The sequence below is a fragment of the Rhodococcoides kyotonense genome (assembly GCF_900188125.1).
Lineage (GTDB): Bacteria > Actinomycetota > Actinomycetes > Mycobacteriales > Mycobacteriaceae > Rhodococcoides > Rhodococcoides kyotonense.
On the sequence record NZ_FZOW01000007.1, the window covers coordinates 1 to 57,671 of the forward strand.

46 protein-coding genes and 1 pseudogene (1 of these 47 running past the window's edge) are annotated in these 57,671 nt (G+C 64.9%); 29 read left to right on the forward strand and 18 right to left on the reverse strand.

What is annotated here, in order from left to right; all coding sequences use genetic code 11:
- The first annotated feature begins 364 nt into the window (after positions 1-364).
- Both CHB96_RS12960 and CHB96_RS12965 read left to right on the forward strand, forming a co-directional pair.
- Positions 365-1,516 carry an alkaline phosphatase family protein gene (locus tag CHB96_RS12960; protein WP_089246803.1) on the forward strand — a complete coding sequence of 384 codons (1,152 nt, stop codon included), beginning with the start codon at positions 365-367 and terminating at the stop codon, positions 1,514-1,516.
- 80 nt (positions 1,517-1,596) lie between these two features.
- A complete protein-coding gene (locus tag CHB96_RS12965; protein ID WP_089246805.1) occupies positions 1,597-2,727 on the forward strand; it encodes a T3SS (YopN, CesT) and YbjN peptide-binding chaperone 1 in 1,131 nt (376 codons plus the stop codon).
- Between the two features lie 4 nt (positions 2,728-2,731).
- On the opposite strand, the gene CHB96_RS12970 is transcribed toward CHB96_RS12965, so the two are convergent.
- Genes CHB96_RS12970 through CHB96_RS12980 form a run of 3 tightly spaced genes read right to left on the reverse strand, consistent with a single transcriptional unit; the run spans position 2,732 to position 4,928 of the window.
- Positions 2,732-3,133 (reverse strand): RidA family protein, encoded by a 402-nt coding sequence (locus CHB96_RS12970; protein WP_089246807.1) that lies wholly within the window; start codon positions 3,131-3,133, stop codon positions 2,732-2,734.
- The gene (locus CHB96_RS12975; protein ID WP_089246808.1) at positions 3,130-3,924 is read right to left on the reverse strand and encodes an IclR family transcriptional regulator; all 795 of its coding nucleotides are present in this window, start codon (positions 3,922-3,924) and stop codon (positions 3,130-3,132) included. The genes CHB96_RS12970 and CHB96_RS12975 overlap by 4 nt, the downstream gene beginning before the upstream one ends.
- A complete protein-coding gene (locus tag CHB96_RS12980) occupies positions 3,921-4,928 on the reverse strand; it encodes a sugar kinase (RefSeq protein ID WP_245865602.1) in 1,008 nt (335 codons plus the stop codon). The genes CHB96_RS12975 and CHB96_RS12980 overlap by 4 nt, the downstream gene beginning before the upstream one ends.
- A 126-nt stretch (positions 4,929-5,054) precedes the next feature.
- On the opposite strand from CHB96_RS12980, the gene CHB96_RS12985 reads away from it, so the two are divergent.
- From CHB96_RS12985 to CHB96_RS13000, 4 genes are read left to right on the forward strand one after another with little or no spacing between them, the layout of a single operon-like run.
- Positions 5,055-6,326 carry an alanine racemase gene (locus CHB96_RS12985; protein WP_245865605.1) on the forward strand — a complete coding sequence of 424 codons (1,272 nt, stop codon included), beginning with the start codon at positions 5,055-5,057 and terminating at the stop codon, positions 6,324-6,326.
- Positions 6,327-6,334: 8 nt separating this feature from the next.
- Complete coding sequence (locus CHB96_RS12990; protein ID WP_089247282.1) at positions 6,335-7,930, forward strand: N-acyl-D-amino-acid deacylase family protein; 1,596 nt, start codon at positions 6,335-6,337, stop codon at positions 7,928-7,930.
- On the forward strand, positions 7,927-8,550 hold the full coding sequence (locus CHB96_RS12995; protein ID WP_089246813.1) for a bifunctional 4-hydroxy-2-oxoglutarate aldolase/2-dehydro-3-deoxy-phosphogluconate aldolase: 624 nt from the start codon (positions 7,927-7,929) through the stop codon (positions 8,548-8,550). Before CHB96_RS12990 ends, CHB96_RS12995 begins: the two co-directional genes overlap by 4 nt.
- A 49-nt stretch (positions 8,551-8,599) precedes the next feature.
- Positions 8,600-10,039, forward strand: coding sequence for a GntP family permease (locus CHB96_RS13000; RefSeq protein WP_089246815.1), 1,440 nt, complete (start codon positions 8,600-8,602; stop codon positions 10,037-10,039).
- 43 nt (positions 10,040-10,082) lie between these two features.
- Here the strand turns inward: CHB96_RS13000 and CHB96_RS13005 are convergent, their stop codons facing one another.
- From CHB96_RS13005 to CHB96_RS13040, 8 genes are all read right to left on the reverse strand, one after another.
- Positions 10,083-11,177: a hypothetical protein gene (locus CHB96_RS13005; RefSeq protein ID WP_089246817.1), complete on the reverse strand. Its 1,095-nt coding sequence runs from the start codon at positions 11,175-11,177 to the stop codon at positions 10,083-10,085.
- 68 nt (positions 11,178-11,245) lie between these two features.
- Positions 11,246-12,412, reverse strand: coding sequence for an NAD(P)/FAD-dependent oxidoreductase (locus CHB96_RS13010; protein WP_089246819.1), 1,167 nt, complete (start codon positions 12,410-12,412; stop codon positions 11,246-11,248).
- 49 nt (positions 12,413-12,461) lie between these two features.
- Entirely contained in the window at positions 12,462-13,223 is a 762-nt protein-coding gene (locus CHB96_RS13015; protein WP_089246821.1) for a DeoR/GlpR family DNA-binding transcription regulator, read from the reverse strand.
- A 12-nt stretch (positions 13,224-13,235) separates the two neighbouring features.
- Entirely contained in the window at positions 13,236-14,249 is a 1,014-nt protein-coding gene (pdxA, locus tag CHB96_RS30120; RefSeq protein ID WP_089246823.1) for a 4-hydroxythreonine-4-phosphate dehydrogenase PdxA, read from the reverse strand.
- Positions 14,246-15,424, reverse strand: a complete 1,179-nt coding sequence (locus CHB96_RS30125) for a four-carbon acid sugar kinase family protein (protein WP_089246825.1) — start codon at positions 15,422-15,424, stop codon at positions 14,246-14,248. The genes pdxA and CHB96_RS30125 overlap by 4 nt, the downstream gene beginning before the upstream one ends.
- A gap of 76 nt (positions 15,425-15,500) precedes the next feature.
- Positions 15,501-16,181: an SDR family NAD(P)-dependent oxidoreductase gene (locus CHB96_RS13030; protein WP_089246827.1), complete on the reverse strand. Its 681-nt coding sequence runs from the start codon at positions 16,179-16,181 to the stop codon at positions 15,501-15,503.
- A complete protein-coding gene (locus CHB96_RS13035; protein ID WP_089246829.1) occupies positions 16,178-17,404 on the reverse strand; it encodes a sialidase family protein in 1,227 nt (408 codons plus the stop codon). Before CHB96_RS13035 ends, CHB96_RS13030 begins: the two co-directional genes overlap by 4 nt.
- Before the next feature lie 20 nt (positions 17,405-17,424).
- Entirely contained in the window at positions 17,425-19,002 is a 1,578-nt protein-coding gene (locus tag CHB96_RS13040) for an ABC transporter substrate-binding protein (protein ID WP_089246831.1), read from the reverse strand.
- A 282-nt stretch (positions 19,003-19,284) separates the two neighbouring features.
- Here CHB96_RS13040 and CHB96_RS13045 point away from each other — a divergent pair, with 282 nt between their 5' ends.
- From CHB96_RS13045 to CHB96_RS13075, 7 genes are all read left to right on the forward strand, one after another.
- A complete protein-coding gene (locus CHB96_RS13045) occupies positions 19,285-20,304 on the forward strand; it encodes an ABC transporter permease (protein ID WP_245865607.1) in 1,020 nt (339 codons plus the stop codon).
- A complete protein-coding gene (locus tag CHB96_RS13050; RefSeq protein ID WP_245865609.1) occupies positions 20,304-21,230 on the forward strand; it encodes an ABC transporter permease in 927 nt (308 codons plus the stop codon). The genes CHB96_RS13045 and CHB96_RS13050 overlap by 1 nt, the downstream gene beginning before the upstream one ends.
- Before the next feature lies 1 nt (position 21,231).
- Positions 21,232-22,065 (forward strand): ABC transporter ATP-binding protein, encoded by an 834-nt coding sequence (locus CHB96_RS13055; RefSeq protein WP_089246833.1) that lies wholly within the window; start codon positions 21,232-21,234, stop codon positions 22,063-22,065.
- Positions 22,062-22,901 carry an ATP-binding cassette domain-containing protein gene (locus CHB96_RS13060; protein ID WP_089246835.1) on the forward strand — a complete coding sequence of 280 codons (840 nt, stop codon included), beginning with the start codon at positions 22,062-22,064 and terminating at the stop codon, positions 22,899-22,901. Before CHB96_RS13055 ends, CHB96_RS13060 begins: the two co-directional genes overlap by 4 nt.
- Positions 22,898-23,869 (forward strand): aldo/keto reductase, encoded by a 972-nt coding sequence (locus CHB96_RS13065; RefSeq protein WP_089246837.1) that lies wholly within the window; start codon positions 22,898-22,900, stop codon positions 23,867-23,869. The genes CHB96_RS13060 and CHB96_RS13065 overlap by 4 nt, the downstream gene beginning before the upstream one ends.
- Before the next feature lie 13 nt (positions 23,870-23,882).
- A complete protein-coding gene (locus tag CHB96_RS13070) occupies positions 23,883-24,647 on the forward strand; it encodes an HpcH/HpaI aldolase family protein (RefSeq protein ID WP_089246839.1) in 765 nt (254 codons plus the stop codon).
- A gap of 338 nt (positions 24,648-24,985) precedes the next feature.
- Positions 24,986-25,252 carry a hypothetical protein gene (locus CHB96_RS13075; RefSeq protein WP_089246841.1) on the forward strand — a complete coding sequence of 89 codons (267 nt, stop codon included), beginning with the start codon at positions 24,986-24,988 and terminating at the stop codon, positions 25,250-25,252.
- A 104-nt stretch (positions 25,253-25,356) separates the two neighbouring features.
- Here CHB96_RS13075 and CHB96_RS13080 read toward each other — a convergent pair whose 3' ends face one another.
- The gene (locus tag CHB96_RS13080; RefSeq protein WP_089246843.1) at positions 25,357-26,094 is read right to left on the reverse strand and encodes an SDR family oxidoreductase; all 738 of its coding nucleotides are present in this window, start codon (positions 26,092-26,094) and stop codon (positions 25,357-25,359) included.
- Positions 26,095-26,298: 204 nt separating this feature from the next.
- Between CHB96_RS13080 and CHB96_RS13085 the strand changes: the two are divergent.
- A pseudogene (locus CHB96_RS13085) lies at positions 26,299-26,707 on the forward strand (VOC family protein).
- A 37-nt stretch (positions 26,708-26,744) separates the two neighbouring features.
- Here the strand turns inward: CHB96_RS13085 and CHB96_RS13090 are convergent.
- Positions 26,745-27,719: a sigma-70 family RNA polymerase sigma factor gene (locus CHB96_RS13090; RefSeq protein ID WP_089247288.1), complete on the reverse strand. Its 975-nt coding sequence runs from the start codon at positions 27,717-27,719 to the stop codon at positions 26,745-26,747.
- 102 nt (positions 27,720-27,821) lie between these two features.
- On the opposite strand from CHB96_RS13090, the gene CHB96_RS13095 reads away from it, so the two are divergent.
- Positions 27,822-28,823, forward strand: coding sequence for a GTP pyrophosphokinase (locus CHB96_RS13095; RefSeq protein ID WP_089246845.1), 1,002 nt, complete (start codon positions 27,822-27,824; stop codon positions 28,821-28,823).
- A 23-nt stretch (positions 28,824-28,846) separates the two neighbouring features.
- On the opposite strand, the gene CHB96_RS13100 is transcribed toward CHB96_RS13095, so the two are convergent.
- Positions 28,847-29,074, reverse strand: coding sequence for a DUF2510 domain-containing protein (locus CHB96_RS13100; RefSeq protein ID WP_176444281.1), 228 nt, complete (start codon positions 29,072-29,074; stop codon positions 28,847-28,849).
- A gap of 190 nt (positions 29,075-29,264) precedes the next feature.
- Here CHB96_RS13100 and CHB96_RS13105 point away from each other — a divergent pair, with 190 nt between their 5' ends.
- From CHB96_RS13105 to CHB96_RS13125, 5 genes are all read left to right on the forward strand, one after another.
- Positions 29,265-30,740, forward strand: coding sequence for a DUF2079 domain-containing protein (locus CHB96_RS13105; RefSeq protein ID WP_089246849.1), 1,476 nt, complete (start codon positions 29,265-29,267; stop codon positions 30,738-30,740).
- 148 nt (positions 30,741-30,888) lie between these two features.
- Positions 30,889-36,063, forward strand: a complete 5,175-nt coding sequence (locus tag CHB96_RS13110) for a glutamate synthase-related protein (protein WP_089246851.1) — start codon at positions 30,889-30,891, stop codon at positions 36,061-36,063.
- 20 nt (positions 36,064-36,083) lie between these two features.
- Positions 36,084-37,865, forward strand: a complete 1,782-nt coding sequence (locus CHB96_RS13115) for a sulfite reductase subunit alpha (RefSeq protein ID WP_089246853.1) — start codon at positions 36,084-36,086, stop codon at positions 37,863-37,865.
- A 19-nt stretch (positions 37,866-37,884) separates the two neighbouring features.
- A complete protein-coding gene (locus CHB96_RS13120) occupies positions 37,885-38,928 on the forward strand; it encodes a ChuX/HutX family heme-like substrate-binding protein (RefSeq protein ID WP_089246855.1) in 1,044 nt (347 codons plus the stop codon).
- A gap of 73 nt (positions 38,929-39,001) precedes the next feature.
- Positions 39,002-39,910: a TY-Chap domain-containing protein gene (locus CHB96_RS13125; RefSeq protein WP_141136477.1), complete on the forward strand. Its 909-nt coding sequence runs from the start codon at positions 39,002-39,004 to the stop codon at positions 39,908-39,910.
- Here CHB96_RS13125 and recD read toward each other — a convergent pair.
- The 3 genes from recD to recC are packed head-to-tail and all read right to left on the reverse strand — an operon-like array spanning position 39,872 to position 48,272.
- Positions 39,872-41,737 (reverse strand): exodeoxyribonuclease V subunit alpha, encoded by a 1,866-nt coding sequence (recD, locus tag CHB96_RS13130; protein WP_089246859.1) that lies wholly within the window; start codon positions 41,735-41,737, stop codon positions 39,872-39,874. The two genes, CHB96_RS13125 and recD, sit on opposite strands and share 39 nt — an antisense overlap.
- Positions 41,734-45,045 carry a UvrD-helicase domain-containing protein gene (locus CHB96_RS13135; RefSeq protein ID WP_371829011.1) on the reverse strand — a complete coding sequence of 1,104 codons (3,312 nt, stop codon included), beginning with the start codon at positions 45,043-45,045 and terminating at the stop codon, positions 41,734-41,736. The genes recD and CHB96_RS13135 overlap by 4 nt, the downstream gene beginning before the upstream one ends.
- Entirely contained in the window at positions 45,003-48,272 is a 3,270-nt protein-coding gene (recC, locus tag CHB96_RS13140; protein WP_089246863.1) for an exodeoxyribonuclease V subunit gamma, read from the reverse strand. Before recC ends, CHB96_RS13135 begins: the two co-directional genes overlap by 43 nt.
- Before the next feature lie 127 nt (positions 48,273-48,399).
- Here recC and CHB96_RS13145 point away from each other — a divergent pair, with 127 nt between their 5' ends.
- From CHB96_RS13145 to fahA, 5 genes are all read left to right on the forward strand, one after another.
- On the forward strand, positions 48,400-48,813 hold the full coding sequence (locus CHB96_RS13145; protein WP_089246865.1) for a nuclear transport factor 2 family protein: 414 nt from the start codon (positions 48,400-48,402) through the stop codon (positions 48,811-48,813).
- 42 nt (positions 48,814-48,855) lie between these two features.
- Complete coding sequence (locus tag CHB96_RS13150) at positions 48,856-49,383, forward strand: MarR family winged helix-turn-helix transcriptional regulator (RefSeq protein WP_089246867.1); 528 nt, start codon at positions 48,856-48,858, stop codon at positions 49,381-49,383.
- A gap of 77 nt (positions 49,384-49,460) precedes the next feature.
- Positions 49,461-50,654, forward strand: a complete 1,194-nt coding sequence (locus tag CHB96_RS13155; RefSeq protein WP_089246869.1) for a homogentisate 1,2-dioxygenase — start codon at positions 49,461-49,463, stop codon at positions 50,652-50,654.
- On the forward strand, positions 50,651-51,457 hold the full coding sequence (locus CHB96_RS13160; RefSeq protein ID WP_089247290.1) for a hypothetical protein: 807 nt from the start codon (positions 50,651-50,653) through the stop codon (positions 51,455-51,457). Before CHB96_RS13155 ends, CHB96_RS13160 begins: the two co-directional genes overlap by 4 nt.
- Positions 51,458-51,499: 42 nt before the next feature.
- Complete coding sequence (gene fahA, locus CHB96_RS13165) at positions 51,500-52,657, forward strand: fumarylacetoacetase (protein WP_089247292.1); 1,158 nt, start codon at positions 51,500-51,502, stop codon at positions 52,655-52,657.
- Here fahA and CHB96_RS13170 read toward each other — a convergent pair.
- Positions 52,654-53,316 (reverse strand): IclR family transcriptional regulator, encoded by a 663-nt coding sequence (locus tag CHB96_RS13170; protein WP_371829012.1) that lies wholly within the window; start codon positions 53,314-53,316, stop codon positions 52,654-52,656. The genes fahA and CHB96_RS13170 overlap by 4 nt on opposite strands.
- Positions 53,317-53,498: 182 nt before the next feature.
- Between CHB96_RS13170 and CHB96_RS13175 the strand changes: the two genes are divergently transcribed.
- The 4 genes in view from CHB96_RS13175 to CHB96_RS13190 are tightly spaced (at most 8 nt apart) and all read left to right on the forward strand, a layout consistent with a single transcriptional unit that may run on beyond the window.
- Complete coding sequence (locus CHB96_RS13175; RefSeq protein ID WP_089246873.1) at positions 53,499-54,323, forward strand: SDR family NAD(P)-dependent oxidoreductase; 825 nt, start codon at positions 53,499-53,501, stop codon at positions 54,321-54,323.
- The gene (locus CHB96_RS13180; RefSeq protein ID WP_089247294.1) at positions 54,316-55,764 is read left to right on the forward strand and encodes an FAD-dependent oxidoreductase; all 1,449 of its coding nucleotides are present in this window, start codon (positions 54,316-54,318) and stop codon (positions 55,762-55,764) included. Before CHB96_RS13175 ends, CHB96_RS13180 begins: the two co-directional genes overlap by 8 nt.
- 8 nt (positions 55,765-55,772) lie before the next feature.
- On the forward strand, positions 55,773-57,107 hold the full coding sequence (locus CHB96_RS13185) for an MFS transporter (protein ID WP_176444282.1): 1,335 nt from the start codon (positions 55,773-55,775) through the stop codon (positions 57,105-57,107).
- A 4-nt stretch (positions 57,108-57,111) separates the two neighbouring features.
- On the forward strand, positions 57,112-57,671 hold the 5' portion of the coding sequence (locus CHB96_RS13190; RefSeq protein WP_089246875.1) for an SDR family NAD(P)-dependent oxidoreductase. Its footprint extends 211 nt past the window's final position; only the first 560 of its 771 coding nucleotides appear in the window; its start codon is at positions 57,112-57,114; its stop codon lies beyond the right edge, outside the window.

The window sequence follows — 57,671 nt, forward strand, 5'->3', positions numbered from 1 at the left end:
CAGAAGATGTCACACCCACACCCCAAAAGGCATGAGCACCAAAAACATTCGGCACTGACATTCATCGACACACTGTTGAGTTCTCAAAGAACACGTGCACACCGTCGCTCCCGCTTGCGCAGTTACTCAGGGGCTTACACGTTCGTATCCCAGACGCGGCGGCTTTCTCACCTTATCCGGGGGCGTCAGTGCTAACCTCGTACAACCTCGTGTCCCGCGCCTCTCGGCTCGGGTTGGTGTCCGTGTCGCTCTGACTCGACAAAAGTTACGCCAACGAGAACACTTCTGCAAATCGCCTGGTCAGCGAGTTGAAACTGTTAACAACAGTCTGCGGATCGTCACTCTTCGGCCTTACGGTGGTCCCATGCTTCTCCAACCGCAGTACGGATCGGCTTCTCTGGCCGACGTCGTCCCGTCGTTGCTGGCTCATCTCGGTGTTCCGGACTCGCACGACACCATCGGTTTCGATCTCGACGGTGTACGCCGCGTCTGCCTGCTGGTTGTCGACGGCCTCGGGGCCGATCAGCTCGACGCTCATGCTTCGGATGCCCCATTCCTGTCCTCGCGCACGTCTCGAACCATCACTGCCGGCTTCCCCAGTACGACAGCGACGAGTCTGAGTTCGTTGGGTACCGGCCTACCGCCGGGGCAACACGGGATAGTCGGTTATCTGGTCTCGCCACCCGGCCACAAAGGGCTGATGAACTCCCTCAAGTGGAAGATGCAGGGCGCGTCGTCGTCCGACGAGCTCCCGCCGGATCTCGTCCCCGAGACATTCCAACCGAACGCGACGTCGTTCGAACACGCACGAGACACCGGCGTCTCGATGTTTCACATCGGACCGGCGCTGCAGAACGGGTCGGGACTCACACGCGCCTCCTTACGAGGTGCGTCGTTCCGAACATCGATCACCGCAGGCGACGTCGTCGGCAATGTCGCCGACGCATTCGCGGAGCCTGGCCCCACCCTTGCCTACGCCTACTACGGCGATCTCGATCTCGTCGGGCATGTCCGCGGCCCCGCTTCACCAGCCTGGCGCGCCGAACTGCGCCAAGTGGATCGTCTTGCACAATCGTTGGCCGATAAGCTTCCCCCGGATGGCGCGCTTGTCGTCGTTTCCGACCACGGCATGGTCGAGGTCGGGGATCGCGTCGACTACGACTCCTCACCCACGCTCCGCGCTGGAGTTCGGCAGCTCGGCGGCGAGGCACGGATGAGATACGTCTACACCCGCCGTGGCGCGACGACCGATGTCAGCGACGCGTGGCGCGGGGCTCTCGGCGCGAGTTTCACCGTCGTCACGAGAGACGAGGCGTTAGACAGCGGGTGGTTCGGACCCTCCGTGTCCGATGTGGCGTATGCCCGCATCGGTGACCTGCTGGCACTCGCCAACGATCGTTCGGCCGTCGTGCGCGCCGACGCCGAGTCCATCGCCGCAGTTCTTCACGGCCATCACGGCTCGCTGACATCGGCGGAGCTGCTCGTTCCCGCCCTGGTCGTGCGACCGCTTCGCTGACAGTCGGAAAACCTGTCGGTACCCCCGGCTACCTTCCCACCCGTTCGGAAAGTCCTTTCGCGGCGAGAAACGGGGAGAAGATGTCGACGTTCGAGGCAGAGGAACTGGACCGCTCGACCGATGACGACTGGCGGACCTTCTCCAGTCGGCTGGCAGACCATTTGATCGACGACAGCGACGACGTGGTGCTGGATCCCGCGTTTTCTCCTTCCGGAACTCCGCCGCGTGAAATACGGTTCCGCCGCACGTCGGCGGACACGATCGAGTGCACGATCACGACAGCGTCGGACACGCGCACCATCGAGAAGTCGACCGCACGGGTCGACCACCTGGTGGCACTGGCCGTCGCCGAGCTGCGCGGCACTTGGAACGTGGTTCACCCCGCCTTCCTGGCCGGCCTCGACCGAGCCCCCGAGATGCGCCTGGGCGACGCCGACGATTACGACGCCACATCCTGCGTCACCGCCGCCCACGAATCCGACCTCGAACGCATCGTGCGTCAGTGCTTGCGCGCAGTCACGGGGAGCGACATCGAGGTGTCGCCGGATGGCAACTTCGCTATCTCGCTCGGAACGATCACGGCCTACGTGTATGTCGCCGATCGCACGGAAGTGCGTGTGCACGCTCCGATCGTCGAGCGAATTTCAGGACGCACGCGTGCCGCAGAATTGGTGTCCGACCTCAATCGTCGACACCCTCGTCTGAAGTTCCTTCTCGTCGACGACCGAGTGCACGTCACGGTCAGTATCGATGCGAGCCCCTTCGTCCCCCAGCATCTGGACGACGCGCTGCACAGAGTGGCCGAGTTCGTCGGGCGCGTCGACGAACAGTTCGCCGACCACATGGGAGGGGCAATCGCATGCGGTGCGGTCGCAGCACCAGCGGCGGGCTCCGTCACCTACGCGGGCGACAACAACGACGACGTACCGCCCCAACTCATGACGCTGTTGGAACTCGACTCCGTGGCGGATGGAGCTGTCGACGTCGAAGTCGTCGTCTCGGTGTGTGGACCGGATCGAGAGAAGATCGCCTCATACGAGTCGTTCTGTTCCGAACAGGCGAGGACCTGGCGTGAGTGCGCCCGCGATGCCGAAGAGCGCGGCGATGTCGACACGATGTCCGAATGCGAAGCCGAGGCGGTTCCATGGGACCGAATAGTGTCCATACTGCGCCTCGTGCTTCGAACCGTCGCGTTCTTCGACAACGCGTGAAGGGTCAGACGATGGCCACCGCGTCGATCTCCACCAGCATTTCTTCACGAGGAAGTCCGGTGAACACAGTGGTACGGCTGGGCAGAACGTCACCCTTCGTGTACTTCTGCACGAACTCGCCGTACGCGTCGTTCATGATCGAGAAGTCCTCGCGCTTGGTCAGGTAGACGCGCAGCATGACGACGTCGTCGAACGTCGCTCCGCTGGCCTCGACGATGGCACGCACGTTCTCGAGCGTCCGTGTCGTCTGCGCTGCGACGTCACCTGGGTACAGATACTCGCTGGTCTTCGGGTCCACAGGTCCCTGGCCGGACACCTGTACGAAGGGGCCCTTGCGAACGCCCTGAGAGAAGGTATGCGCCGGCGCGGGGGCTCCATCGGTACGAACTGCGATCTTCTCGCTCATCGGTTTCCTTTCACGATCGTCTTGTCTTCGGGAGTCGAAGTTTCTGGTGCAGGACCCCAGCCGAGGTCCGCTGAGATAGCCGCGGCGGTGGCAAGAACGTCCGGCAACGTCGCCAAGACCTGGGCGTGGTCGAGCAGCATGTCAGGGACGGACATCGATACTGCTGCCACGGTGTCGCCTGCGCCGTTCCGGACGGGAACTCCGACACAGTTCACGAAGGACTCGTGTTCTTCGTGGTCTTCCGCATAACCCTGCTGTGCAACGAGCTCGAGTTCGGCCAGGTAGCGGTCGGCCGTATCGATGGTGTTGTCGGTGAACGGGGTGTAGGTGAGGCCCTCGGCGATCTCTATCTGCTCCGCGCGGGGTCTGGCGGACACCAATACCTTGCCGACTGCCGTGCAGTGCAAAGCAGCGGGCCTACCGACGCGCGAGTACATCCGCACGCTCTGTTTCGCATCGAACTTGTCGATGTAGACCGCCTCGCCGCCTTCGAAGGTCGCGAGGTGAATCGTCTGACCCGTCGATGCATTGAGCGCCGCAAGATGTGGCCGGGCGACGGTCCGCACGTCGCGCTGCTCGAGAGCATGGTTGGCCAGCTCGAAGAAGCGCGATCCCAGCATGTATCGGTGATCCGAATCATGTCGCACGAATCTGTCCGCTTCCATCGTCCGCAGCAGACGCAGCACCGTGGTCTTGTGCACACCGAGTTCGGTGGCGAGCTGATCGAGCGAACGCCCTTCAGCGCCGAGCAACCCGAGAATCGTCAGTGCACGGGACAGACTTTGGCTCATGAACCCACCAACTCCCCGTAGTCGACACTGCGCCAGTCGTTGTCCGAAAGACGCACGGCCGAAAGAAGACTCGACGAGTCGAGAATCGACGCCACGTCCCCGTGCGCCGTCAACGCTCCCGCCGCGCACAGATGACCCAGGCGGACTCGCTCGACCGGCGACGCCCCGTTCAACAAGCCTCCGAGGAAGCCACCGGCAAACGCATCGCCTGCACCGATTCGTTCGAGAACGGCGAGCCTGAGCGCTGGCACGTCGACACGCACGTCGCCGTCGAACGCCGTCACGACATGCGCATCGTTCTTGACGACGAGGTGCCGCGGCTCGGGAAATTTCGCCCTGAGCTCGGCTGGGTCGTCGATTCCGAATACGACGCGCGCCTCGTCCGCGCCCATCAGCACGACGTCGCTCCCCCGCACATGGTCGGCGAGCACACGAGGCGCATCCTCGATCCTGTTCGCCCACAACGCAGGTCGATAGTTGAGGTCGAAGCTCACGGTGGTGCCGCAAGCGAGAAGAGAACGTGTCATCTGCTCCGCCGATTCCGACAGTGCGACAGTGATTCCCGAGAAGTGCACGACCTCCGCGGACCGAATCAGGTCGCGTGCGGCACCCTCGTCGACATCGTCGGGCGACAAAGCGCTTGCGGCGGAACCGGTTCGGAAGTACGTCATTCGGCTGTCGCCGTCGGGCAGGTCCCAGTCCGCGCCTGTCCCCCCGCCGCGTTGTTTGACATACATCCCGGTGGGTCGAGTGTCGTCGAGAACCACCGCCGACACATCGACGCCCGCTCGGTCGAGCTGAGTCAGGAGGTAGCGCCCGAACCCGTCGTTGCCCACCCTGGAAATCCACGACGACGACACACCCAACTGGGCGAGCACCCGCGCGACATTGGCCTCCGCACCACCGGCTGACCTGGTGAAACTGTCGGAATTTTCGAGTGGGCCCGGTTCTGCTACGAGAACTGCCAACCCCTCACCGACGCAGATCGCTCGCGGCGACGTCACATCGATCTCCTTCGAATGCTTGCGACTTTCCCCCTGTTGGATGCACACTACTAACCACAAACATTTTGCGCAACATGCGTTGCAAAATACGCAACGCATGCGAAGCAAGACCTGGAGGTCTTCGCCTTGATCGACAAGAACGCCGTCGACGCCCTCGGCACACGAGTGCTCGGGCCCGAACACAAGTCGGTTCCACCTTCGGCCTGGGGCAAGGAAATACACGAATTCCTGGCACAACATCCGCGGCTCAGCCAGTTCCAGACACCACTACTCACGGTGGACGACGGCCGGATGCGACACAACGTCGACGTCATGGCGGCGTGGGCCGACAAATCCGGCGTCAAGCTCGCACCGCATGGCAAGACGACGATGGCACCCGTGCTGTGGCGGCGGCAGCTCGAAGCCGGTGCCTGGGCGATCACCTTGGCGACCGTCTGGCAGGCGCAGATTGCCCGCAGTTTCGGCGTCGAACGCATCATGCTGGCCAACGCTCTCGTCGATCCCGTAGGACTCACGTGGTTGGCGCGTGAACTCGACGAGCACTCGGAGTTCGAATTCACGTGCTGGGCAGACGGTATCGACACCGTTCGCGCGATGACGGCCATCCTCGACAAGGCCGGAGCGACCAGGCCCGTCGACATCGTCGTCGAGCTCGGTGGTGAACACGGACGCACCGGGGCGCGCTCGAAAGACGAGGCACGGGCCGTTGCGGAGGCCGTCGCGCAATCACCTCGGTTGAACCTGGTCGGCGTCGGCGGCTACGAAGGTGCCCTCAGCCACGACCGCTCCGAGAAGGGACTGGCAGCGGTACGCAACTATCTCGATGCCGTCGGGCAGCTGCATCGGGACCTCGAATCGGCAGGCCTCTACTCCGGGGCGGCGATCATCACCGCAGGTGGCAGCGCCTATCAGGATCTCGTCGTCGAGCGATTGGCGTCGTTCGCCGACGAGCAGGGCGACCGCGGCGTCCCCACGTCGGTGGTACTGCGATCCGGCGCGTACATCATCCACGACGACGGTTTTTACTCGCAGATTTCGCCGATGATCCCGAGCCGGTCCGAAGATCCGTTGACGTCGGCGATGCACGGATGGGCGCGCGTGGTGTCACGGCCCGAATCGGGACTTGCCCTACTCGACGCGGGCAAACGCGACCTGCCGTTCGACGAAGGTCTGCCGACGCCACAGTCGATCGACGACGCCGAGATCACGGCACTGAACGATCAGCACGCCTTCCTCCGCTTCCCCGACGACGACGCCACGGCGCCGGTGGGAACCGTCGTACGGCTCGGTCTGTCTCATCCGTGTACGGCGTTCGACAAGTGGCGCCTGATACCCGTGATCGACGACGCCGATGCCGACGATCCCCGCGTCGTCGACCTCGTCCACACCTTCTTCTAGGAATGACGATGACCGACTTGTTGATTCGTGGCGCCGACGTCGTCGATGGAACCGGCTCCCCACGTGTACGACGCGATGTGCTCGTGAAGAACGGGCGAATCGAATCTGTCTCCGCGCCAGGAGTTCTCGGTGATGCAGACCGCATCGTCGACGCGCACCCAGGGCATGTGTTGTCGCCCGGCTTCATCGACATGCATGCGCATTCCGACCTGCGACTGCTGACCGACCCCGGCCATTTCCCCAAGATCAGCCAAGGTGTGACGACCGAGGTGATCGGTCAGGACGGCATCGCCTACGCACCGATCGACGACGCCACCCTCGACATCGTGCGTCGCCAGATCGCGGGGTGGAACGGGAACCCGTCGGACCTGGACTTCTCGTGGCGTTCCGTCGCAGAGTATCTGGCGCGCCTCGACCAGGGGATCACTCCGAACGCTGCATATCTCGTGCCTCAGGGCACGCTCCGCTACCTCGCGGTCGGCGGAGACCAGAGGCCGGCGACGGCACGCGAAATCGCCCACATGCGTGAGCTTCTCGCGCAGGGGTTGAGCGAGGGCGCCGTCGGGATGTCGAGCGGGTTGACCTACACCCCCGGCATGTACGCGGATACGAGCGAACTTCGGGCACTGTGCGAGGTGGTCGCGACGTTCGGCGGTTTCTATGCACCGCACACGCGGTCCTACGGGGCAGGTGCTCTCGAGGCCTACAAGGAGATGCTCGATCTTGCCCGTGACACCGGGTGCGCACTGCACCTGACCCACGCGACCATGAATTTCGGTGTGAATCGAGGCCGCGCAGGCGAATTCCTCGACATGGTCGACGCGGCCATCGCCGATGGATGCGACGTCACCCTGGACACTTATCCCTATCTCCCCGGCGCGACGACACTGTCGGCACTGCTGCCGAGTTGGGCTATGTCGGGTGGGCCGGACCAGGCGCTGGCCCGTATGGCGGATCCCGACATGCGCGCGCGGATCACCGAGGACGTCGATGTCAACGGCTCGGACGGCTGCCACGGCGTCACCGTCGAATGGGACACCATTCAGCTCAGTGGTGTCGCGAACTCGGAACTGGACGAGTACGTCGGGCGCACGATGGTCGACATCGCCGCCGACCGAGGCGAGGCGCCGGTGGACGTGTTCTTCGACATCCTGCAGCGCGACCAACTCGCGACGACCATTTTGCAGCACGTCGGGCACGAGGAGAACGTGCGCGCGATCATGGCCCATCCGCACCACATGGGCGGCAGCGATGCGATTCTCGTCGGCGAGCGACCGCATCCGCGCGCCTGGGGAACGTTCCCGCGGTATCTCGGCCACTACGTACGCGACGAGAAGCTCCTCGGCCTGGAGGACTGCATCAATCACCTCACCGGCAGACCCGCGGCGCGCCTGGGCTTGACCGATCGTGGAACCATCGCCGAGGGCAACGCCGCAGACCTCGTCCTCTTCGATCCCGAGACCGTGAGAGACACAGCCACTTTCGAGAAACCGAAGCAGCAAGCCGCCGGAATCTCGCATGTCGTCGTCAACGGCTCGCTGGCGATCGACGACGGCAAACCCACCGGCAACCTCGCCGGACACTCTCTGAAACGAGCACCATGAACGCACTGCAGACCATTCTCGACGACCGGGCGCTCGCTGTCGTACGAGCCCCGTCCATCTCCGACCCCACGGCCCTCGCCGACGCGTTGGCCCGCGGCGGGATTCGTGCCGTCGAGCTGACGTTCACCACACCCGGTGTGCTGGAGCTGCTTCGGACCGCCGCCGAGTCGGGAGCCGTCATCGGCGCAGGAACGGTTCTGACCGACGAGCAGGCTCGGTCCGCGATCGACGCGGGCGCACAGTTCCTCGTCACTCCTGGTCTTCGCCCGAAAGTCGCCGAAGTCGCTGCAGCACACAGCATCCCCGTCATGATGGGAGCGCTGACACCCACCGAGGTCATGGATGCGATCGATCTCGGCGCCGCCGCAGTGAAGATCTTCCCCGCCCGCGCGCTCGGGCCTGCCCACTTCAAGGACCTACTGGGTCCACTTCCGGACGCGCGACTCGTGCCGTCGGGAGGCGTCAACGCGTCGAACGCTGCCGAGTTCCTGAACAGCGGTGCCGTCGCCGTCACCGCGGGCACCGACGTCGTACCTCCCGGCAGCGTGGCAGCGAGCGATTGGGACGACATCGCGTCGCGTGCACAACGTTTCGTCGAATCACTCGGCCCGAAGCAGTGAGCTCCTCCCCTCAGGGCCTGACCTACAGGCCTCTATCGAAAGGCAACCCATGAGTAGCGTCGTCGATTGGCTCAGGACGTCGACCCCTGGCCTTCTCGTACTGTGTGGCCTCGCCATCGCAGTACTTCTCGTCGTGATCATCAAGGTCAAGTTGGAACCGTTCGTCGCGCTGCTGATCGTCGGGCTCGGCCTGGCTCTCGCAGCCGGCCTACCGGTGTCGGAGATCGTCGGTACGGCGATCAAGAGCAACGAGTCGCTCCTCGAGACCGGATTCGGCGGCATCCTCGGGCACATCGCCGTCATCATCGGCCTCGGAACCGTGCTCGGCGCCATTCTCGAAAGATCGGGCGGCGCACAGGCATTGACGTCGAAGCTGCTCGGTGTCTTCGGCGAACGCGGCGCCCCGATCGCCATGGGCCTGCTCGGACTGATCTTCGGTATCCCGGTGTTCTTCGACATCGGCATCTTCGTCCTCGCACCGTTGGTCTACGTTGCCGCACGTCAAGGCGGAAAGTCGTTGGTGCTGTACGCACTTCCGATGCTCGCGGGCCTGTCGATGACGCACGCGTTCCTGCCGCCGCACCCGGGGCCCGTCGCGCTCGGTGGTCTGTTGGAAGTCAATCTCGGCTGGCTCATTCTCATGGGATTCGTCTGTGGCATCCCCGGTTTCATTGCAGCAGGCCTGGTCTGGGGCAATTGGATCGGTAAGCGCGTCATCGTCGACGTGCCCGAGGACTTCATCAACGACAAAGACGAGAACGGCGACGGCGCGGGCGGCGGAACATCTGTCGCAACGAAACGCCCCGTCGTGACCACTCCCCCGTCCGTGGGAGTCATCGGGGCCATCATCGCTGTCCCACTGGTGCTCATTCTCGGTGCGACGTTCGGCAGCATCCTGCTCGATCCGGGCAACCTGCTCGAGGTTCTGACCTTCCTCGGCACTCCTGCCGTCGCATTGCTGATCGCCGTCCTCATCGCGTTCTACGTGCTCGGCATCCGCCGCGGGTCGACGGTGCAGGAACTGAGCACACTGACGGGCGAATCACTACGACCCGTCGGCATGCTGCTTCTCGTCGTCGGCGCGGGCGCATTCTTCGGCAAGGTCATCTCGGCGACGGGAATCGGCACCGCGCTTGCCGACGCGATGGCCGCTGCCGGCCTGCCGATCATCGTGCTCGCGTACGTCATCAGTTGTGCGCTGCGCATCGCGCAGGGTTCCGCGACGGTGGCCATTGTGACGACGGGCGGCATCGTCGGCCCGCTCGTCGCGGCGCAGGACTATTCGCCGATGGCGACCGCGCTGGTGGCGATGGCCATCGCCGCAGGGTCGATCATTCTGAGCCACGTCAACGACGGCGGCTTCTGGATTATCGCCAAGTTCTTCAACATGACCGTCAAGCAGACGCTGCAGACGTGGACCGTGCTCGAGACGATCCTGTCGGTGGTCAGTTTCGCGGTGGCGGCGGTGTTGTTCGCGATCGTCGCCTGACCCCGTCGTGAGTGAAAATGTATAGCCCTCTATACATTTTCACTCACGACAGTTGGTCTCCCACGAAATGCGTATTGTCTGCCGACAATTCACGGTTCCCGGCCCGCGCCACGAGGCCGTCGATTCGATCGTCGAGGCTGTGCGCCTTCTGCACCACGTCCATCGTGCGTAACTCCCCCTCGGCCCGGGTCACCAGATCGGCGACGCGCACCAACGCCGCAACTCGGTCGATCAACTGCGCCCATACCGCGTCGAGAGCTCGCCGTCGGGTTGCGACCTGATCGCGGGTGGCGTCGTCGAACATCATGGCGGCGATGCCGTCGAGTTCGTCGTTGATCTCGTGCAGCGAGTGGGCGTCCACGGCCACCTGCGTCAACTCGTCGGCGAGATCGAGCTGAGTCCGCTGCACCATGAAGTGCTCGGACCGCCACGCGGGTGAGGCCTGCACGCGGTCGTACGACGCGCCGGCAAGGAACAGCAGGGCCTCGTATCTGTCGGCGAAGACGTCGTCGCGTCGATCGGCGAACTGCGCGATGAGACTGGACGCGCGATCGCCCAATTCTCGGAATCGAGTGTTCTTCGACGCGTCGGCCACCCGATCGGCGGCCGAGTCGAGGACCGACAATCCCGTTCGTTCGACGACGGTTCCTGCTTCTGCTTTTGGAACGGGAGTGTGGCGCAGAGCGTCGAACAGGGCGTCTCGTTGGTCCAGGTCGAGATGTAGGCCGTCGCGTCGTTCGCGTCGGACGGCCCTGACGCCGTTGGCGTAATGCTTGTTCGACATGACGACCGTGGTGCGTAGGTGATCCAGACGCTTGGCCAGCTCGGCAGCCCGCATACGGTAGACGACTGCCGATCCGGGCTTGTTCCGTGTGTCTTTCGCCAGCCACCGCTCCCGCTCGTCGGCGAGTATTCGTATGGCCGCGAATCCGCCGATCGACGGGAACGTCTTTCCTGCGCGGCGTCGTGCAGCCAGGATCACACGGGTCGACTCGTCCAGCCTGCCTGCGGCGAGGGCAACGGCCGCACCGTCGGACAACGGTGGCCGACGCCCGTCGAGGCGGCCGGCATCGCACCACTGTCGTACCTTCTCTTCGACGCGTTCGCGGTCACTTCCGAGTGCGGGATGTTCGGTCATCTTCGGCTCCTGGGTCTTCGACCTCATCCACTGTCCCAGATTTGCGAGCCGCGTGCCGCGAACGCCGTCTACTCCCCCGTTGGGGGCTTCGCGCCGTCGGCGATCAGCTGCTTCGCCTCGTCGAGCCCCTCCCAGACGTTCCACATCAGGACACCGTTCACCGCACCGGCGTCGTTCACGTAGTAGACGACGCCTTCCTTGGGCTTGGTCTTCCAGTCCTCCACCGTCTTCAGCGACGTGCTGACGGTCCCGACGGCCTGGTACCCGTCGTCGTAGACGTCGGAGTAGAAGTACGGGGTGTAGGTGTAGGGATCGGTGCCTCCAGCCATGATCCGTCCGACGGCCTTACCCATCTCGTTGGCGTTGTCGACGTGTTCGATTCGACGACGCCCGAGGATCGCGTCCGGGTAGTTCGCGACGTCGCCCGCTGCGTAGACGTGGGGATCCTCGGTGCGCAGGAATTCGTCGACGACGACGCCGTTGTCGACCTTCAGTCCTGCAGCCTCGGCCAATTCGACGTTCGGACGCACTCCGAGACCGAAGACGACGCCGTCGGCCTCGACGGAAGTTCCGTCGTCGAGTTGCAGTTGCACGCGCGCCGACGCCTCGGCCCCGGAGGACACTTTCACACCGCGCCGGACCGTGACGCCGTGTTCGGTGAAGCCCTGGTCGAATGCTGCGGCGAGGACCTCGGGGAACATGTGACTTCCGAGCACGTCGTCGGACGTGACGAGCGTGACCTTCACCCCGTTCAACGACAGCGCCGACGCGATTTCGGTCCCGATGTATCCGCCGCCGACGACGGCGATGTGCGAGGCGGTCTTCGACAGATCGCGCAGCGCGCGGTAGTCGGCGAAAGTACGGAAGTAGATGACGCGCGGACTGGGCGCGACGTCGAGTTGCACGGGCGCGCCACCGGTCGCGAGCAGAAGTTCACCATACTCGTAGGATTCGCCGGATTCTGTTGTCACGGTGCGCTTTTCGCGGTCGATCGAGCTGACCCGCGTCGAATTGTGTATCTCCGCTCCAGTGTCGGCCACCGTGTTCAGCGGAACCTGATCGCGCCCGAAATCCTTGTCCGTCCACAGCTTCTTCGACAAGGCCGGCCGTGTGTACGGCTCGTCCGTGTCGGCGCTCAGAATTCCGATGGTCCCCGAAGTATCCTTCTCACGGATACCGCGTGCTGCGTTGTCGGCGACCATACCGCCCCCGACGATGAGGTAGTCATAACGCATCGTGCACTCCTTGCAGTAGACAACTGGTGCTGCCTACCCCGGATGCGCGTCAGACAATCACGACGTCGATCGATGCCTTCTCGAACGGTTCGATCTGCTCGCGCGACGCTCCCGCGTCGGTGACGAGCGTCGTACCCGGTGGAATCGGTGCCCACGCGTGAAAAGGCTTCTGGCCCAACTTGGTCGAATGCGCCAGCACGTAGACCTTGCCTGCTCGCTCCATCATCAGCTCTTTCAGCCGAGTCTGGTCGTATCCCGCCTCGCAGATTCCGAATTCGGCGGTGACTGCGTCGGCGCCGAGGAAAGCGCGATCGAACGACACCCGCTGCAGCGACGCCTCGGCCAGAGGCCCGACGAACCCCTGGCTCAGATGCCGCAGTGTGCCGCCGATGCATTCGACGTGCACCGAGTCGGCGTCGGCGAGCGCCTCGAGCGCGGTCAAGCCCGCGGCGATGACCGTCAGGTCCGACGCGCCTCGCAGAAATTCGCCCATCGCACCGACGGTGGTGCCTGCATCGAGAAGCACCGTCTCCCCCGGTTGCACCTGCGCGGCTGCCCACTCCGCGATCACCCGCTTGGAGTCGTATCCCTCGAGTGACCGCTGCTTGATCGACGCCTCGTGATGCCCGTCGAGGGCGATGGCGCCGCCGTAGGTTCGAGCGAGCAGACCGCGCTCGGTCAGGTGGTTGAGGTCGCGCCGAATGGTCGACGCCGTGACCTCGAACAACGAGGACAGCTCGTCGACGCTCGTCAGTCCCCCCGACTTGGCCAGCCGAACGATCTCAGTGCGCCTGATCTCCGATTCCCTCAACGCCTACCCCCATCAGCTCAGTAGCGCTGGGCTGGTTGCCAATTCGGCAGCCTGCCGCAATGCCTCGACCATGCTACCGGCCTCGGCTATTCCTTTACCTGCAATGTCGAAAGCTGTTCCGTGATCGACGGACGTGCGAATCACGGGAAGCCCGACGGTGATGTTGACGCCCGCCTCGATGCCGAGCACCTTCACCGGTCCGTGCCCCTGGTCGTGGTACATCGCGACGATCAGGTCGTAGTCACCGCGGCCGGCGAGGAAGAACGCGGTGTCGGCGGGCAGCGGGCCGACGGCGTCGATGCCTTCGGACTTCAGCTTCTCGACGGCCGGAACGATCTTCAGATCCTCTTCGCCGTAGCCGAACAGGCCGTTCTCACCGGCGTGCGGGTTGATGCCGCAGACACCGATCTTCGGGTTCGCGACACCGGATCGCACGAGTGCTTCGTGTCCACGCTTGATGGTGCGCTCGACCAGGCCCGGCTCGATCTTCGCGACCGCGTCGAGCAGTCCGATGTGCGTCGTGACGTGAATGACCTTGAGCTTCGGCGTCGACAGCATCATCGACACCTCCTCCGTGCCGGTCAGGTGCGCGAGCAGTTCGGTGTGTCCCGGGAAGATGTGACCCGCCGCGTGGAGTGCTTCCTTGTTCAGGGGCGCCGTGCAGATGGACTGGACCTCGCCGCGGACCGCGAGCTCACTGGCCACCCGAATGTACTGGTACGCAGCATCTCCCGCGACTGCCGAGAGCTCGCCCCAGGCAAGATCGTCGGGCAGCAGATCGAGGTCGATGACATTGATGCGCGACGGCGTGAATTCGGCGTCGGCCACCGCGTCGACGACCGCGATGTCGACGTCGATACCGAGCACCTCGGCAGCGAGGCGCAGGCGCTTCGCGTCCCCTATGACGACCGGACGGCACCGCTCCAGCGTCGCCGGATCGATCATGGCGGGCACGATCACCTCGGGGCCGATTCCGGCGCCGTCGCCCATGGTCACCGCGATGTAGGGCGGGAGTGCTGTAGTCATGCCAATGCCTCACTGTGAGAGAGAAGAAACGAGTTGTCGATGCCACGCAGGTAATTGCTCATCGAGATCAAGCTGTCGTGATCGCCGAAGCTCCCGGGCCTCGTGGCGATCAGGGAACCGTCGGGAGTCCGGGACACCACGGCCCCGTGATGGACCTCGGCGATCGGTTCCATCGTGCTGACGCCGAGGGCGTCGATGACGCGTCGGGCGGTCTCGCCTCCGGTAAGGACGAGACCGACCGAGCGTCCGCGCACCACCGCTGCGACGAGGTCGCCGAGGGCTGCGGCCACCGAGCTTGCCCTGCTCGGATCCACGGGACCCGACACCGTCAGAACGGCGACGCCGTCGGCGAGTGCCGAACGGACGGTGTCGGGATTGGTACGCGCATTCACCAGGTCGTCGATGTCGACCTGGACGTGACAGGCGCCGGCACGTTCGAGGCGTCGAACCTGTTCGACGGCAACAGCTTCCGCAGTTCCGACCACGACGAGCGCGGGAGCGGGTTCGCGGTTCGAGGTATCCGTGGACGCCTCGGGGAACGTTCGAGCAACAGCTGCGGCCAGTGCCGACGTGCCCACGAGTCGCACACCGGGCACGGCCGAGGCCGCGGCGACGACTGCATCGAGGTCGGCGTCGGTCGACGCGTCGCACACAGCGATGGCACCGGATGCGAGCGCGGCTCGCAGTTCCGACTCACCGACACCAGCAGCGAGCGTCACCGTCGCTGCGCCGGTGAACATGTCGCCGACGGACTTCGGCGGCGTCGCGAGTTCCATTCCCCACCGGCCACTCAGATGCAGGGGAACGTCGTCGATATGCAGCACGCCGTCCACGACGACCCTGTTCAGGACCGGAAGAGCAGCCGCTACGACGACGGGACCAGTTGCGGCGAGCGCCTCGACCTCGGGTCCGATGTTGCCGCGCAGCATCGAGTCGATCTTCTTGAGCACCGATACGCGTGCAGGCAGACCGTCGAGGGTCGCGGCGAGGCGAGCGGACGCGTCGGCGCCGGACATGATCCTCGTGCCCAGATCGACGACACGAACGTCGGCTTCGGATTGCAGAGTGTCGATGTCGATCGCAAGGTCGACCTCTCGACGCAGGAAGACCGCTGCACATTCCGCGGCCCCGGACAGGTCGTCGGCAAGGATCAGGAGGTCGGGACGTGCGTTCATCGGAACCTCCCCTCCAATTCTGCGCTTTTCGCGCACCTAAAGGTAACACTTTTGCGTGTTTCGCGCAGCATGTTCGTCACAACGACGTTCCCGCACATTGCACGATGGTCTGACCCGTGATGCTGCGTCCGTGCGGAGACAGCAGAAAGTGGACCAATTCGGCGATCTCGTCGGGATCGATGAAGTGCCCGAGCGGTGGCGTCACCGGCGGGGTGCTCTTGCGCCCGGGATCGTTCAGCATCGGCGTGTCCGTCGGGCCGGGAGCGACGACGTTCACCGTGATCCCCCTACCGACCAGCTCCATCGCCCACGATCGAGCCATGCCCACCAGCGCCGACTTGGTGGCGACGTACTGGCTCTTTCCCGCCACACCCGTCATGGTCCGGCTCCCGATCAGCACGACGCGACCGCCGTCGGCGATCCTGTCCGCCAATCCGTTCACGAGCACCTCGGCCGCAGCGACGTGGACGCGCCACATCTGCTCACTGTGCGCAGGATCGAGCGCACCGAGCCTGCCTGAGCGCTGAACACCGGCCGCATGAATCACGGCCGTCGGGTCGTCCAGTGCCTGGGCCACTTCGGAGACGGCGGCCGTGTCGGACAGATCGATGCCCACCCAGTCGCCGTCGAATCCGTCGGGAGGAGCAGTCCTGCTCAGTCCGGTCACACGCCACCCTCGGGTGAGCAGTGTCCGCGCGATGGACGCACCGATTCCGCTGCTGACTCCGGTGACGATGGCGTGCGGCGTCGCGCTCATTGCTCGCCGGCCCACGCTCGATCGAGCTGCACGTACTTGATGGCCTGCCGAAAGTACGTGTACGCGATATGAATTCGCCCGTCCGGCCCCTCGGTGATCGACGGGTACGAGAACTCACGATTCGAGCCGTCACGTGAATTGTTGGTCAGGCAGTAGCCGTCGCCCTCGTCGAGGTTGCGTCGAATCGGCCAGGTGGCACCGTCGTCGGCCGAGATCGCAAGCGTCATCGGAGCGCGCGGTGCGCCCCAGAATGCTGCGCGCGCATCGCCGTCGTCGAGAGGCGCCTCGACGGCAGCGGTGCCGTCGGCCGAACCCCCTTCGGCAAGACCGTCGTCGTCGATCTCGTCGTACAGCGACGTCCGGCGGGACGTCGCATCCAGCGCCGAGGAGTGGTTGTAGACCAGTGCGAGTCGGCCGTCCGTCAACGCCACCGCCTGCACCGACGAGTTGTTGTTCGGCAGTTCGGTGGGCGCGGGCGCACTCCAGGTGTCGCCGTCGTCGGTCGAGACACTGCGGTAGACGAAATCGGCCCAGCGGCTTCGGTACAACGCGACGAGCGAACCGTCCGACGCCACCACGATGTTCATGTGCACGCAGCCGAGACTCTCGGGCACGACGACCTCACGCCAGGTCTCGCCGTCGTCATCGGAGATCATGACGCCGCTGTAGTCGCGGTCGCCGACCCACTTGCGACCCTCGATCTTGACGCAATGAAAGACCGGCAGCAGCAGTCGCCCGGACGGCAACGCGATGACAGGCTGCCGAACGAACACCCCGCCCGCATCCGTTTCGGGAATCAGTACGTGCGGCTCACCCCAGCTGACACCTCCGTCGGTCGAGATGCGGCGCAGAACCCGCGCGGTGTCCTGGTTGCCCGCGTGCTGCGACGTCCACAACAGCCACACGACCGAAGAATCACGCACGAAGAGAACGGGATTCTGCTCGGAGCGCTTCGGGTCGTCGGACAGCTGAACCGGAATACTCCATTCCGTCGCGCCCGACGCGAGCCGTGAGAACCACACACCGATGTCGGGCACGCCTTCCTGAGTACCTGCGAACCACACACAGGCCAGCGAACCATCCGGCAGGACAGCCAGATTCGCGGCGTGGTTCTGCACCTGAGGGGCAGGCAGAAACGCGTCGGAACGCCCGTCGGTGTCGGTACTGCGGAGTTTTCCGTCGGCGAGGAGGTCGCCGGGTGTGAGGAAGCTCGTGTCGCTCATGTTCTTCTTTCTCTTCCGGGTCAGGATCGGAGGGTGACGGCAGCCATGTCGTAGGAGTTGGTCGGCCTCAGACCGATTCCGTCGATGCGGTTGCGGCGAGCGATGACGGTCTTGGGAACGAACGACCACAGACATGGCCACGTCTCCCAGATCTGCCGCTGAGCCTGAGCGAGTGTGTCGTTGCGCGTCGCCTCGTTCGGATCCTCGGACGCCTTGGCGATGAGCGCAGCGATCTCGGGAAAGATGTACCCGTGGTAGGTGTCTCGGGTTTCTTCCTTGGCTGCCGTGCCTGCGTACATGCCCTGCATGATCGTGACGGCCAGTCCCGTCGGGCTGGGGTAGCCGTTACCGAGGATGTCCCAGTCCCCCGCCTTGCCCTGACGCCACGTCGAGATGTCACCACCGGGTTCGAACTGCTGCAGAGTCGCGCGCACACCGACCGCAGACAGCATCTGCAGCACCGATTCCATGATGTCGGTGTCGGCTGCGAATTCGCCCGTCTCCCAGATGATCTTGACTTCGAGATCCTTGACGCCGAGCGCGTCGAGCTCGGCCCGGGCGCGCTGCGGGTCGTAGGTGTACTCACCGGTCTCGATCGCCCCGGTCAGGATCCCCGGTACCACTCCGCGCGACGGCGTCGCAGCACCCTGCATCACCTGATCGATCAGCGCGTTGCCGTTGATGGCGTAGCTCAACGCTTTTCGGACGCGCGGGTCGGCGAGCGGATGGCCCGCCGGCTTCCGGAAGTTGTAGAACAGCTGGTTCAGACGGACACCGTCGACGCGTTCGACCGTCACACCTGCGAGCCCGGCGAGCTGGTCGGCCGCATCGGGCGTGATCGCGTCGATGACGTCGACCTCGCCGCTGCGCAACGACACGACGCGGTTCGACTCGTCCGGAACGAACCGGACACTGACCGATTCGACCGACGGCGCCGCGCCCCAGTAGTTCGCATTCCGGGCGAGCGAGTAATTGCCGGTGCCGCGATCGGCCGAGGTCACGACGTACGGCCCCGTGCCGACACCGTCCTGCAGATCCTCCGGCACGTTCTGCGCTGCGGGCGTGATCAAGATGTTCGACATCAGGTAGTCGAGGACCGGAACGGGGCGTTCGGTGTCGAGCGTGAACGTCGACTCGTCGATCTTGCCGACGGTGGGCCACTCGGGGAAGAATCCGCCGACGAACGAACCGCTCACCTGGCTGTACATACGCAGCGCTGTGTCGACGTCCTCGACCCGAACAGGGCTGCCGTCCGAATAAGTGACACCGGGGCGCAGGTGCACGAGCCACTGCGTCGGGGCGACGAGCTCGAAGCTGTCGGCGAGAACCAACTGCACCTTCAGCGAGGTGTCGATGGTCGTCAATGCCTCCCGCACGGCCCTCTGGACCGTCAGGGCCGCGTCGAACTGCAGGAGTTTGTTGTCCAGACTGACCATCGATCGGTTCATCGCCAGACTGACGGTGTCGGGTCCGGGCTTGCCGGTGGGTGTTGCGCACGCGGTCAGACCGCCGCCCAAGGACAGCCCCGCTCCCAGTATCAATCCACTCCGGAACAGGTTCCGTCGCGAAAACGGCTGGCTGACAAAGCTTTCGGTCATCGTTGACCCCTCGTGACTGTCACATCGAGATGTGGGTGCCGAATCGATGCCACAGGGGCAGACTCGACAGAAGTGATCGTGGACACAACAGAACTGTACTACGAATTGCTCGAAATACGCAGAAAAAGATTCGGACTTGCACAAAACGCGCAGCAGTGACATTGTGAGCTGAGTTACAAACGATCGGACCCGGCGCACGCGCCACTCGATCGCATTCGAACGCAGAAGAGTTATCGAAAGGTCGACGATGACCCAGGCAATTCGAGGAACGAAGGTGTGGAGATGACGCAGCTCACGGCCACCCCGCCGAGCGTTCCTGCGGCCAAGTCCCGCAAGGACTCCGCGCTTCCGGCGTTTCTCACCGCGCCGACACTCCGGTACGTGGTTCGCCGGCTCGGACAGAGCCTCCTGACCATCTTCTTGACCCTCACCACCGTCTTCGTACTGATCCGCATGGCGCCGGGCGATCCCGCCTACTCCATGGCCGGTCCGTTGGCGAGTAGCGAGGACCTCGCCCAGATTCGCGTGAACCTGGGACTCGACCAATCGGTCTTCACCCAGTACCTGCTGTACCTGAAGGGTCTGTTCACCCTCGACCTCGGCACGTCCTACTCCTTCCAGGCACCCGCACTCGAGGTCGTCCTGCAGCGCATTCCCTACACCGTCACGCTCGCGCTCGCCGCGATCCTGCTGACGACCGTCGTGTCGATTCCGCTCGGAATCTGGATGGCACGCCGCGCCGACACCCGTCGCGAACTGGGCGCCAACGTCATCACCATCGCAGGTCAGTCGATGCCGGACTTCTGGACCGGACTGATGCTGCTCACGTTCTTCGCGGTACTGGTTCCAGTGCTTCCGGCCGCAGGCTTCACGACGTGGTCGAGCTTGCTGTTGCCCGCACTGACCGTCGCCGTCCTACAGATCGCGCTGATCTCCCGCATGGTTCGACGCGAGATGGTGAACGCGTACAGCTCGCCGTACGTCACCGTCGCTCGTTCGCGCGGCGTCTCCGAACGTGAGATCACCTGGCGTTACGCATTGCGCAACTCGTCGATCCCCGTCGTCACCGCCCTCGGTACCCGATTCGCGTCGATGCTCAACGGCGTCGTCGTCGTCGAGGTCGTGTTCGCGTGGCCCGGTGTCGGATCACTCGTCGTGCGTGCACTGGAAACCCGCGACTACCCGCTGATCCAGGCGACCGTGTTGGTCACCGCAGTGCTCGCGGTTCTCGTGCAGTTGGTCGTCGACCTCTGCTACCCACTCCTCGACCCCCGCGTCCGACTCGGGAAGGCAGCCAACTGATGACCGTCGTCGACACCCCGAAGGCACGCCCCAGCGCCGTCACCGCGAAGGATTTCGCGTCGGCAGGCGCCACCCGCCGAAGCCGCGACAGCCGCGTCAAGATCTGGATCGGCACGGTGTGCGCTCTCGCCGTGATTCTGCCCGTCGCGCTGGCGCGGTTGCTTCCCCTCGATTCACCCGACGCGACCGACCTCGCGAAGCGCCGGCTTCCACCGCTGACCGACGGTCACCTGTTCGGCACCGACCAACTCGGACGCGATCTGCTCTCACGTGTTCTGTACGGCGGCCAGGTGTCGCTGACCGTCGGCATCCTGGCGGTCGTCGTGTCCGGCCTGATCGGCCTCGTGCTCGGCTCTCTCGCAGGCTTCCTCGGCGGCTGGGTCGACACCGTCGTCTCCCGCTTGCTCGAAGCGCAGCTGTCGTTGCCACTGCTGATGATGCTGCTTCTCGTGGTCGCGTTGTTCGGACCGTCCATCCCGGTCATCACGTTCGTCATCGCGATCGCCCAGTGGCCCGAGATCGCCCGTCTGACACGATCTTTGGTGCTCGTCGAACGGGAGAAACCGTACGTCGCCGCCGCGCGAGTACTCGGACTCGGCCGCATCGCTATCCTGCTGCGCCACGTCGTCCCGAACATCTTCAAGCAGGCATCACTCGTCGTACTGCTTCTGCTCGCCCAGGCGGTTCTTCTCGAAAGCGCACTGAGCTACCTCGGCGCGGGCCCGCAACGCCCGTTCGCGACGTGGGGCCGCATCATCTCCGACGGCCAGGACTACATCACGACGTCGTGGTGGCTCGTCACACTTCCCGGCCTCGTCATCGTGTTGCTCGTCGTCGGTGTGAACCTGCTCGGCGACGGTCTGCGCGACCGCCCCGCCGGCCTCGGCCGATTCGGCATCTTTCCCCGCTTCAAGAAAGGCGCATGACATGGGCAATCTGTTGAAGGTCGACGAGCTGCAGATCGAACTCGTCACCGACAAGGGTGTCGTCCGGGCAGTCGACGGCGTCTCCTTCTGCATCGACGCAGGCGAGACCGTCACGATCATCGGCGAATCGGGATCGGGCAAGTCGACGACGGCCATGGGCCTGCTGGGACTGCTGCCGCCGGACCTCGCGGTTCTGTCCGGATCCGTCACGTTCAAGGACGCCGAGATCCTCGGTAAGACCAAGCAGCTCTGCAAGATTCGCGGCAAGCACATCGCCCTCATTCCGCAGGATCCGATGACGGCCCTGTCTCCGGTACACACCATCGGAAGTCAGCTCGCCGAGGCCGTCCGCCACAGCGGTGTGTCCGGCAAGGCAAAGCAGACGGCGCGCTGCGTCGAACTGCTCGAACAGGTTCGAATCCCCGATCCGACAACGCAGTTGAAGAAGTACCCGCACCAGATGTCCGGTGGAATGCTTCAGCGTGTCCTCATCGCGAGCGCACTCGCGTCCGGCCCCGAACTCATCGTCGCCGACGAGCCCACCAGCGCGTTGGACGTGACCGTGCAGGCCAGCATCCTCGACCTGCTGCTGGAACTGCAGGAACGCACCGGCATCGGCATGCTCGTCATCACGCACGATCTCGGCGTGGCACGACTCGTGTCCGACAGGATCTACGTCATGAAGAGCGGCGTGTTCGTCGAGGACGGTGGCGCCGAGGAGCTCGTCAGCGCGCCGAAGAACCCGTATACCAAGAAGCTCCTCGACGCCATCCCCCACCTCGGGTCGTGGGACGCATCCCCTGTCCGCGCCGCACCTAGAGAGGTAGCAGTATGACCGAACCACTGCTGTCCGTCGAGAATCTCGTCGTCGAATACCCGGTCGGCGACGGCGTTTTCCGCGCCGTCGACTCCGTCAGCTTCTCCGTGGACAAGGGCAAGACGCTCGCCGTCGTCGGAGAATCGGGGTGCGGCAAGTCGACGATCGCGAAGTCGATAGTCCGCCTGTTGACACCGACGTCGGGCAAGATCGTCGTCGACGGTACCGATATCGCACAGCTGTCCGAGAAGTCGTTGCGCCCGTTCCGATCTCGCGTGCAGATGGTGTTCCAGGATCCGTACGGCTCGCTCGACCCGCACCTGACTGCCGTCGACATCGTCGGTGAACCGTTGCGCCTGAAGGGCATTCGCAGCAAGTCCGAGCGAGCGAAGAAGGCCGCGAAACTGATCGATCGGGTCGGACTGCCCAACACCGCGCTGAACCGTCGACCGGTGGAGTTCTCCGGTGGGCAGCGTCAGCGCATCGGCATCGCGCGTGCGCTCGCCGCCGGTCCCGAGATCCTGGTGTGCGACGAGGCCACGAGTGCACTCGACGTGTCGGTCCAGGCTCAGGTGCTCGACCTGCTGCGCGAGATCCAGCAGGACACAGGCCTGACGTACGTGTTCATCTCGCACAACCTCGGTGTCGTGCGCGAGATCAGCGAAACCGTCGTCGTCATGTCGAAGGGGCGCATCGTCGAAGCAGGCGAGACCGACGAGGTGCTCGCACGTCCGAAAGAGCCGTACACTCGCGCACTGCGGGCCGCAGCACTCGATCCCGCCGAGATGCGCGGAATCAAACCGCGCCACATCGTTTCACGCCTCGCCCAGACCCCCGTAGGAGCTCCCTCATGACCTCGCTCGACCTGTTCTCGTCAGGCACGGTGCCTCTCGTCCTGGGCACGATGACGTTCGGCGACACCGTCGACGCGGCAGGTGCCGCGGCGATGGTCGATGCCGCACTCGACGCAGGCATCACTCATATCGACACAGCGAACGGCTACGCCGGGGGCGAAGCCGAGAAGATCCTCGCCGACCTGTTGGCGACGCGACGCGACAAGGTCACCGTCGCAACCAAAGCCGGAATGCCCAATCCCGACGCGGGCGACAACAGCCCACTGTCCCCCGCGGGACTGCGACTGAGCGTCGAAGCCAGCCTGAAGCGACTGAACACCGACTACGTCGACCTGTTCTATCTGCACCAGCCGGACCGCGCTACTCCCATCGCGGACACGCTCGGCACCGTCGCGGACCTGGTCGAGGAAGGCAAGATTCGCGCGCTGGGCGTCTCGAACTTCGCGGCCTGGCAGATCAGCGAGGTCAACCACGTGGCCGACGAGGTCGGTGCCCCGCGGCCGGTCGTCGCGCAGCAGCTGTACAACCTCCTCGCACGACGCATCGAAGAGGAGTATGCAGAGTTCGCCGATGTCACCGGGCTGATCACGATGGTCTACAACCCGCTCGGCGGTGGATTGCTCACCGGCAAGCACTCTTTCGAGGCAGAGCCGACGGACGGCCGCTTCGGTGATTCGCGGCTCGCGGCGATGTACCGCGAACGGTACTGGAACACAGCAATTTTCGACGCGATCGCGCAGCTGACGAAGATCGCCGAGGATGCGGGAGTGCCGATGACCGAACTCGCGATGCGCTGGCTCGTCTCCAAGCCCGCCACCGGTCCGATCCTCCTCGGTGGCTCGAAGGTCGACCATCTCGTCGCCAACATCGCCGCCATCGGCAGGGGTCCACTCGACGCCGACGTCGTCGCCGCATGTGACGAGGTCGGTTCCGCGCTGCGCGGTCCGATGCCGAACTACAACCGCTGAAAGGCTCACATTCATGACCGCACAGGAATTCGCCGCCCGCGTCCGTAACCGGGAACGCATTCTCGGTTACTGGTCCGTCATCGACAGCCCGGTCTCGACAGAGTGGCTCGCGCACGTCGGGTGGGACTACATCGCGCTCGACTTGCAGCACGGTCTCATCGGATACTCCGGAATGCTCGCGGGCCTGACCGCGATCGACGCGGCGAACGGACCCGCAGGACTCGTACGCGTCGAATCGAACAACGCGACCCCGATCGGCCGAGCACTCGACGCCGGCGCTGCGGGCGTCATCGTTCCCCTCGTCGACACCGCCGAGGACGCAGCGGCAGCCGTGGCCGCCGCGACGTATCCGCCCGCGGGCATTCGGTCGTACGGACCCATGCGTTCGCAGCTGCGCATCGGACCGACGCCGGCCGACGCAAATCGCGACACCGTCGTTCTCGCGATGATCGAAACCCCACAGGGCCTCGAGAACGTCGAGAAGATCTGCGCGGTGCCCGGATTGGACGGTGTCTACGTCGGTCCGTCCGACCTGCGCCTCGCCGTCGGTGGTGCGTCACCGAGCGACACCTCCGTGGACGACGAGTTCGAGGCCGCGCTCGTCCGGGTCCAGAAGGCTGCCGCCGCGGCAGGTATCGCCGCGGGCATCCACACGCCGTCCGGTGACGTCGCAGCTCGGCGCCTGTCCGAGGGATACACCCTGGCCACGGTCGCATCCGACCTCACGCACCTGAAGGCGGTGTCAGCGGATCATCTGAAAGCCGCCTCCGGCGGCTAGGGCGTGCACGAAAATACATACCCCTCTATGTATTTTCGTGCACATGCGATCCTCATCGCCCCTGGCTCCGAATGAATATCGTGGACACGCTCTTGCACCGAAGGCACGGGATTACTTCCGTGCCTTCGGTGCGTTGTGGGAGTGGGGTGTCGAGGGCCCGGTTGCACCGTCCCGGTCGGGATTGTTGGCAGCATCACACCCTCGAAGGGTTGGCGCAGGCCATCCCACTGGGCATGTTGTTAAGGGCCACGAAACATCGTTGACACATAGAGCGACCATGTAACAGTTCCGAGGGGCAGAGCGACTCACTCCCCAGGACGCGAACCAAAGGAGACGATGTGACTTTGCAGATCGATTCACTCGATGTCAGCGCCGACGAAGCTCAGTCGGGTGCGATGGAGATCGAGAAGCTTGATGCGCAGGTAGCTACTCTCGACGCCGACATCCTCGGCGCGATCGAACTTCGCAGCGCACTCGCGCGCAAGCTTGCCGCCGCAACTGCCGACGAGGCAGAGCTGGCCGGCACCACAACGTTCGACGACCTCGGAACCGACGGTTCGGTTCTGAAGAGAATGCTCGGCCGGATCGCCTCAGTGGCCCGCTAGCGTCGTCACACCCCCTCATCCCCCTCCTTCGTGTACAGCTCGGCCCCGGAAACGACGCAGTAGTCGATTCCGGGGCCGAGCTGTTTCTCGGACGCGGACTGCCGTCAGAGCGCGCGCAGGGCGCCGCCGTCGACCGCCACCGTGGACCCCGTGATGTAGGACGCGGCCGGCGACGCCAGGAACGCGACCGTCCGCCCGAACTCCTCGGGATCGCCGACGCGTCCCAGCGGAATACGTGAGGCTGCCTCGGCGCTGATCTCGCCGCCACGTGCGGTGTCGAAACGGCCGGGAAGCACGCTGACGACGCGAATGCCGCGAGGACCCAGCTCGTCGGCCATGTCCTTGGCCACCATCGCCAGTCCGGGGCGCAGGCCGTTCGAAATACCCAATCCGGTGATGGGGGTCTTCGCCGAGCTCGACAGGACGAACACGATCGCGCTGCCCTCGGTCATGGCTGCGGCGGCGCTGCGAGCCAGTCGTACAGCGCCGAGGAACACCGAGTCGAAGTAGTTCTGCCAGTCGGCGTCCGCGGATTCGAGTGCGGTCCCCTGCGGCGGACCTCCGACACTGACGACCAGGCCGTCGACCTTGCCCCAGTGCGCAAGGGCCGAGTCGACGACGAGTCCTGCGGTGGCCGGATGTCCGTTGTCGGCTGCCATTCCGTGTACTGCATTGGGCCGGTGGGCTCCGAGTTCGGTGACGGCGGCATCCACCTTGTCCTGAGACCGGGACGTCACCGTCACCTTGGCACCTTCGCGCAGAAGCTCGCGCGCGCTGGCCAAGCCCAGTCCTTCGGTTCCGCCAGTCACGACGAACGCTTTACCCGACAGTCCCAAATCCATGAAATCTCCTCTTCGACGAACAAAGGGAACGTGCCGTCAGCTCGTTCCCGACGACCATCTTGCTACACGGTGATCGCTCGGCCGAATGCAGTGAAAAGTTCCTTTGTCCGAAATGCGATGAGTTTTCGATTCGGGCCCTGTCCATACGAGCGAGGCCTCGTCGAGGTTCTCACCGATACCGACACCCACGAGGAGTTACCCACCATGGCACGAATGCTGTTCGCCAACATGCCGGTCAAGGACGTCGCAGCCACGAAATCGTTCTTCGCGGGACTCGGGTTCGAGGTTCAACGAAGTGTTCAGCGACGAGAACTGCGTATCGATGATGGTCAACGATCAGACGACGGTGATGTTTCTCTCGGAAACTCGATTCAAGGACTTCATCTCCGACAGCATCACCGACACCACGCAGTCGCGTGAGGTACTGATGTGTATCTCGGCGGACAGCCGCACGGAAGTGAACTCGCTCGTCGATCGCGCCATCGAAGCAGGTGGCTCGAAGTGGATGGAACCGCAGGACCACGGCTTCATGTACGGCCGCGCGTTCCGCGACCTGGACAACCACGTCTGGGAGGTCATGTGGATGGATCCCAGCGCAGTCCCGTCGGAGTAGATGGATGCCTCGGGGTTGACCGAGCCCCGAGGCCCCGTCACAGGCGGTTCGGCAGCCCGAATCGCTCGAACAGAGTCAGGTCGAAGAAGCACGCGACGTGTGAGACCTTGCCGAGGGTGATGTCCACGACGTGTAGCTGAAAGGCCACATGCGTCCCCGACGCGTCCCGCATGTACAGCCCGTAAGCCGGCTGGCCGTTGGCCGACGTCGGCACCATGCGCATGTCGCCTGGACCCTTCGCAGGGCAATTGCCTCGGATGAGTGCACCGATGTTCTCCCCGCCCTGGTACCAGCCGACGAAGGGCGGCATCTCCCACACCGCGTCCTGGGTGAACAACTCGACGAGTCGATCGATGTCGTAGTTCTCGAAACTGTCGACGTACTGCTTCAGCAACTCCTGCGTCTGCGCCGACGCGGGTTCGACGACGCCGTCCTCGGACGGTTCGATGTCGTCGAGCTGCGCCCGAGCACGTTGCAGCAGACTGTTGACGGCGGTCGTCGTCGTCGCGAGCGCCTCGGCTACTTCCGACGCCTTCCACTGCAACACCTCGCGCATCAGCAGCGCCGCCCGCTGTCGGGACGAAAGATGTTGCAGCGCAGCGATGAACGCCAACCGAATGGACTCGCGCCCGACGACGATCGACGCCGGATCACCGGAATCGCTCAACTCGGAGTCGGCGATGGGCTCGAGCCAGGCGATCTCGTGTCTCTCGACGAGATCGTCCGCGGGATCCGAACTGGGCGCGCCGAGTCCGGTCGGCAACGGCCTCTTCGATTTGCCTTCCAGCGCGGTCAGGCACGTGTTGGTCGCGATCCGATACAGCCACGTGCGCATCGAGGAGCGCCCCTCGAACTTGCTGTACCCGCGCCAGGCACGGATGTACGTCTCCTGCAGTAGATCCTCGGCATCGTGGATCGACCCCGTCATGCGGTAGCAGTGCGCGAGCAATTCGCGCCGATACGGGTCGAACTGTGCAACGAACGCGTCACCCTCAGCAACCGTGGCCGTCATGTACGAACACATTAGTGCGCCGGACCGACACGTGCGCGGTTGTTTCGGCATCCGCTGAGCTAGCCTTCGTGTGCCGCCGCACCACCGAGGGAAGGCATCACCGTGACCGCCCCGACGACCATCGACGAACTCGTGGACGAGCTCTATCTGCAACGCGGACGAGCGTGGCAGGCCGCGCTCGTGACGGCCCAGAATTTCCTCGAGACGATCGCCGACGAACTCCTCGACAACGTCGACCGAGATCGTCTGAACGCACAGACGGCACGCATCAAGGACCCCGTGCGTGCCGCCGACAAGCTGCGCCGCAAGATCGCCGAGGGGCGCATCGCACCGCCGAACGACGTCGACGACGTGGTCGAGGCGCTCGGCGACCTGATCGGAATCAAGGTTCTGTGCAAGAGCCCCCGCGATTTTCACGCATTCGTCGACGCGTTGGACAGTGCGTGCCACGACCCGTCGTGCTCGGTACGGTTCGCCAAGGATCCGATGAACTACGTCGAGTTCCCGAAGCCGAGCGGGTACCGCGCCTATCACGCGGTGTTGCTGGTCAGGGTGGCCACTCACCAGGGCGACCTCGACGTCAAGGTCGAGGTACAGGTCAAGACTCGCCTTCAGGATGCGTGGGGCGAACTGACCCACGAGGACATGTACAAACCGGGTGAGGCGCTGAAGCCGTCACGAGAACACATGGATCGCGCGCGTCAGATGGCCGAACTTCTCCTGCAAGTGGACCTGATGGCCGACGAGCTTGCCGCACAACTGGATTCGCAGACCGCCGACTCGAAGAACTCCGAGGCCGAGCTCGTGCCCAAGGATCCGGAGATCATCGCGGCACGCGTGACTCGGACGGGGCCACGCTATGCGCTCGCCGTGGGTCCCGACGGTAGGCGCGGACTCATTCCCGCGCGTTCGGTCAAGGCTGTCATCGGAGCGAAGGACCGCATCAGCGTCGACGACTATCTCGAGGTGGACGACGTGGTTCGAGTGGTGGTCGAGGACACCGAAGATGCCCTGTACTACCATCTTTCGTCGCAACCGCCGTCCCGGAGGTCGCGGAGACGACGACGCAAGGCCGATCTCGCGTCGCACTCCACCGACGACTGACGCGTCCGAAACAGACGCGAGGATCAGATCACTTCGCGTTTGGCAGTCTTCTGCGTGGGCACACGGCCGTCGAAGTAGCGGAGCAACGTCTCGTCGTGTGCGTCCGGATACCAGCCAGGCGCAATCGATGTCTTGGCCCGCCCGTTCGTCGCACGACGCTCGCTGCCGACGACCATCACCACGAAACCAGCGATCACCGACGCCGACACCACCGCCACGATGGTGATCACGACGATCTGAAACAGATCCATGTTCATCCGCCCCCGCCCTACCCGTGCGCTCCGTACGACCCCGCCGACTCCCCACCGGCCCGGATTCTCCGCGCCATAGTGACACATCTTTCATCGGGTGGTGACCGATCTGGACATGCTGGACCAATCGACTGCACCGACCACGGATTCTCAGGTTCGTCCTAGGTCGATGCGGTAGACACCATCTTCTGTGACAGCCACCGAAGCACCCCAGCTCACGACGGCCGAATCAGAACACGTTCAGTGCACCGCCGAGGCGCCCGAACGGTTCTTCACCGCCGACCGCGTCGTACCGGCCGCAGCGTTCGCGCTGCTCGCGCCGCTGTACGGAGTGCTGTCGGTGATGGGACACCGGCAACTTCGCACGTCCGGCTTCGATCTCGGAATCTTCGTTCAGCAGATTTCGTCGTATGCCGAGTTGCGCGCGCCGACGTCGAACCTTCTCGGCACCGGCTACAACACCCTCGGAGATCACTTCTCTCCCATCACGGCACTGTTGGCACCGGTCTATCGGCTGTTCCCGTCTCCCGAGACGCTGCTGATCGCACAGGCCGTTCTGTTCGCTGCCGCGGCCGTGCCACTGACGCGATGGGCGGTCCGAGAGTTCGGCACACTCGTCGGCGTCGTCGTCGCCGTCGCGTACGGGTTGTCGTGGGGTGTGCAGGCAGCCTTGAACTTCGACTTCCACGAGATCGCGTTCGCGATGCCGTTGTTGGCGATGTCGATGGTGGCGCTCGGGCAGAACAGGTGGATACCCGCGCTGCTCTGGGCACTTCCCCTCGTGTTCGTCAAGGAGGACATGGGTCTTACGGTCGCAGCGATCGGCGCCCTGGTCGCGTTCGTGACCGTGGGCCGAAACCGCGTGCTCGGACTGTTGACCATCGTCTGGGGTCTCGGGTGGTTGCTTCTCGCCGTCAAGGTGATCATTCCCCTGCTCAGCAGCAACGACTCCTACGGGCAGGGATCGAAGATGCCGCCACTGGGGTCGGGCATCGCCGACACAGCTCACGGTTTCGTCGCGGGTGATTCGCGCGCAGCGACGGCATTCCTGTTGCTCGCCGTGACCGCGTTCGCGGCGTTGCGCTCACCGCTCGTGCTCGTCGTCGTTCCGACCGTCGCCTGGCGGTTTCTCAGCGACAACTCCAATTTCTGGAAGCCGATCTACCACTACAACGCCATCCTGATGGTGATCGTCTTCGCCGCCTTGATCGACGCCGTCGCTCGCAGCAGGCGACACCAGCAACTGACCGAGCGTGGCCGACGGACCATCTTCACTGCGGTTGCCGTCGTCGCACTCGTGGCTCTGCCGTTTCTGCCGATGGCCCGGCTCGTCACCGCTGACGGCTGGCGCACCGATCCTCAGGCGACCGAGACGGCCGCGATCGCGACGCGGATTCCCGACGGCGACACCATCGCCGCGTCGAACAATCTTGTTCCGCAGTTCGTCGCCACGCACGACGTGTCGGTATTCCCGCAGCGCTCGACCGACACGACCACCCCGGACTGGATCGTCGTAAATCGCGCCGACCCCGCAGGGTGGCCTGCCGACGAGGCGGGCGACACCAAGGCTGTCGACGCGGCGTTGGCGTCGGGTTACGTGATCAGTTCCGAGTCGAACGGAATCGAAGTTCTGCAGCGCGTCACGCCCCTGACGCAGGGGAATTGACAAAGGCTAGCCTTATCTTAGTAGTCTGACACCTCCGGGTGCCGCTTCATCGAAGCAGCGACGCCCTGCCCTGACGGTCGTCACCGTCGTTATCGCGTGCGGCGGTGAGACCTGTCCGCGCACGCCTGGACAGGGAGGAGGTCGATACATGCACGATGGAGTAGTCGGTCTGTACGACCCGTCGTTGGATTCGGACAGCTGTGGCGTCGGATTCATCACGCGCAAGGACGGCGTTCAGTCCCGCGATGTGTTGGTCAAGGCGCGCGAAGCGCTGTGCTCGGTCCCCCACCGCGGCGGAATGTCCGCCGAAGGAGTCGGCGACGGCGGCGGTGTCTCCGTCGACCTCTCGCTCGAGTTCTTCCGCCGGATCACCGAGCGTCGGGATCTCGAGCTCGGACGCTTCTGCGTCGGCAATTTCTTTCTGCCCGACGACGAGTCGCAGCACGGCCGCGCGATCGAATTGATCCACCGGGCGATGATCGACCGCGGTTTCACGCCGCTGACCGTGCGCGAGGTGCCGATCGACAATTCGGCCATCCGCCCCGCCGCCGTCGAGTACCAGCGTGCCGTCCGCCAGTGGATCTGGGAGGTACCGCGCCCTCGCCCCGAGCCCGCGCACATCGACCGCTTGATCCACGAAGCATTGCTGCACATCGAATCGATCGCCTACACGTCGCCGGCGCTCGCCGGCCTCTATCCGCTGTCGCTGAGTGCACGCACGCAGGTTCTCAAGGGGCGCTTGAATTCCGACGAGGTGATCCCGTACTTCCGTGATCTCGTCGATCCGGCGCACTCGGTGCACACGATCTTCTTCCACACGCGTTTCTCCACCAACACCGATCCGCATCCGACGATGGCGCAGCCGTTCCGATTCATGGCGCACAACGGAGAACTGAACACCGACAAGAAGAATCGACTCGCCGAGGCCGCCGTCGCCAGCGCCAAGCGCCGCGCGATCGTCCGCCCGCCCGGCCAATCCGACAGTTGTCGCCTCGACCAGACACTGCAGGCGCGGGTCGTCGAGGACAGCGTCGAACTCGTCACGGCCGTCGTGTCCATGATGCCGCCTGCGTGGGAGAACGACTACACGCTCTCTCCGCAGGTCCGCGCGATGTTTGAATACTTCTCGCTGTACGAGGAGAAGAACGACGGGCCGGCTGCACTCGTGTTCGGCGACGGCACCGTCATCGGCGCACGACTCGACCGTCTCGGACTCCGCCCCTTGCGCACGGTGGAGACGGGCGAGTACCTGTGCGCGTTCTCCGAAGCCGGCCAGGTCCGATTCCCACCGGAGACCATCACGCACCGAGGTCGCGTCGAGGCAGGCGGAATGATCTACTTCGATCACCGCGACAAGCACACCTACACCACCCGTGAGGCATTCGAAAAGCTTGCCGCAGAGCGCGATTACGCCTCGTTGCTCGCAGACGCACGGATCGGTCTCGACGATCTCGCGCCCGCCACGGTGATCGACGACGCCTATGCCGGCGATCTCGAACGCCACCAGCGTTACATTGCGTATTCGCTGGATCAGGAGAGCTTCAAGTTCCTGATGGACCCGATGCTCGCACACGGTGTCGAGCGAGTGTCCGCAATGGGTTACGGCAACGCGATCAACGCGCTGACCGACAGGGAAGGCGGGATCGCCAAGTACTTCTCGCAGCGTTTCGCTCAGGTCACCAATCCCCCGCTCGACAGCATCCGAGAAGCCGACGGCATGACCCTCCGAGTGGCGCTGGGCTCCAAGCCCAATGTCGGCGGACCGGTGTCGCGCCAGATCGTCATCCCCAGTCCGCTTCTGTCGCAGTCGGATCTGCGTGCACTCGCCGAGCAGACTCACGCTCCGGTCGCACGGTTCGACATGCTCTTTCCTGCGATCGACGGCGACAGTGCGACCAACGAGAAAGCGCTCGCCGACGCCATGTCCGCGCTCGCCGACGACGTCGTCCGCTTCGCTCGGCGCGGCGGTATCGCCATCCTCAGCGACCGCGGGATCACTCGCGATCTGGCTGCACTCCCTGCCATCGCCGTCGTGTCCTACGTCAACGTCAGGCTCATCGCTGCAGGTGTACGCCTGCGTGTTTCACTCGTCGTCGACAGCGGTCAGATCTCGTCGTCGCACCACGTCGCCGCGGTGCTCGGATTCGGCGCGGCCGCGGTGCATCCTCTGACGGTCCGTCTGCGTGCGGAGGAGAAGTACGCGGGCGACCCCGACGTGGCGTTCGCGAAGTTCGTCAAGGCTGCCGAGAAGTCGCTCATGAAGACGATGGGTCGCGTCGGATTGTGCACAGTGGAGAGCTACATCGGCGGCGAATTCTTCGAGCCGAACTTCCTCGACACCTCGGATGCTGTTCTGACACAGTGGTTCCCGAACATGGTCTCACCGGTGGGAGGCGTCGGGTTCCCGGCGATCGCGGCTAGCGTCGCACACTGGCACGCCCACGCGCGCACCGCGTCGGGCGAAGCCGACCTCCCCAATCTGGGTCTGTTCAAGGAACGGGCGGATGGCGCAGGCCACTCGTTCGGCGCGGCCTCGGTACGCGGGTTCGTCGACCTGACCAAGGAGAAGATCGAATTCGCCGATGCGCGAGGTGAATCCGACCAGGCGCACACCGACGCACTTCGCCTGCTGACGATCACGAAACTGGGCGACGCGTTCGGCCTCGACGCGCGGGCGTACCAATCGACGAGTTTCGATCGATTGACCGCCGAGCAGATCGACACCTTCGCGATCACGTCCGACTACCGGGCGTTCGTACGATCGATGAACGAGGAGCGATCGCGCCGCCCCGCAGCGTTGCGTGACGTGCTCGCCATCGATTTCGGCGGCGACAGCATTCCGCTGAACATTGTGCAGCCCGCCAGCGAGATCACTCCCCTTCTCGCGTCCGGCGCGATGAGCCACGGAGCGCTCAACGCCAATGCCCACGAGGCAGTCGCGCACGGCACCAACATGGTCGGTGCGATGTCCAACAGTGGTGAAGGCGGAGAACACATCTCCCGGTACGGCACCGTCCGCGCGTCGCGCATCAAGCAGTTCGCGTCGGGACGCTTCGGCATCTGGGCCGGCTACCTCGCCGATCCGATGCTCGAGGAGATCGAGATCAAGATCGGTCAGGGCGCCAAACCCGGTGAAGGCGGCCAGCTTCCGGCGCCGAAGGTCACCGTCGACATCGCCGCCGCTCGCGGCGGCACACCCGGTGTCGAACTCGTCTCTCCCCCACCACATCACGACACGTACTCGATCGAGGATCTCGCGCAGCTGATCCACGACTGCAAGGCCGCGCGCATTCGTGTGATCGTCAAACTCGTGTCGTCCGAGGGAATCGGCACCATCGCCGTGGGCGTGGCGAAGGCGGGCGCCGACGTCATCAACATCGCGGGCAACACCGGAGGAACCGGAGCTGCGTCGGTGACGAGCCTGAAGTACGCAGGCCGCGCCGCCGAGATCGGACTCGCCGAAGTACATCAGGCGTTGTGCGCCAACGGTCTTCGACAGAAGGTGGTGCTCCGGTGTTCCGGTGCGCACCAGACCGGCAAGGATGTACTCACGTCCGCACTTCTCGGAGGCGACAGCTTCGAGTTCGGCACGACTGCCCTGATGATGATGGGCTGCGTCATGGCGAAGAACTGCAACGTCAAGTGTCCCGCCGGCCTCACCACCAATCCGGAGGTGTTCGACGGCGACCCGCGCTCGATGGCGCAGTACCTGCTGAACATCGCCCACGACGTCCGCGAACTGCTCGCCGAACTGGGCCTGACATCGCTCGCCGAGGCACGCGGCCGCGTCGACCTGCTCCATGTGCTCGACCACCACGCCACTGTCGGTGTCCTGGACGTACGCCGCATGCTCACCGTCGTGCCGGAAACCGTCGTCGACGACCCGGTCTATCTCGAACGCGAGTACGGCATAGACGACATGCTGCTCGACGAGGTTCGCACTGCACTCCTCGACGAGCGCGCGGAGACGGTGGCACCGGGCGATCGGACCCACCTCGGCAACTTGAACAAGAGCGTGGGTGGTCAGCTCGCGGTCGACATCGAGCGGATTCTCAACTACGAGCTCACCGACACGGCGGAGTTGCCGTCGGTGCTCACCGACGACCGTGGCCGCAACTACCTCGCCCCCGGCACCGTCGACGTGCGGACGTACGGCGCCGCCGGTCTGTCGTTCGCCGCGTTCTGCAACGACGGCATGATCATGGACCACAGCGGCACGTGCAACGACGGCGTCGGCAAGTCCATGAGCGGTGGAACAGTGATCGTCCGCTCCCCCGGCGGCGGCTCGCCGGAGGCAGGCGGGAACGTTCTGATCGGCAACTTCGCACTGTTCGGCGCAACGGGTGGAAGGGCATTCGTCGAAGGTGAATCGGGCGACCGCTTCGGAGTCCGCAACTCGGGTGCAACGGCCGTCGTCGAAGGCGTCGGCGATTTCGCGTGCGAATACATGACGGGCGGCGCGATCCTGAACCTGGGCGGCTTCGGCAAGGGCGTCTGCAACGGCATGAGTGGCGGGTTCTTCTACCAGTACGACCCGTCCCGCCTGCTCCCGCTGCGTGCCAGCGCGGACTCGATCGTTCTGGGTTCCATCACCGGAGACGACGAATTCGCCGAGATCCACAACCTGGCCGTGCGGATGCTGCTCGAGTGGCACGTCGAGGCCACCGGATCCGCGTCGGCGACGCGGTTGCTGCAGAACTGGGAAGTCGAACAGCACCGATTCGTCTATGCGATGCCACGCGCTCTGCTGCTCTATCAGGACAGCGACGCCATCCTCGCAGCCAAGTCGCGCAAGGAATTGCTCGACGAGCTCGCAGGTGCGCTCGCGGTGCAGCAGGTCCGCTCCTACAAGCTGAGTCTGCGCGACAGCACTCCGGTGCTGGGCGGCGCGGTACCGGGATACGGCGAAACCGACACCACCGCTGTGTACGCGCTGCTGAACCAGTACACGGTGCTGCATTACGCACACGAGGTCGCGCTCACTCGAATCCCCGGGGCCACGACGCACGACGACCCCGCTGTCCACAAGGCTGCGCGCAATCTCGTGCTGACCGAAGACTTCGCGCTGGTCCAGCGCCTTGTCCAGTACGCGAAAGACGTCCTCGCCGGCTACGAGGACGAGCAGTTGGCCGCGCTGATCGGGGCCAAACGCGTCGACGACTACAAGCAGGCTCTCACCGCCCGCAACGTTCGATCGACGGACAGTCCTGCCACCTACGGCTGGATCATGTTCCAGGACGCCAAGAACCGCGGCAAGCTCGGATCCCTGCCGAGTTTCGACGAGCTGTTCGCTGTGCGTGCCGTCCCTGACCTGGTGTCCTAGAGTCCTGAAAGAAGAAGCACGTGCTGATTCCCTACATTCCCGACGACGCGCCGTTCACCGGCGATCAACGAGCCTGGCTGTCCGGTTTCCTCGCCGGTCTGCACTCGCGCATGGCGATGCCGACGGGGTCGGCAACGCAATCCGACGCGGCTCCGGCTGCGGCGTCGGCCCCGCTGCAGATTCTGTTCGGCAGCCAGACCGGCAACGCCGAAAGCCTCGCTCAGGACGCCGCCGACCTGGCCAGGAAGAGTGGGTTGGATCCGCACGTGGCGTCGCTCGACGCAGTCGACATGAATGCGTTGTCGGCGATGCGACGGCTGCTGATTGTGACGTCCACCTATGGAGAGGGCGAGATGCCGGACAACGCACAGTTGTTCTGGGATGCCGTCGCTGCCGATACAGCCCCTACACTGGAAGGGTTGTTTTTTGCGGTCTTGGCGCTGGGTGACACCAGCTACGACGGATACTGTAAGGCGGGACGAGACATCGACGCACGACTGGAAGCACTGGGGGCAACCCGGACGGCCGACCGTCTGGACTGCGACGTCGAGTACGAGGACGCCGCCGCGACCTGGCTTTCAGCCACCGTTCCCGCCCTCGCCGCTGTCGACGGAGGCGCTCCCGCTGCCGCAGCGCCTGCTCCGGAAGCGAAGCCTGCAAAGGCTGCATCCAAGCGCTCGCCGTGGAACCGCAAGAACCCATACCGGGCGACCGTGCTGGCCAACCGGGTGCTGTCCGGCCCCTCGTCCGCCAAGGAAGTACGCCACTACGCGTTCTCCCTGGGAGACAGCGGCCTGAGCTACGAGGCGGGCGACGGACTCGGCGTCAAGCCGGTCAACAACCCCGAATTGGTCGACGCGTTGATCGGGCGTCTGCGAGTGGCACCGGACTCGACGGTCACCGTCAAGGGCTCGGAGCAGCGACTCGACGAACTGCTGACACACTCCTACGAGATCGGTGTGCCGTCGATGGACCTCGTCGAGGCCGTCGCCGAACGCACCGGCGACGACGAGCTCGTCCACGTGCTGTCGACGGGCGACCGCGAGGCTCTCGACGCATGGACGTGGGGCAAGGACGTCCTCGACGTGCTGGCTCTCGACGACAAGCTCGCGTTCGACCCCGCGGAACTGCTCGGACTCCTCCGTCCGTTGCAACATCGGGTGTACTCCATCTCGTCGTCACCGCTCGCCCACGAGGGCACCGTGCATCTGACGGTCGCGAGCGTCCGCTACCGGTCGGCCGAACGCGACCGCGGCGGAGTCTGTTCGACGTTCCTCGCCGATCGAGTTGCGCAGGGCGAGTCGGCGGGTGTGTTCCTGTCCGCGAACAAGTCGTTCCGGCTTCCCGCCGACGACGACGCGCCGGTCGTCATGGTCGGACCGGGTACCGGCATCGCGCCGTTCCGAGCGTTCCTGCACGAGCGTCGGGCACGCAACGCGTCGGGACGCAATTGGCTCTTCTTCGGTGACCAACACCGCGGGAGCGACTACATCTACGAGGACGAGCTCGACGCACTGTCCCGCGACGGTGTGCTGACCAAGCTCGATCTCGCGTTCTCGCGTGATCAGACCGAGAAGGTCTACGTGCAGAACCGGATGCGCGAGAATGGCAAGGAGCTGTACGCCTGGCTCGAAGAGGGCGGACATTTCTACGTATGCGGCGACGCCACACGCATGGCGAAGGACGTCGACGCTGCGTTGCACGACGTCGTCGCCGAGCACGGTGGACGCACGTCCGATCAGGCCGAGGACTACGTGGCCGAACTCAAGCGCAGCAAGCGCTACCTGCGCGACGTCTACTGACTTTTCAGGAGAACCCCAGATGCCAACCCCTCCTTCCGAGGGCGGAGGCGGAGACGAGCAGAATCGGCCGAATCCTGGTCCGAGCGCGATGCCTGCAGGCGCTTCTCGCCCATGCGGGCGCCACAGCGAATGCCGTTGTGCTGCAGCTCTTCCCACTTCTTCCCGTAAGACAGATCTCGAATCCCTACTGGACAAGCCGGACTTCGCCGGCGAGATGATCGGCGGCGGTGCCGCCGGAGTCACGGAATTCCTTCCGCTGCTGGAGGAATCGGTCGCGATCACGGTGTCCGGCCCCGCGGTGATGAACGACGTCGGACACTACGAGCCGCCCACGGTGATGGGCGGCCCGATCAGGACGTCGAAGAGCCGAATTTCTCTGCGTCTCAACCTTTCCCGACTGAACTGCGCCGTCGCCACCGAGCCGGATCAGTATCTTCCACCGACACTGAGACTGTTCGACACGAGCGGATTCGCCGCCCACGCGACGTACCTGACACCGCGATCGGATCGCATCGCATTCGAAGCGCTGCGGCAGTTGACCACTCCGCCGGTAACCGATCCGTTCGAGGTGCCTGCTTCACCGTCGACCCCCGAGCAAGCACTGGCCGTGTGGTCCGGCGCGGACCAGATCGAACAGTTCGATTCGATCCTCGGCGACGGCGGCGTCACGCGTCACGCAGCGCTTCCTTCGCTGTCGTCGTTGAGGTACCGACAGATAGATCCGACGCGCATCTCCGGCGCGCTCGAACACCTCGCGTATCTGGAACTGCCCATGACCATGGTCACCGTAGGCGCGGGCTGCATGCAGATCCACCACGATCACCTGATCGCCGCCCGGCTCTCCGGCGGCAATCTGACCCTGGCGTCGGGCATGTGCCGGATGATGGTCGACCTCGCCCATGTGACGTCCTGCTGGGCGACCGTCACGTCCGGCGTGTGGGGCCCGACGTCGTCGATCGAGATGTACGACCGTCGCGGACACTGCTCTGTGGTGTTCACGCAGACCGGCGCGACCGACGCCGTGGTCGCCGGAGTCTGGGAAGAGGTCGTGGCTTCGCTGTAGCGCCGTGCGCCTCACCGAATTTGTCGGACCCAGCGGCTATGTTTCCTTTCGCAGAACTTCGAGAGTGCACACGGTGATCGACGAAGGAGCGCATGTGGGTGCTGGGTACGGGGACGAGCTGGATCCGGCGGGGTTCGACGCAACACTGGCGGATGCGTGGCATCGTTTCGAGAGCAACCTCGCGGTGCACGTCGCGACCATGCCGGAGGGCACGTACATCACCATCACGTCGGCTCAGGCGTCCCACGGTCAGCGGGGGCAACGCCCGTACGTCGACCTCGTCGCCGTCGATGCCGAGCGGATGGTCTGCGTCGCCGCGCTACCGTCCTACCTGTACCCGGAGGATCCCGACCGCATCTCGTTCGACCGGCGGCTTCACGGCCTCGGCTGGTCCGAGCCCGGCAAACCGACCGTCGACGGCACTGTCATGGATTACACGCTGGACGGCGTCCGCGACGAAGCAGATCTCCTCGCGACTGTCGCGGTCGCGACGTTCCGTGAGGTCTGGAACGTGCCACACCCGTCGTTCCTCAGCGCGTGGACGGTAGGGCCTGGTGAGTCGGGCAGCGGCCCGGTCGCTCTCGCACACGTCACGGTCGACGAGCGGCCGCGCTCGGTCACGCCGCGCACGTCCACCCCGTCGGCCGATTCGTTGCCGACCGAACTTCGATCGCTGCACACGTTCTGTGAGCTCATCGGTCACCGCGTCGACGCCGCGACGGTGCTGTCGGTGTGCGGTTCCGCCGATCTGGGCGAACTTCGAGTCATCGCCCGCGCACACGCGCGCGACTGCGCCGAACACGCGGATCGTTGTCGCACAGCCGGGTCGGAGATCTCGTCGAGGGTGTGGCGACGCCAGGCCAGGTCGTGGCTCCACACCGCCGACAGCCTGCGAGCGGGCGGCGACACACGTCCGTCGGAGCCCGAGAGTGGCGCACGCCCGTCAGGGCCGGACAGTGCGGCGAAGTCCGCTGGCTCGTAACACCTGACGCTCGACTCCCGCGCGCACTGCGGCCTCGGTACCGATGATCCGAACGTGGTGCCGGGCCCTCGTGATCGCGGTGTACAGCAGCTCACGAGTCAACAGCGACGACGCTTGGGCAGGAAGCATGACCGAGACGGTGTCGTACTGACTGCCTTGACTACGGTGAATCGTCATCGCGTACACCGTCTGCACCGAGGACAGCACGTTCGGATGCACCAGCTGCGGTTCGGATCCGCGCTGGAATGCTGCCATCAGCGCACCGTCACCGACGTCGACCACCACACCGGTGTCGCCGTTGTAGATCCGTGCCTCGTGATCGTTGGCGGTCACCAGCAACGGTTGGCCGGCGTACCAGCGGCTGGGGTCGAGGAAGGCACCCGACGCCTCCCCGACCCATTCCATCGCCCGGCGAGCCCAGTCCTGCACGCCGAACGGTCCCTGTCGGTGCGCGCACAGCAGCCGGTGGGTCTCGAGCTTAGCGAGCGCCTCGGATGCGTCGCCGACGCGCGCGGCTGCCGTGACCGCAGCGGCGGTCCCGAGGATGTCGGTGTGCAACGCGTCGAGGTCGGTGGGTGCATGGAACGACAACTGCTCGTCGTTGCCGTCGAGCAGCTCCATGACCCGATCGGACCGGCCGTCTCGCACTGCCACGGCCAGCTCGGCGATGGCACCGCCGAACCGTCGTCCACGACTCAGTCGGACGACGCCGCTGCCGAGGCGGTCGCGTTCGGCGCTGGACAGTGCAGCCTCGTGCGGGTCGTCCCGAGCGTCGAGATCGGCGGAGATCAGGGTCTCGAGATCCGGTCCGAGTGTGCCGCGTACCGGCCTCGCGACCAGGTCGGCCAGGACCGCACCCGCGTCGACGGACGTCAGCTGATCGGGGTCGCCGACGAGGATCAGCCGCGTGTCGGCGCGCACTGCTTCGAGCAGTCGGGACATCATGGTCAGCGACACCATCGACGTCTCGTCGACGACGATGACGTCGTACGGCAGCCTGTTCGACGCGTTGTGCCGGAAACGGCTCTTGCTGCCGCGCTGCCAGCCGAGCAGTCGGTGCAGAGTCATCGCAGTGAGGCCGTCGGGCAAGCCCAGTTCTTCCGATTGCTCGGTCACCGATTCCTGAAGACGCGCGGCGGCCTTGCCCGTCGGAGCTGCGAGTCCGATTCGGATCGACGGCCCCAACTGCCGGACGAACATCGCCAGCACACGCGCGACGGTGTGCGTCTTACCGGTGCCGGGACCACCGGCGATGACCGCGGTCCACTGCGTCGCGGCCAACGCGGCAGCGATGCGCTGGCGGTCAGGAGCCAATGTTGGCTGCTTTTCGTCGTCGACGAACAACGAATTCAGTTGCTGCCGAACAGTATCTGTGTCGACGTCCGGACGTGTGAGTCCGCGACTGTCGAGGACGTGCCGGATGGTGCGCTCCTGAAGAAAATACCGGTCGAGGTACAGCAACTCACCTTCGTCGGTGTCGACCAGCCTCAGCGGTCTCAGCGGACCACGGTCCCCGCCCACGACGAGCGGGCTGGCACGCAGCGCAGCCAGCACGTCGGCGAGCTCCGGCCACGGCAGAGCTTCGACGTCGACGTCGGATTCCTCGTCGACCGGAATGTCGCGGAGACGATGCAGATCCAGACACACCGAACCGGACCGGACTGCGCGCACAGCGAGCGCCGTCGCGAACATGACGTCGTCGGACGTCTCTCCGCCGAGCGAGGCAAGTCTCAGTGCGACGTGCACGTCGGCGGCAGCGAGAATTCCGGCCTCGTTGAACGTGCGCAGCCGTCCTCGGGCACGCTGCACGAGTTGCGCGTCGATCATCGTTCGATTCCTGCCAGCAGATCGGACACAGCCGTCACGAGTTCGACAGGTGGATCCCAGTCGAACACACCGCACCCCGCGGGCGTGTCCGGGCCGACCATTCCCCGCACGAAGTGATACTGAACCCCACCCAGATGTCGCGCGGGATCGTAACCGGGCTGACGCCACCGCAGATAACGATGCAGCGCAACCGAATACAGCAGCGCCTGCAGCGGATAGTGCGATCGCAACATCTCCTGGGCCATACGCTCGCGGGTGAAGTGCATGACGGTCAGATCTCCCCGCGACAGCCTGTTGGTCTTGTAGTCGACGACGACGTACCGCGGACCGGCGATGCGCAGCACCGAATCGATACTGCCGGTCAGATACCCACGCAGAGGGGAAGAGTCGACGTGTTCGAGCAGATCGGCGTACGAGAAGAGCGCGTCGTCGGCAGGTAGATGCTTCCGCAGCAACATCGCAATACCCCGAAGCGTGACCGTGTGCGACACCGGATCGTCCCCACCGGCGAGCGGAAGTTCGAAGTCCAGCTCGGCGAGGTGGTCGGACGGTGGAACGTCCGCGAGCGTGCCGAACCCGAGGGGCGTGTGCAGAACCGGAACCAGGGCGTCGGCCAACGCCCGCGGTTCCACCTCGGCGAGCCGCTCGTCGATCGCGTCGGTGCACCTGCGCAGTACTTCGGCGTCCAAATCCGGTGCAGCCGTGTCGAGATGCTCGAGTACCTCGTGGACCAGCGTTCCGAACGCAGCGCCCGCGGGCAGCCCGTTCATCGGAGACGGGATACCGTCCAGTTCATCGTCGATCGGGGTCGGTTCCTCTGGCTCGTCGTCCTTGACGGGTTGTTCCGGTTCGCTGGACACTCCCGGTGCATCGTGGGCCGACGCCGTCAGCGCCGAGTACGACGTCCGACGCCACAGCATGTCGAGAGTGCGGCGGAACGTCGCGGCATCCAGTTCGACGCTCGAACCGTCCGACAACGTTCGGATCGGCCGCGGAACCGCCCCTCGGGTGGCCTCGACGGAGATCAGCCCGCCGGCTGGGCCGGCCCAGGATTCGAGTTGCCGTGCCGCGACGGCGTCGTCGGGCACTGTGGACTTCTCGTCCGGTTGCGCGATACCCGGCACACGCGCGAACAACAAACGGTGGAGCGGGGACGCTGCCGTCGAGAAGCACGGTGCCCACCACAGCACCACCTGGCACTGCGCACGGGTGAGCGCGACGTAGAGCAGGCGCAGCTCCTCGCCCGCTTCCTCCTTGTCGGACACCAGTTTTCGAGCTGCGTAGCCATGTCCCGTGCGGCCACCGACGTCGAGGATGCGTGCGCCGTCGTCGTCGTGCAACAACAGGGTGCTCGGGTACGGGTTCTTCGACGCGTCCCACGCGTACGGGATGTAGACGACGGGGAACTCCAGGCCCTTGCTGGCGTGGACGGTGGCCAGCTGCACCGCTGCGGCGTCACTGTCCAGGCGTCGACTTCGATCGGTCACGCTGCCCGACGCCGGATCCTCGATCCGGTCGGTGAGCCATCGCGTCAGGGCACTCGGCCCGAACGATTCCTCGACGGCGGCGCGGTTGAGCAACTGCGCGACGTGCCGCAGGTCCGTCAGATGCCGCTCACCCGAACGGAGTCCGAGCAGACGTGCCTCGAGACGGGTCTCCGACGACACCTTCTCGAACACTGCGGCGAAGCCGGCCTGGGCGAACAACAGTCCGTATTCACGCAGCCGGGTGCTGATGTCCGCGACTGCATCGTCGCCACGGTCGTCGAGCATCTGTGCAGTCCAGCCGAGCAGCGGAGTCAGTGCAGCGAGGCGGACGCGATCTGCGCGATGGGGCTGCTCCAAGGCTTGAAGGAACCACAGCCACTGCGTCGCGCTCGGAGTCTCGAAGACGCTCGATCCACCGGCGAGGACGGACGGGACGCCCGCGCGGTCGAGTGCGTCACGAACCAAAGCGATCTGAGAACGAGTACGCACCAGAACCGCGATGTCACCAGGCGCGACATCGGTCCCAGCCCCGTTCAGCGTCAACTGCGTTCGGGATTCGAGCAGTTCGACGATGTCGGCGGCCAGATCGTCCGCGACGCGATCGCGCAACACCCCGACAGCAGGAAAGCCGGATCTGTTGAGCGGGCCTGCGCCCGTCCTCGGCAGGTAACGCACCCGCAGTGGTGGAGACTGAGCCATGCGCGAGCCGTCGTTGTTGGCCCCGACAGGATGTACGACGATGTCGTCGTGGCCCAGTGCCGCACCCGCGTACACCGTCTCGAGCGCGGTGAGCAGCCCGGAGTCGCTGCGCCAGTTCGTCTTCAGCTCGAGATGGCGATCCGCGACGGCCACCGCGTCGAGGTAGCTGAGCACCTCCGCACCGCGGAAAGCGTAGATCGCCTGCTTCGGATCACCGACCAGAAGCAACGTCGACGACCCGTGGAACGCGCGTCGTAGGATGTCCCATTGCAGCGGGTCTGTGTCCTGGAATTCGTCGACGAGCACCACCCGGAATCGCTCCCCCACTCGTGCGCAGGCAGCCTCGCCGTGCTCCGGATCCACCAGAACGCCGTGCAGCAGCCCGAGGAGGTCGTCGAAGTCGCGCACGCCTCCAGCCCGCTTGCGCCGCGCGACTTCGGTGCGCGCCTCCTCTGCGAACAACACTCGATGCCCGGCCTCGGTATCCTCCCCCGCTTCGGGGACGAGTCGAGCTTGCCTGTCGCGCACGGCTTCTCGGGCGACTTGCCGGGCATCGGACGGTCCGATCGGGGGATCGAACTCGGATCGCGCGTAGCGACGAAGATAGATGTCGTCGACTACCTCGGCGATCATGTCGTCGACGGCTTCCACGAGCGTCGCCTCGGGTTCGCGTTCGCCGGCGATACCGAGACCGTCGAGCATGCGCTGGCAGAAGCTGTGCGTCGTGGCGATGGTGCCCGAGTCGAAGTCGGACAGTGCTCGGATCAACCGAAGCCGGCGGGCCGCGACCTCCTCCGCCGATGCCGCTGCCAGGTACCGCACGAGTGCATCCGTGTGGGTTGCAGCAGATGAATCACCGAGCGCTGCAGCGACTTCGGCGAACCGATTGCGGGTCCGCTCCCGTAGCTCCTGCGTCGCTGCACGCGAGAAGGTCACGAGTAGAAGCTGCGAGATTTCCGCAATTCCCTCCGCGACGTACCGCGTCGCGAGACCGACGATCGCGTAGGTCTTTCCCGTCCCCGCGCTGGCTTCGAGAACGGTCGTGCCGGTGGGTAGAGGCCCGAGGAGGTCGAAGTCGTTCACGGTTGCCCTTCCGTCTCGGCGTCCAACAACGGACTCCACAGCTGGCACGCGACTGCCCCGAACGCCGTGGTTTCGTCACCCCACTTTGGAATCTCGGGACCCGATGGGGCATCGACGACAGTCGCGAACGGAACACTGCGCCCGTATACGTACGCGATGCTCTTGTCGGTGATGTCGCCGAACTTGTCGTTCCAGGACTTCTCGGCCGCTTCCCTCGCGTCGACGAGTGTCGCACCGCGAAAACGCCTCTCCGCGTAGGTCGCCGATGCGGTCGGCCCGACGGGTAGCGGTGCGGTCAGTCCGGCATCACGCAGCCGAACGAGCCTCTCGAGCTGGTCGAGTGCATCCATCGGCGCGATGATCGTCGACCTCCACGCTGCTCGCCGACCCGGCCCTCGACCCGTCGTGACGGCCTCCCACTGGCGCGAATCGTCCTGGACCTGCGCTGCGAGAACTCGAACCCACGCGGCAAGTCGGTGTTTCGGCGCCAGGCGCGAGTACGACGTCCGGGCGATCGTCGTGCCGTGAATCCCCGTGACGGTGCCCGTGATTCGCCGACCGGATTCGAGACGGATGGAGATGTCGAGGACCTGCGGATCGCCACTGTGCACGTCCTCTGCAACCTCGACGAGTGCGTCGACGCCCCGCGTGATGTCCTGGAGCTGTGTCTCTCCGAGAGCGAACGGCGGCAACGTACCTCGGCGCCACTCCGCCGCGCGGAAGTCTGCGACCTGAGTGCCCGCAAGCCGCTCGGCCAGCATTCGGTCGCCGATGTCCCACTTCTGCAAGCCGTCGAGAGTGACCGTCAGGGAGTCCGAGACATCGTCGTCGATGTCGGGAACTCGAATTCCGATGCGCTGCTTCAGGAATGCGGCGATCGGATGTTCGACGAACGCGATCAGGTCGCTCAGTTCGATGTCGTCCTGACTGCGGTGCGGCAGCGGACCCGTCAGGAATGCGGGTGGGGACTCCGGTTCTCGTCCGGCCGCTCGGGCTCCGTCGAGAGCGGCGCGGTCGTAACTGAACGGCGCGGAGGGATCGAAGTTACGCGGATCGAACGGCTGCAACGGATGTCGTCGAACCACGTCGGCCCCGGCCGTCGTGGACACGACGTCGAGCAGTTCGCTCAGCGGAATGGCGGGAGGCTTGACCATCCCGGTCACCGGATCGGCGCCGGTGTAGAACAGCAGCAGCTTCTCCCCCGCGGACATCACCGCGTCGAGCAGCAGTTGACGGTCCTCGCTGCGCACGTCGCGTTCGCCGGGCGCGGGGTCTCTCGACATGACGTCGTCACCGTCGATCCCACCCGCACGTGGGAAGACCTCGTCGTCGAGTCCGAGAAGCACGACGACTCGGTGCGGCACCGACCGCATCGGAACCATCGTACAGACCGTCAACTCACCGGTTCGAAAATTGGCCCGCGACGGCCGACCCGCCAGTGCACGGGTGAGCATCGCGCGCACATCGGACAGGCGGAGAGAGGATTCCTCACCGTGTCTCGTCGCGTCGTGCAGCTCCCGAAGCGCCTGTGCGCGTTGCCACGCCTGAGAACTGCTGGTGTCGGTGAGCAAGTCCAACGCCCTCACGAGCGCTGCTCGCCACTGGGCGGTCGTCTGTGGACCCTGCAGATCCCGCAACACCACGGCGAGTCGGTCGACGAACTCGGCCAGTCGGCCCGTCAGATCGATATCGTTACCGTCCACGTCGTCCAACGGGAGCGCGAGATCGAGCCATTCGTGTGTGGTCTCGTCCGCTGCCACACCGAGCAGAAGTCGGTCCATCGCGAAGTTGAACGTGTTCTGCCCGAAGTCCCCCAGACCGAATCGCGAGCGCTGACGCGAGTTGATGCCCCAGCGCGCGCCCGAAGTCTGCGTCCATTCACGCAGCCGCTCGAGGTCGTCGTCGCCGAAGGAAAAGCGCAGACGCACCGGATCCGATGCAGCAAGATCGAGTACTTGGCTCGCCGTGACCCGTCCGATTGCCAGTTCGAGGACCGTCGCGACGACTGCAAGCAACGGATTGGTCTGTCGCAAGCCACGATCGGCGAGACGCACCCTGAGTTCGTGCCCGGGGTGACCGAGCCCCCGCTGCCCGAACGTGGCCCGCACCAACGGCGCGTACGTCTCGACGTCGGGGCACATCACGAGCACGTCGCGCGGCTGCAGCGTCGGATCTGCGTCGAACAGATGGAGCAGAGATTCGCGAAGCACTTCGACCTGCCGCGGTGCGCCGTGGCACGCGTGCACCTCGATGGTGCCGTCGAGTTCGCCTCCGCGCGTCGGCGTTCGGTTGTGCGCGATGTCCGACTGCACCCGGCCGAGCAACGTGCCTGCCGCAGGCTCGTCTGCCACGACGGAATGTTCGACGACGACACCCAGACTCGACAGTCGACCCTGCAGCTCCCTCACGTCGCGGGCGAGGCTCGACAGCAGCGGATGCGACACCGTCACACCCGAACGATCGTCGCGGCGGCGGACTGCCCGCTCCCGACCATCGAGTACGTCCCACATCGATGCACTGGGGTGCGGAATCCACAGGTGGACGTCGCGTCGCTCGGCGATCGCGGCGATCACCCGGAGCTGATCGGTGGTCAACCGCGTCGGGCCGAACAGTGAGATTCTCTCCGGCAACTCCACCAACGACGGATCGGCAACGAGCGCCGCACAACTCGCGTCCAGACGTTCGGCCGGGCTGGGTGTGCCGATATGCGCGCGGACCGATCGCCACAGTTCCGCCTGCCACTGAAGGTCGCTGGGTAGCGGAGCCTTCAACCCGTCGGAGTCGATGCCGGCAGCCCAGTCGACGAGCATCGACGGCCGGTCCGCTGCGTAACTGCGAAACAGGTCCGTCAGATGCGCGGCCGTGGACCACCGCCTGCCTGCTCGATCCTCGTCGACGCCGTGGCCGAGGTGAGCGGCGAGAACCGAGCACCACGGTTCCTCGAGCGACTCGTCGACGAGGTGCAGGATCGTCCACAACATTCGGCCTCGGGACCATGGATCGTCATTCCGGTCGATACCGTCCGCCGCAGACAGCGTCGAATCCACAAGTGTTGAGGGAGAAGGGAACTGGATGTTCGCAGAGATGCCGTCGGCTGCCGAGGACCCCAAGGACATCGACAACCGTTGCGTCAGCCACCGTTCGACGCCTCGCGCGGGCACCGAGACGACCTCGGCGGCGAAGGGATCGGAGAGCGGGGTGGACAAGACTTCGACCAATCCCGAGGCAAGCGCGCTGGACCGTGCGGCGCGATGAACCCTCAGCACCAACGTCGCTCCCCTTTTCTCGCTTCTTCCGAATATTCGGTCACTTGACCCTACTCGAGCCACCGACATATTCTCGATGCACTCAATCGCACTATGCGTGTGTTTATCGCACAAGGGGATCTACTCGATGGTCGATACCGACACCGCCGTAGCCGTTCAACTGCTGTACGGCCGCCAGAGTCATTCGATCGACTCGGGACGGGCAGGCGAATGGGCCGCGACATTCACGGCCGACGGAGTCTTCGACTCCCCCAGTTACCCCGAACCGGAAGTCGGGACCGAGGCATTGACCGCGTTCGCTCAGCGCTTCTTCGACGATGCAACGGCCGCCCAGGAGAAGCGTCGTCACGTCATCACGAATATCGGGATCGAGCGAGTCGCCGACGACGAACTGGCCGTCGACTGCTACTTGCAGATCATGGCGACGCCGCTCGGTGGCGAGACTCGCATCGTTCGGTTCACGACGGTCCGCGATCGCGTCGTCCGGGTCGACGGCCACTGGCTCATCGCCCGGCGCGCCATCTCCCGCGACGATAATTGATAAATTCGTTAACTATCATCTCGCTCTGACTACAGTGGGCTGGTGACCGATTCCGCCGAACCCGATTTCTGGTCGTTCATCGACACGGCCAACACGAAACTCTCGACCGAGTACGGCTTCGAGCACCAGCTCGCCACCGAGGTACTTCTGACGCTCAACCGTGCGTCGAACATCGTCACGTACGACCTCGAAGCGTCGATTCACCGCCCCCGCGGATGGTCGTGGTCGTCGTTCCGCCTGCTGTTCGTCACGTGGCTCGCAGGTCCGATCGAACCGAAACGCGCAGCCGAGTTGACCGGCATGAGCCGTGCCGCGGTGTCGAATCTGTCGAAGACCCTCATCGCCGACGGCCTGCTCGCCCGTACCCCCGACGAGACCGACGGTCGCTCGGTCCGACTCGCCCTCACCGACGACGGCCTCGCGCGCATGGTCGAGTCCTTCGCCGAACAGAACGAACGCGAGAACGCATGGGCGAGCGTGTTGACCGAGCCCGAACAGCGGATTCTCGTGATGCTGCTGAACAAACTCATCACCAATCGCAGCCAGTTCGACGTACGAGGACGCAATTGACTCCGGAGGGTTGCGTAGGTCACTCATAACTAGTTAATGTGTTTACTATCAGTTCAGGACACAGCTAGGAGATTCCCGTGGCCTACTTCCGGCAACTCGGCTCGGTACCGCCGAAACGTCACACTCAGCACCGCACTCCCGACGGCGGGTTGTACTACGAGGAGCTGATGGGCGAGGAAGGCTTCTCGTCGGATTCGTCGCTGCTGTACCACCGCCACATCCCGTCGGCGATCGTCGACGCCACGGTCTGGGAGCTGCCCGACCAGTCGACGACGCCCAATCACCCGCTGAAGCCGCGACACCTGAAGCTGCACGACCTCTTCCCACCGGAGGCCGTCGCACAGACCGACGTGGTCACCGGGCGTCGACTGATTCTCGGTAATGCCGACATCCGCATCTCGTACGTCGTCGCCGCGCAGGCATCGCCGTTGTACCGCAACTCGACAGGCGACGAGATGGTCTACGTCGAATCCGGCAGCGCCACAGTCGAAACCGTGTTCGGCGCGTTGCAGGCCCGCCAAGGTGACTACGTGCTGATCCCCCGCGCGACGACGCATCGCTGGGTGCCAGACGGCGAAGTCCGCGCGTACGCGATGGAGGCGAACAGCCACATCGTGCCGCCCAAGCGCTATCTGTCGAAGTTCGGTCAACTGCTCGAGAACGCGCCCTTCTGCGAACGCGATCTACACGGGCCGACAGAACCTCTGCTCGCCGACGGCACCGACGTCGAAGTGCTTGTGAAGCACCGCGGTTCCACCGGCATCGTCGGAACCCGCTACGTCTACCCGAACCACCCGTTCGACGTGGTCGGGTGGGACGGATGCCTGTACCCGTACACGTTCAACATCTCCGACTACGAGCCGATCACCGGCCGAGTGCATCAGCCGCCGCCCGCCCATCAGGCGTTCGAGGGCGACAACTTCGTCATCTGCAACTTCGTGCCCCGCAAGGTCGACTACCACCCATTGTCGATCCCGGTGCCGTACTACCACTCCAACGTCGACTCCGACGAGATCATGTTCTACGTCGGCGGCGACTACGAAGCACGCAAGGGATCCGGCATCGGACAGGGTTCGATCTCGATTCACCCCGGCGGCCACGCGCACGGCCCGCAGCCCGGCGCATACGAGCGCAGCATCGGCGCCGAATTCTTCGACGAACTGGCCGTCATGGTCGACACGTTCCGGCCCCTCGAACTCGGCGAAGGCGCACTCGCGTGCGAGGACCCCGGTTACGCCTGGACGTGGGCGGGCCGAGGACCGGCATCGTGATCCCCGCCCTCTTCAAGGGCCTGTGCGACGACGCGGCCCTGTTCCCACCCGGCAACGCCCCTCTCGACGACGCGCTGCCGCAGCATGTTTCGTACCGTGACACCGCCTTTGCAGATCTCGTCGGGCCCTTCGTCTTTCCGATTCTCCGCTTGGACGAACTGACGTCGGTCCCCTCCCCGATCGACGTGTCGCTCACCGCGCCTGGCGGACCGGATACGGTCGCCGCAGGAATTCGTGCAGCACAGTCGATCCGGGGCGTCACCGTCGTGGCTGTCGAAATCGCGGTACCGGAGGGCACGAGCCTGGACGTGCTCGGCATCCTCGACCGTAGTATCGACATCTACGTCGAGATTCCCCGTGGGACGCGTCGTGCCGAGATCTTCGACGTCGTCGACGAGCGCGGTTATCGCGCCAAGTTCCGCACCGGCGGTGTCACGGCCGATCTGTACCCGGACGAAGCCGAGTTGGCGGCCGCGATTGCCGAGGCAGCGCGTCGGGAGATCCCGTTCAAAGCCACCGCCGGGCTGCATCACGCGATCCGAAATACCGCTGAAGCCACCGGATTCGAGCAGCACGGGTACCTCAACGTGCTCCTTGCCGCACAGGCTGCGCACAGCGGTGCTCGCGCACGCGAGCTCGAGCAGATCCTCGCCATCCGCGATCCCGATGTCGTTGCGGCACATGTCGCGTCGATCGAAACCGAGCGCGCATTCCTGTCCTTCGGTACCTGCAGTATCCGAGAACCGCTCGACGACCTGATTTCGCTAGGCCTCATCCCACCCCATGTGCACGAAAATACATAGCAGGCTATGTATTTTCGTGCACATGCTCCGAAGGAGCCCCACTTGAGCACCATCGACATTCCCGCCGATTCCGAGTTCGGACTCGACAACCTCCCGTACGGCGTGTTCTCCACCGCCGACTCGGACCCGCGCGTCGGAGTTCGATTCGGCGACAACGTGATCGATCTGGTAGCAACTCTGAACGATCCGATCTTCGCGACCGGCTCGCTGAACCCGTTCATGGCCCAGGGCCTGAATCGGTGGATCGAGGTGAGAACTGCGATCGTCGACGCGATCACCAGCGGATCTCCCATCGTCACCCATCCGATCGACTCGGTCACGATGCACATGCCATTCGACGTCGCCGACTACGTGGACTTCTACGCCTCGGAACATCACGCAAGCAACCTGGGCCGGCTGTTCCGCCCCGACGCAGAACCGTTGCTGCCCAACTGGAAACACCTGCCGGTCGCGTATCACGGCAGGTCCGGAACCGTCGTCGTGTCCGGCACCGACATCGCGCGCCCCAACGGCCAACGCAAGGCACCCAGCGAGTCGTCCCCGACATTCGGCCCGAGCACCCGACTCGACATCGAAGCGGAGATGGGATTTGTCGTCGGCGTGCCCTCAGATGTGCCGATCAGCCCGGATCGATTCGCGGAGCACGTGTTCGGAGCCGTCATCGTCAACGATTGGTCTGCGCGCGACATCCAGGCATGGGAATACGTCCCCCTCGGCCCGAACCTCGGCAAGAGCTTCGCGACGTCCATCTCGCCGTGGGTGGTTCCGCTTCTCGCGCTCGAATCCGCACGGACCTCGACCCCGGTCCAGGATCCCGAACCACTGGACTATTTGCGCGAATCACAGTCCTGGGCACTGGATATCGATCTGACCGTGACGTGGAACGGGCACGAGGTGTCGAGGCCCCCATACAAAGAGATGTACTGGTCGCCGGCGCAGATGCTCGCGCACGAAACGGTCAACGGCGCGACGTCACGCACGGGTGATCTGTTTGCATCGGGCACCATCTCCGGACCCGAGAAGCACCAGCGCGGCGCGTTCATCGAACTGACCTGGGGCGGAAAGGAACCCGTGACGCTCGGCGACGAGACTCGCACGTTCCTCGAGGACGGCGACGAGGTCGTCATCGCGGCCAGCGCTCCTGGCCCGAACGGATCCAGCATCGGCTTCGGTGACGTCCGCGGAAAGATCACGAGCTAGCGCAGCAACCGCCCCAACCGATCCGCCGCCGCGACGACCGCTGCACCGAGTCCCTTCTCGTCGTCGATCTCGAAGACCGACGCACCGAGACTCGCCAGCGCGTCGCCGCGGCGTCCCGGAATCACTGCTGACACACCACCTACAGACGGAATTACTTCACCCTGGGTGACCGCATAGCCAACGGCGCGGGCCCGGGTCACTTCTGCGCGCTCCCCCTCCCGTGCAGGCAGCGCAGCGAGCATCGCCAGCCCGGCCGACCCGCGGTCGATCGGGTCCACCTGGCCACCGCGGAACGCCACGTGCACCTTCGCACCGCGGGGCTCGACGACCATCAATGCCCTTACCTCCGTGTCGTTCTCGCGTACGACGAGGTGCACAGTCGCACCCACCTGATCGGCGAGCTCCTCCAGGACCGGACGCGCAACCGTTCGTAGATCCTGTTCGACGGGCTCAGCCAGCGCGACGAGCCCGGCCCCCAACGCAATTCGCTTGAAGTCGTCACGACGGCACAGGTGGTGCGCCTCCAACGTCCGTACGAGACGATGCGCGACAGTGCGATGCACTCCGATGCCGTCGGCGATCTCGGTGATGGACAGACCGTTCGGATGCTCGGCCAGAAACTCCAGCACCGTGATGCCGTGATGCAGCGTCTTGGACATGCCGGAATCCAGTTGGACCTGAGTCATGAGTCGCCCCCTATTGACGTCTGTGAGGTGGACCACCTACAGTTCGTTGTGAATCGCACGTTGCGTGCGATTATCGCACACAGTCTCGGGCCACCGCAAGAAGCCCTACTCCGGTCAGCCCGATCGAGAACATTTTTTTCGCAAGGAGAGATTTCATGACCAGCACCAATCCCGGACGCGTCGTCGACCGCACGATGACCGCCGTGTACCCGGAACTCGCAGGCAAGGTCGCCGTCGTCACCGGTGCCGCTCGCGGAATGGGTTCGGTGTTCGCCAAGGGCCTCGCGGCTCGTGGCGTGAACGTCGTCGGCGCCGACATCAACGACGCGCAGATGAAGGACACCGCCGAGCAGCTGAACACCGAGTTGGCCACGGATGCCCTCGTCGCCGAGCCCGGCACGGTCGTCGGCGCACGCATCGACGTCACCGTCGCCGACGATCACGAAGCCCTCGCGCAGACCGCACTCGCCGAGTTCGGACGCATCGACTTCTGGATCAACAACGCAGGCATCTTCCCGTTCGCCCTGGCTGGGGACATCACGCCCGAGCAGATCAACGCGACGTTGAGCGTCAACGTCGAAGGAGTCCTGTTCGGCGCTCAGGCGGCCGCTCGACACATGACCGAAGGCGGCGCCATCGTCAACATGTCCTCGGTGTCTGCGCTGCGTGTCCGCAAGGGCCGTGGTGCCTACTGCACGTCGAAGGCTGCCGTCGCGCATCTGACCGAGTCGCTCGCAGTCGAGTTCGGCGACATCGGCATTCGCGTCAACTCCATCGCTCCCGGTTACATCGACACCGAGATGACGCGCTGGGTTCAGGAAGACCCCGAGGCTCTGGCCAAGGCCCTCGACTCGGTTCCGCTGCACCGCCTGGGCGCACCGGAAGAGGTCTTCGGCCCACTGCTGTTCCTGTTGTCCGACAGCGCGCGTTACGTGACGGGCCACAGCATCGCCGTCGACGGTGGTTCGCGCCATGTCTGACACCGACTACGACGTCGTCGTCATCGGTGGTGGTGGGGCAGGACTCGCCGCAGCCGTCACCGCAGCCGAGAACGGCGCGTCGGTGATTCTGTTCGAGGCGCTCAAGGAACTCGGCGGATCCACTGCACTGTCGGCGGGCCTGTTCACCGCTGCCGGGACGTCCGTTCAGCGCGAGCTCGGCATCGACGACAGCGCCGAGAAGTACTTCCAGCACTACATGGATCTCAACCAGTGGATGCTGAAGCCCGGCCTCATCCGTGCATTCTGCGAGAACGCAGGACCGACGCTGGAATGGCTCATCGATCTGGGCGTCGAGATCCCGGCCAAAGTCTCCGGGAACGCCCACCAGCCAGGCCTGAGCCAGGCAGGCGTCGAGGACGTCTGGCGTGGGCATGTGCCGAAGGATCAGGGTTACGGACTCGTGCAGGTACTCGACGCCGCCCGCCGTAAGCACGGCATCGACGTCGTACTCGACACGCGCGTGCAGTCCCTGCTCACCCAGAACGGCCGCGTCGTCGGGGTCATCGCCGACGACGTCGCACTCAGCGCCGGGGCAGTCGTCGTCGCCTCCGGCGGCTTCGCTCAGGATCCGACGTTCGTCGATCGCCACTACCCCGTCGCCAACAAGGCGGGCGATTCACTGTTCGTCGTCGCCGCCGAAGGCAGCCGCGGTGACCATCTGCGCTTCGCCGACGCCGTCGACGCGTCGATCACCGGCGATGGTTGGGGACTCATGCTCCCGACCGTCTACTTCCAGCGCTATCACCACTGGCAGTCGGGCTTCCCGCCGAAATCACGCGTCTACGTCAATGCTGCCGGACGACGGTTCATGGACGAGGACGCGTCCTACGCGGTCTCGACGGGCATCATCGATCATCAGGGTGGCTCTGCGTGGATCGTGTTCGACGAGAACGCTCGCGCGAATCTGCCTGTCGGCTATGTCGATTGGGCCGCCGAACGCGTCGCCGAGGAAGCTGATGCCGGTCGCACTCTCCGCGCCGACACTCTCGAGGAACTCGCGGAACTCATGCAGGTTCCCACCGATGCGCTGAACGCCACTGTCGCCCGATGGAATGCGCATCTGCCCCACGGCGAAGACCCCGACTTCCTCCGTCACCGCACGCTCGCGAACAAGGGCAGCACCGCAAACCCGGACCCGATCGCACAAGGTCCGTTCTACGCAGCCCGCATCCTGCCCGCCGAGCTGGTCTGCACCCACGCCGGCCTCGAGATCGATCAACACGCCGCTGTACTCGACACGACGGGCGTCCCCATTCCCGGGCTGTTCGCGGCAGGCGAAGCAGGAGCTGGCGTCCTGGGCCTCCGATACGTCGGCGGCGGAAACGCCGTCGCCAATGCACTGACGATGGGCCGCATCGCCGGACGCAACGCGGCGCGCGTGCCCTCCGACCTCAGCACTCCCCTACCCTTGACCATTTAGGACCACTCATGACCACGAACGAGAGCGCCGTGCACCCCGAGCGCACCCCCGAGTCCGACGGGCCGAGCACCGTCAAGCAATCCCCGCTGACGGTGATTCGAGCCGCAGTCGTCGGAACCGTCGTCGAATACTACGACTTCGGCATCTACGGCTACATGGCCACGACCATCGCCGCGCTGTTCTTCGTCTCCGAGGATCCGACGGCAGCGCTGCTCGGCACGTTCGCCGCGTTCGCCGTCGCGTTCTTCCTCCGCGTCCCCGGCGGCATCTTCTTCGGCCACATCGGCGACAAGTACGGCCGTAAGAACGCGCTGTCCTGGACCATCCTGCTGATGGTCATCGCCACTGCGGGCATCGGCCTCCTGCCCACATATGTCACCCTCGGAGTCTGGGCGACATCAGTGCTCGTTCTGTGCCGCTGCCTGCAGGGCTTCGCGGCCGGCGGTGAGCTCGGCGGCGCCAACGCGTTCGTCTCCGAGTCGGCACCCACTCGCTGGCGTGCGACGCAGACATCGATGGTCAACACCGGCACCTACATCGGATCGCTCCTGGCATCGCTGTGCGCGCTGGCACTCAACACGGTGTTCACCGAAGAGCAGGTTCTGTCGTGGGCATGGCGAATTCCGTTCCTGCTCAGCCTCGTCATCGGTGGCGTCGGCATCTGGATCCGTAGCAAGCTCGACGACACTCCGGAGTTCAAGGAACTCGAGGACAAGGGCGAGACGAAGAAACTGCCGATCTCCGAGCTGCTGAGCACCTCGCGCGGAAGCGTCGTCAAGATCATCTTCCTCGGTGCCCTCATCACCGGCGGCTACTACATCGCCTCGGTGTACGCGGCCACCTATCTCAAGACCGAAGGCGGCCAGACCGCCCAGGCGGCCTTCTTGTCCACGTCGCTTGCTCTCGTTCTCGGTGTCATCACACTCCCGATCGCGGGATACATGGCCGACAAGTACGGCCGCAAGCCGGTGCTGTTCGGTGGCAGTTTCGCGTCCATCGTTCTCGGTGTGCCGATGTTCATGATGATGGCGGGCGGAAGCCTGTGGCAGGCCGTCGTCGGGCAGTCCGTTCTGTTCATCGCGGTCTCGGTCGTCAACGGCGCGTCGTACGTCACGTATGTCGAGATGCTCAAGACGTCGGTCCGCTACAGCGGTCTCGCACTCGGCAACAACACCACCAACATGCTGCTCGGTGGAACCGCACCGTTCATCGCGACCTACCTGATCTCGTTGACGGGCAATGCACTTGCTCCCGCCGGCTACTTCGTCTTCTGCGCGATCCTCACCTTCGTCACGGTCTTCTTCGTCACGGAGACCAAGGGCACCGAGCTGAAGACCGGGTAGAGCCATGAACTTCGACGGCAAATCCATCGTGGTGACCGGCGCGGGCAGCGGAATGGGACGGGTCGAATCGTCCATGCTGGCGCGTCGGGGCGCCAAGGTCTGGGTCACCGACATCGCAGTCGACCCAGGTCTGTCCGTCGTCGACGAGATTGTCTCGGCCGGCGGACATGCGGAATTCTTCCAGCTCGACGTCACCGAGCCTGCCTCGTGGAACGAACTCGCCTCGCGCATCGACTCGGCCGACGGGAACCTGCACGGGCTCGTCAACAATGCAGGCGTCAGTCACCGATTCGGAATCGAGGACACTTCGATCGAGGACTGGCGACGAGTCATGGACATCAATCTCTCCAGCGTGTTCTTCGGCATGAAAGCCTGTGCGCCCCTTCTGAAGAAGGACGACGGCGGCTCCATCGTCAATGTCTCGTCGATCGCGGGCATGGTCGGTTACTTCGCGGCCGGATACGGTGCAAGCAAGTGGGGCGTCCGCGGATTGTCGAAAGTGGGTGCACTGGAATTCGCCGAGCACGGTGTGCGCGTCAATTCCATCCATCCCGGGCTCGTCGA

Bases quoted from the DNA above. Each gene is read 5' to 3' on its own strand.
- CHB96_RS12960 (WP_089246803.1), top strand. From the start codon at position 365: ATGCTTCTCCAACCGCAGTACGGATCGGCTTCTCTGGCCGACGTCGTC.
- CHB96_RS12965 (WP_089246805.1), top strand. From the start codon at position 1,597: ATGTCGACGTTCGAGGCAGAGGAACTGGACCGCTCGACCGATGACGAC.
- CHB96_RS12970 (WP_089246807.1), bottom strand. From the start codon at position 3,133: ATGAGCGAGAAGATCGCAGTTCGTACCGATGGAGCCCCCGCGCCGGCG.
- CHB96_RS12975 (WP_089246808.1), bottom strand. From the start codon at position 3,924: ATGAGCCAAAGTCTGTCCCGTGCACTGACGATTCTCGGGTTGCTCGGC.
- CHB96_RS12990 (WP_089247282.1), top strand. From the start codon at position 6,335: ATGACCGACTTGTTGATTCGTGGCGCCGACGTCGTCGATGGAACCGGC.
- CHB96_RS12995 (WP_089246813.1), top strand. From the start codon at position 7,927: ATGAACGCACTGCAGACCATTCTCGACGACCGGGCGCTCGCTGTCGTA.
- CHB96_RS13000 (WP_089246815.1), top strand. From the start codon at position 8,600: ATGAGTAGCGTCGTCGATTGGCTCAGGACGTCGACCCCTGGCCTTCTC.
- CHB96_RS13005 (WP_089246817.1), bottom strand. From the start codon at position 11,177: ATGACCGAACATCCCGCACTCGGAAGTGACCGCGAACGCGTCGAAGAG.
- CHB96_RS13010 (WP_089246819.1), bottom strand. From the start codon at position 12,412: ATGCGTTATGACTACCTCATCGTCGGGGGCGGTATGGTCGCCGACAAC.
- pdxA (WP_089246823.1), bottom strand. From the start codon at position 14,249: ATGACTACAGCACTCCCGCCCTACATCGCGGTGACCATGGGCGACGGC.
- CHB96_RS30125 (WP_089246825.1), bottom strand. From the start codon at position 15,424: ATGAACGCACGTCCCGACCTCCTGATCCTTGCCGACGACCTGTCCGGG.
- CHB96_RS13030 (WP_089246827.1), bottom strand. From the start codon at position 16,181: ATGAGCGCGACGCCGCACGCCATCGTCACCGGAGTCAGCAGCGGAATC.
- CHB96_RS13035 (WP_089246829.1), bottom strand. From the start codon at position 17,404: ATGAGCGACACGAGCTTCCTCACACCCGGCGACCTCCTCGCCGACGGA.
- CHB96_RS13040 (WP_089246831.1), bottom strand. From the start codon at position 19,002: ATGACCGAAAGCTTTGTCAGCCAGCCGTTTTCGCGACGGAACCTGTTC.
- CHB96_RS13045 (WP_245865607.1), top strand. From the start codon at position 19,285: ATGACGCAGCTCACGGCCACCCCGCCGAGCGTTCCTGCGGCCAAGTCC.
- CHB96_RS13050 (WP_245865609.1), top strand. From the start codon at position 20,304: ATGACCGTCGTCGACACCCCGAAGGCACGCCCCAGCGCCGTCACCGCG.
- CHB96_RS13055 (WP_089246833.1), top strand. From the start codon at position 21,232: ATGGGCAATCTGTTGAAGGTCGACGAGCTGCAGATCGAACTCGTCACC.
- CHB96_RS13060 (WP_089246835.1), top strand. From the start codon at position 22,062: ATGACCGAACCACTGCTGTCCGTCGAGAATCTCGTCGTCGAATACCCG.
- CHB96_RS13065 (WP_089246837.1), top strand. From the start codon at position 22,898: ATGACCTCGCTCGACCTGTTCTCGTCAGGCACGGTGCCTCTCGTCCTG.
- CHB96_RS13070 (WP_089246839.1), top strand. From the start codon at position 23,883: ATGACCGCACAGGAATTCGCCGCCCGCGTCCGTAACCGGGAACGCATT.
- CHB96_RS13080 (WP_089246843.1), bottom strand. From the start codon at position 26,094: ATGGATTTGGGACTGTCGGGTAAAGCGTTCGTCGTGACTGGCGGAACC.
- CHB96_RS13090 (WP_089247288.1), bottom strand. From the start codon at position 27,719: ATGACGGCCACGGTTGCTGAGGGTGACGCGTTCGTTGCACAGTTCGAC.
- CHB96_RS13100 (WP_176444281.1), bottom strand. From the start codon at position 29,074: ATGGATCTGTTTCAGATCGTCGTGATCACCATCGTGGCGGTGGTGTCG.
- CHB96_RS13110 (WP_089246851.1), top strand. From the start codon at position 30,889: ATGCACGATGGAGTAGTCGGTCTGTACGACCCGTCGTTGGATTCGGAC.
- CHB96_RS13120 (WP_089246855.1), top strand. From the start codon at position 37,885: ATGCCAACCCCTCCTTCCGAGGGCGGAGGCGGAGACGAGCAGAATCGG.
- recD (WP_089246859.1), bottom strand. From the start codon at position 41,737: ATGATCGACGCGCAACTCGTGCAGCGTGCCCGAGGACGGCTGCGCACG.
- CHB96_RS13145 (WP_089246865.1), top strand. From the start codon at position 48,400: ATGGTCGATACCGACACCGCCGTAGCCGTTCAACTGCTGTACGGCCGC.
- CHB96_RS13170 (WP_371829012.1), bottom strand. From the start codon at position 53,316: ATGTCCAAGACGCTGCATCACGGCATCACGGTGCTGGAGTTTCTGGCC.
- CHB96_RS13175 (WP_089246873.1), top strand. From the start codon at position 53,499: ATGACCAGCACCAATCCCGGACGCGTCGTCGACCGCACGATGACCGCC.
- CHB96_RS13180 (WP_089247294.1), top strand. From the start codon at position 54,316: ATGTCTGACACCGACTACGACGTCGTCGTCATCGGTGGTGGTGGGGCA.
- CHB96_RS13185 (WP_176444282.1), top strand. From the start codon at position 55,773: ATGACCACGAACGAGAGCGCCGTGCACCCCGAGCGCACCCCCGAGTCC.